The organism is Plantactinospora solaniradicis (genome assembly GCF_042658085.1).
Classification (GTDB): Bacteria; Actinomycetota; Actinomycetes; order Mycobacteriales; family Micromonosporaceae; genus Plantactinospora; species Plantactinospora solaniradicis.
Genome location: NZ_JBHSPR010000068.1, coordinates 1 through 57122, shown reverse-complemented (window position 1 = coordinate 57122; position 57122 = coordinate 1). Strand labels below are relative to the sequence as shown.

Annotated in this window: 50 protein-coding genes, 1 tRNA gene, 1 other RNA gene and 2 pseudogenes (1 of these 54 running past the window's edge); 33 read left to right on the top strand and 21 right to left on the bottom strand. The window is 71.6% G+C overall.

Annotation, left to right across the window (positions count from 1 at the left end; translation table 11 throughout):
- Positions 1-220 carry the 5' portion of a hypothetical protein gene (locus ACFP2T_RS42280; RefSeq protein WP_377432553.1) on the bottom strand. Its footprint begins 110 nt before the window's first position, so the window shows 220 of its 330 coding nt (coding positions 1-220); its start codon is at positions 218-220; its stop codon lies beyond the left edge, outside the window.
- A 349-nt stretch (positions 221-569) separates the two neighbouring features.
- Here ACFP2T_RS42280 and ACFP2T_RS42275 point away from each other — a divergent pair, with 349 nt between their 5' ends.
- The 4 genes from ACFP2T_RS42275 (at position 570) to ACFP2T_RS42260 (ending at position 6448) form a co-directional block, all read left to right on the top strand.
- A complete protein-coding gene (locus ACFP2T_RS42275; protein WP_377432551.1) occupies positions 570-1061 on the top strand; it encodes a DUF3145 domain-containing protein in 492 nt (163 codons plus the stop codon).
- A 144-nt stretch (positions 1062-1205) separates the two neighbouring features.
- Entirely contained in the window at positions 1206-2927 is a 1722-nt protein-coding gene (locus tag ACFP2T_RS42270; protein WP_377432549.1) for a glycoside hydrolase family 3 protein, read from the top strand.
- A 97-nt stretch (positions 2928-3024) separates the two neighbouring features.
- Positions 3025-4086, top strand: coding sequence for a glycosyltransferase family 2 protein (locus ACFP2T_RS42265; protein WP_377432548.1), 1062 nt, complete (start codon positions 3025-3027; stop codon positions 4084-4086).
- Between the two features lie 58 nt (positions 4087-4144).
- Positions 4145-6448 carry a hypothetical protein gene (locus ACFP2T_RS42260; protein ID WP_377432547.1) on the top strand — a complete coding sequence of 768 codons (2304 nt, stop codon included), beginning with the start codon at positions 4145-4147 and terminating at the stop codon, positions 6446-6448.
- Between the two features lie 25 nt (positions 6449-6473).
- Here the strand turns inward: ACFP2T_RS42260 and ACFP2T_RS42255 are convergent, their stop codons facing one another.
- From ACFP2T_RS42255 to ACFP2T_RS42220, 8 genes are all read right to left on the bottom strand, one after another.
- A complete protein-coding gene (locus ACFP2T_RS42255) occupies positions 6474-7745 on the bottom strand; it encodes a D-arabinono-1,4-lactone oxidase (protein WP_377432545.1) in 1272 nt (423 codons plus the stop codon).
- 68 nt (positions 7746-7813) lie between these two features.
- The gene (locus ACFP2T_RS42250; protein ID WP_377432544.1) at positions 7814-8446 is read right to left on the bottom strand and encodes a class I SAM-dependent methyltransferase; all 633 of its coding nucleotides are present in this window, start codon (positions 8444-8446) and stop codon (positions 7814-7816) included.
- Between the two features lie 159 nt (positions 8447-8605).
- A complete protein-coding gene (locus ACFP2T_RS42245) occupies positions 8606-10030 on the bottom strand; it encodes an acyl-CoA carboxylase subunit beta (RefSeq protein WP_377432543.1) in 1425 nt (474 codons plus the stop codon).
- A gap of 71 nt (positions 10031-10101) precedes the next feature.
- Positions 10102-11328, bottom strand: a complete 1227-nt coding sequence (gene fabF / locus ACFP2T_RS42240) for a beta-ketoacyl-ACP synthase II (protein WP_377432541.1) — start codon at positions 11326-11328, stop codon at positions 10102-10104.
- 2 nt (positions 11329-11330) lie between these two features.
- On the bottom strand, positions 11331-11570 hold the full coding sequence (locus tag ACFP2T_RS42235) for an acyl carrier protein (protein ID WP_107261778.1): 240 nt from the start codon (positions 11568-11570) through the stop codon (positions 11331-11333).
- Positions 11571-11714: 144 nt separating this feature from the next.
- Positions 11715-12644: a beta-ketoacyl-ACP synthase III gene (locus ACFP2T_RS42230; protein ID WP_377432654.1), complete on the bottom strand. Its 930-nt coding sequence runs from the start codon at positions 12642-12644 to the stop codon at positions 11715-11717.
- Positions 12645-12696: 52 nt separating this feature from the next.
- On the bottom strand, positions 12697-13872 hold the full coding sequence (locus ACFP2T_RS42225) for an acyltransferase domain-containing protein (RefSeq protein WP_377432540.1): 1176 nt from the start codon (positions 13870-13872) through the stop codon (positions 12697-12699).
- A gap of 134 nt (positions 13873-14006) precedes the next feature.
- Positions 14007-15236 (bottom strand): PucR family transcriptional regulator, encoded by a 1230-nt coding sequence (locus ACFP2T_RS42220; RefSeq protein ID WP_377432538.1) that lies wholly within the window; start codon positions 15234-15236, stop codon positions 14007-14009.
- 60 nt (positions 15237-15296) lie between these two features.
- Between ACFP2T_RS42220 and ACFP2T_RS42215 the strand changes: the two genes are divergently transcribed.
- The gene (locus ACFP2T_RS42215; RefSeq protein WP_377432536.1) at positions 15297-15962 is read left to right on the top strand and encodes a phosphatase PAP2 family protein; all 666 of its coding nucleotides are present in this window, start codon (positions 15297-15299) and stop codon (positions 15960-15962) included.
- A 46-nt stretch (positions 15963-16008) separates the two neighbouring features.
- Here the strand turns inward: ACFP2T_RS42215 and ACFP2T_RS42210 are convergent, their stop codons facing one another.
- The gene (locus ACFP2T_RS42210) at positions 16009-16737 is read right to left on the bottom strand and encodes a response regulator (protein ID WP_377432535.1); all 729 of its coding nucleotides are present in this window, start codon (positions 16735-16737) and stop codon (positions 16009-16011) included.
- Complete coding sequence (locus tag ACFP2T_RS42205; protein WP_377432533.1) at positions 16734-18158, bottom strand: sensor histidine kinase; 1425 nt, start codon at positions 18156-18158, stop codon at positions 16734-16736. Before ACFP2T_RS42205 ends, ACFP2T_RS42210 begins: the two co-directional genes overlap by 4 nt.
- Before the next feature lie 246 nt (positions 18159-18404).
- Between ACFP2T_RS42205 and ACFP2T_RS42200 the strand changes: the two genes are divergently transcribed.
- The gene (locus tag ACFP2T_RS42200; RefSeq protein ID WP_377432532.1) at positions 18405-18941 is read left to right on the top strand and encodes a hypothetical protein; all 537 of its coding nucleotides are present in this window, start codon (positions 18405-18407) and stop codon (positions 18939-18941) included.
- Between the two features lie 198 nt (positions 18942-19139).
- Positions 19140-20033, top strand: a complete 894-nt coding sequence (locus ACFP2T_RS42195; protein ID WP_377432531.1) for a hypothetical protein — start codon at positions 19140-19142, stop codon at positions 20031-20033.
- A gap of 92 nt (positions 20034-20125) precedes the next feature.
- Here the strand turns inward: ACFP2T_RS42195 and ACFP2T_RS42190 are convergent, their stop codons facing one another.
- On the bottom strand, positions 20126-20782 hold the full coding sequence (locus ACFP2T_RS42190; RefSeq protein ID WP_377432530.1) for a hypothetical protein: 657 nt from the start codon (positions 20780-20782) through the stop codon (positions 20126-20128).
- 222 nt (positions 20783-21004) lie between these two features.
- Here ACFP2T_RS42190 and ACFP2T_RS42185 point away from each other — a divergent pair, with 222 nt between their 5' ends.
- Complete coding sequence (locus ACFP2T_RS42185; protein ID WP_377432528.1) at positions 21005-21637, top strand: copper resistance CopC family protein; 633 nt, start codon at positions 21005-21007, stop codon at positions 21635-21637.
- A 97-nt stretch (positions 21638-21734) separates the two neighbouring features.
- Here the strand turns inward: ACFP2T_RS42185 and gltX are convergent, their stop codons facing one another.
- A complete protein-coding gene (gene gltX / locus ACFP2T_RS42180; protein WP_377432527.1) occupies positions 21735-23147 on the bottom strand; it encodes a glutamate--tRNA ligase in 1413 nt (470 codons plus the stop codon).
- 217 nt (positions 23148-23364) lie between these two features.
- Here gltX and ACFP2T_RS42175 point away from each other — a divergent pair, with 217 nt between their 5' ends.
- Positions 23365-23802 (top strand): SRPBCC family protein, encoded by a 438-nt coding sequence (locus ACFP2T_RS42175; protein ID WP_196204067.1) that lies wholly within the window; start codon positions 23365-23367, stop codon positions 23800-23802.
- A gap of 61 nt (positions 23803-23863) precedes the next feature.
- Here the strand turns inward: ACFP2T_RS42175 and aceE are convergent, their stop codons facing one another.
- A complete protein-coding gene (aceE, locus tag ACFP2T_RS42170) occupies positions 23864-26620 on the bottom strand; it encodes a pyruvate dehydrogenase (acetyl-transferring), homodimeric type (RefSeq protein ID WP_377432526.1) in 2757 nt (918 codons plus the stop codon).
- A 239-nt stretch (positions 26621-26859) separates the two neighbouring features.
- Between aceE and ACFP2T_RS42165 the strand changes: the two genes are divergently transcribed.
- Positions 26860-27264, top strand: a complete 405-nt coding sequence (locus ACFP2T_RS42165) for a YjbQ family protein (RefSeq protein ID WP_377432524.1) — start codon at positions 26860-26862, stop codon at positions 27262-27264.
- 85 nt (positions 27265-27349) lie between these two features.
- Positions 27350-29011, top strand: a complete 1662-nt coding sequence (locus tag ACFP2T_RS42160; protein ID WP_377432523.1) for a DUF4139 domain-containing protein — start codon at positions 27350-27352, stop codon at positions 29009-29011.
- Between the two features lie 140 nt (positions 29012-29151).
- Here the strand turns inward: ACFP2T_RS42160 and ACFP2T_RS42155 are convergent, their stop codons facing one another.
- Positions 29152-30804, bottom strand: a complete 1653-nt coding sequence (locus tag ACFP2T_RS42155; RefSeq protein ID WP_377432521.1) for an alkaline phosphatase D family protein — start codon at positions 30802-30804, stop codon at positions 29152-29154.
- Between the two features lie 298 nt (positions 30805-31102).
- Between ACFP2T_RS42155 and ACFP2T_RS42150 the strand changes: the two are divergent.
- The 6 genes and pseudogenes from ACFP2T_RS42150 to ACFP2T_RS42125 all read left to right on the top strand — a co-directional run.
- Positions 31103-31460 (top strand): annotated as a pseudogene (locus ACFP2T_RS42150) (MFS transporter); the annotation flags it as partial.
- 170 nt (positions 31461-31630) lie between these two features.
- Positions 31631-33604 (top strand): annotated as a pseudogene (locus tag ACFP2T_RS42145) (transketolase C-terminal domain-containing protein); the annotation flags it as partial.
- A gap of 112 nt (positions 33605-33716) precedes the next feature.
- On the top strand, positions 33717-34154 hold the full coding sequence (locus ACFP2T_RS42140) for a DUF3052 domain-containing protein (RefSeq protein WP_377432519.1): 438 nt from the start codon (positions 33717-33719) through the stop codon (positions 34152-34154).
- Between the two features lie 137 nt (positions 34155-34291).
- Positions 34292-34756, top strand: a complete 465-nt coding sequence (locus tag ACFP2T_RS42135) for a peroxiredoxin (protein ID WP_377432518.1) — start codon at positions 34292-34294, stop codon at positions 34754-34756.
- A gap of 130 nt (positions 34757-34886) precedes the next feature.
- Positions 34887-34958: transfer RNA gene (locus ACFP2T_RS42130), tRNA-Val, on the top strand.
- Between the two features lie 252 nt (positions 34959-35210).
- Entirely contained in the window at positions 35211-35939 is a 729-nt protein-coding gene (locus ACFP2T_RS42125) for a DUF4142 domain-containing protein (RefSeq protein ID WP_377432517.1), read from the top strand.
- Between the two features lie 65 nt (positions 35940-36004).
- On the opposite strand, the gene ACFP2T_RS42120 is transcribed toward ACFP2T_RS42125, so the two are convergent.
- On the bottom strand, positions 36005-36208 hold the full coding sequence (locus tag ACFP2T_RS42120) for a hypothetical protein (protein ID WP_377432516.1): 204 nt from the start codon (positions 36206-36208) through the stop codon (positions 36005-36007).
- 56 nt (positions 36209-36264) lie between these two features.
- Complete coding sequence (locus ACFP2T_RS42115) at positions 36265-36588, bottom strand: recombinase zinc ribbon domain-containing protein (protein WP_377432514.1); 324 nt, start codon at positions 36586-36588, stop codon at positions 36265-36267.
- Between the two features lie 206 nt (positions 36589-36794).
- Here ACFP2T_RS42115 and ACFP2T_RS42110 point away from each other — a divergent pair, with 206 nt between their 5' ends.
- From ACFP2T_RS42110 to ACFP2T_RS42100, 3 genes are all read left to right on the top strand, one after another.
- Entirely contained in the window at positions 36795-37274 is a 480-nt protein-coding gene (locus ACFP2T_RS42110; protein WP_377432512.1) for a GAF domain-containing protein, read from the top strand.
- A 76-nt stretch (positions 37275-37350) separates the two neighbouring features.
- On the top strand, positions 37351-40740 hold the full coding sequence (locus tag ACFP2T_RS42105; RefSeq protein ID WP_377432652.1) for an SNF2-related protein: 3390 nt from the start codon (positions 37351-37353) through the stop codon (positions 40738-40740).
- Entirely contained in the window at positions 40737-41822 is a 1086-nt protein-coding gene (locus ACFP2T_RS42100) for an SWIM zinc finger family protein (protein WP_377432511.1), read from the top strand. Before ACFP2T_RS42105 ends, ACFP2T_RS42100 begins: the two co-directional genes overlap by 4 nt.
- 56 nt (positions 41823-41878) lie before the next feature.
- Here the strand turns inward: ACFP2T_RS42100 and ACFP2T_RS42095 are convergent, their stop codons facing one another.
- Both ACFP2T_RS42095 and ACFP2T_RS42090 read right to left on the bottom strand, forming a co-directional pair.
- Positions 41879-42133, bottom strand: coding sequence for a DUF3040 domain-containing protein (locus ACFP2T_RS42095; RefSeq protein ID WP_192771502.1), 255 nt, complete (start codon positions 42131-42133; stop codon positions 41879-41881).
- 194 nt (positions 42134-42327) lie between these two features.
- The gene (locus ACFP2T_RS42090) at positions 42328-43008 is read right to left on the bottom strand and encodes a bifunctional DNA primase/polymerase (RefSeq protein ID WP_377432650.1); all 681 of its coding nucleotides are present in this window, start codon (positions 43006-43008) and stop codon (positions 42328-42330) included.
- Between the two features lie 240 nt (positions 43009-43248).
- Between ACFP2T_RS42090 and ACFP2T_RS42085 the strand changes: the two genes are divergently transcribed.
- From ACFP2T_RS42085 to ACFP2T_RS42065, 5 genes are all read left to right on the top strand, one after another.
- Entirely contained in the window at positions 43249-44481 is a 1233-nt protein-coding gene (locus ACFP2T_RS42085; protein WP_377432510.1) for a helix-turn-helix domain-containing protein, read from the top strand.
- Between the two features lie 22 nt (positions 44482-44503).
- The gene (locus ACFP2T_RS42080; protein ID WP_377432509.1) at positions 44504-45073 is read left to right on the top strand and encodes a flavoprotein; all 570 of its coding nucleotides are present in this window, start codon (positions 44504-44506) and stop codon (positions 45071-45073) included.
- An 82-nt stretch (positions 45074-45155) separates the two neighbouring features.
- A complete protein-coding gene (locus ACFP2T_RS42075) occupies positions 45156-46067 on the top strand; it encodes a Nif3-like dinuclear metal center hexameric protein (RefSeq protein ID WP_377432508.1) in 912 nt (303 codons plus the stop codon).
- Positions 46064-46804: a zinc ribbon domain-containing protein gene (locus tag ACFP2T_RS42070; protein WP_377432506.1), complete on the top strand. Its 741-nt coding sequence runs from the start codon at positions 46064-46066 to the stop codon at positions 46802-46804. Before ACFP2T_RS42075 ends, ACFP2T_RS42070 begins: the two co-directional genes overlap by 4 nt.
- 33 nt (positions 46805-46837) lie before the next feature.
- A complete protein-coding gene (locus ACFP2T_RS42065; protein ID WP_377432505.1) occupies positions 46838-48034 on the top strand; it encodes a bifunctional RNase H/acid phosphatase in 1197 nt (398 codons plus the stop codon).
- 1 nt (position 48035) lies between these two features.
- On the opposite strand, the gene ACFP2T_RS42060 is transcribed toward ACFP2T_RS42065, so the two are convergent.
- Entirely contained in the window at positions 48036-48896 is an 861-nt protein-coding gene (locus tag ACFP2T_RS42060; RefSeq protein ID WP_377432504.1) for an alpha/beta fold hydrolase, read from the bottom strand.
- Positions 48897-49160: 264 nt separating this feature from the next.
- Between ACFP2T_RS42060 and ACFP2T_RS42055 the strand changes: the two genes are divergently transcribed.
- Complete coding sequence (locus ACFP2T_RS42055) at positions 49161-49403, top strand: DUF3311 domain-containing protein (protein ID WP_377432503.1); 243 nt, start codon at positions 49161-49163, stop codon at positions 49401-49403.
- 6 nt (positions 49404-49409) lie between these two features.
- Positions 49410-51074: a monocarboxylate uptake permease MctP gene (mctP, locus tag ACFP2T_RS42050; RefSeq protein WP_377432501.1), complete on the top strand. Its 1665-nt coding sequence runs from the start codon at positions 49410-49412 to the stop codon at positions 51072-51074.
- 286 nt (positions 51075-51360) lie between these two features.
- On the opposite strand, the gene ACFP2T_RS42045 is transcribed toward mctP, so the two are convergent.
- The gene (locus tag ACFP2T_RS42045; protein WP_377432500.1) at positions 51361-52122 is read right to left on the bottom strand and encodes a sulfite exporter TauE/SafE family protein; all 762 of its coding nucleotides are present in this window, start codon (positions 52120-52122) and stop codon (positions 51361-51363) included.
- A gap of 119 nt (positions 52123-52241) precedes the next feature.
- On the opposite strand from ACFP2T_RS42045, the gene ACFP2T_RS42040 reads away from it, so the two are divergent.
- From ACFP2T_RS42040 to ACFP2T_RS42015, 6 genes are all read left to right on the top strand, one after another.
- On the top strand, positions 52242-52811 hold the full coding sequence (locus tag ACFP2T_RS42040) for a SigE family RNA polymerase sigma factor (protein WP_377432498.1): 570 nt from the start codon (positions 52242-52244) through the stop codon (positions 52809-52811).
- Positions 52808-54304, top strand: coding sequence for a hypothetical protein (locus ACFP2T_RS42035; protein ID WP_377432496.1), 1497 nt, complete (start codon positions 52808-52810; stop codon positions 54302-54304). Before ACFP2T_RS42040 ends, ACFP2T_RS42035 begins: the two co-directional genes overlap by 4 nt.
- 112 nt (positions 54305-54416) lie before the next feature.
- Positions 54417-54858: RNase P RNA component class A (gene rnpB / locus ACFP2T_RS42030), an RNA gene on the top strand.
- A 374-nt stretch (positions 54859-55232) separates the two neighbouring features.
- Positions 55233-55598 (top strand): hypothetical protein, encoded by a 366-nt coding sequence (locus tag ACFP2T_RS42025; RefSeq protein ID WP_377432495.1) that lies wholly within the window; start codon positions 55233-55235, stop codon positions 55596-55598.
- A 231-nt stretch (positions 55599-55829) separates the two neighbouring features.
- Positions 55830-56861 (top strand): SDR family NAD(P)-dependent oxidoreductase, encoded by a 1032-nt coding sequence (locus tag ACFP2T_RS42020; RefSeq protein ID WP_377432493.1) that lies wholly within the window; start codon positions 55830-55832, stop codon positions 56859-56861.
- Between the two features lie 9 nt (positions 56862-56870).
- The coding region (locus tag ACFP2T_RS42015; protein ID WP_377432492.1) for a MerR family DNA-binding transcriptional regulator at positions 56871-57122 on the top strand (252 nt) is incomplete at its 3' end.

Genomic DNA, 57122 nt, shown 5'->3' with positions numbered 1-57122 from the left:
GACCGGCACCGGCCAGCACCCGGATCTCCTCGACGAACGCCTCGGAGTCCGTACGCAGGTGCGAGGTCTTGCCGTTGGTCAGGTTCCGCACGTAGGCGTGCTTGCCACCATTGAGCGGGATCAGGTACTTGAACTCACCGAGCACGCTCAGGGCGCCACCCTGACCGGCCTGGCCGGCGCGGACGGATGCGCGCGCGGTCTTGGACGTGTTGCTCGCCACGGCGGTACTCCTTGAATGACGTACGGGAGGACGGGAAAGTCCGAGGGGACAGCCGACGGCGAGCCGCCGGAAAAGTACTGCGCCGCCCGGCTTGGGTACTGGCCGAACTTGAGCGGCAGACGCCGCCGGGCAAATTTTACACGACAGCGGTGATGACCGGTCGGCTACCGCCGCTGACATGGGGTCCAACTACCCTCACCGGTACGGCTATTCCCCCGGGGCAGTTTCGTGAATCCCTGGCGTACCATCCGTCACAACCGTCATCATGTGTTCCAGCATCGCTCGGTGAGGCTCGCTCGGTGAGGCGAGGTCGTAGGGGAAGACGCACCTCGCTCTCCGGGAGGTCACCGTGCCAACGCGTGGCGTCGTATACGTCCACTCGACCCCACTCGCCGTGTGCCAGCACGTCGAGTGGGCGATCGCGCGCGTCCTTACCGCGCCGGTCACCCTGCACTGGACGGGCCAGCCGGTCGATCCGGCCGCCCGTCGAGCGGAATGTGGGTGGACCGGCCGGCCAGGGACCGGCGCGGAGCTGGCCGCTGCCCTGAGACAGTGGCCCATGATCCGTTTCGAGGTGACCGAGGAACCGAGTCCCGGCGTCGACGGGGAGCGGTTCATGTACGTGCCCGGTCGGGGGCTCTTCCGCGCCACCGCCGGAGCGGCCGGCGACATCCAGCTCGGCGAGGACCGACTCCGATCGATCATGGAGTCCGCCCGCGCGCCGGAGGCACTGGCGCACGCCCTCGACAAGGCGATGGGTACGGCCTGGGACGCCGAGTTGGAGCCCTACCGGTACGCCGGGGACGGCGCACCGGTCACCCTGCTCACCCGGGTCGGCTGAGCCGGTCTGGCGGCCGGACCGGGCGGCGGCGTTCCGGCACCGGCCGGACCGGGCGGCGTTCCGGCACCGGCCGAGCCGGTCGGTCGGCCTGGCCGGGCAACGGTCAAGTTGCCCGGCCAGGGACGGGCTGATGGGATAGCGGACGTGTCGACTCCCCTCCGGCGCGCTCCGGCCGTGCTCGCCGCCATCTCCCTGTTGATCGTCTCCGGCTGCGCCGGTACGCCCGACCGGGACGAGACAGCCACGCCCGCGCCGTCGTCGCCGTCCAGTACGGGTCCGACGGCACCGCCGGATCCGGCGGCCCGGGCCGCCCAGCTGGTCGGCACCCTCTCCGACGAGGACCTGGTCGGCCAGGTGCTGATGCCGTACGCCTACGGCAACTCGGCCACCAAGGTGTCCGGCGGGTCGGCTGCCGGCAACCGGAAGCTCGCCGGGGTGGAGACCCCGGCCCAGATGATCGCCAAGTACCGGCTGGGCGGGTTGATCCTGGTCGGCTTCTCCGCCGACGACCCCACCGGGGCCAACCAACCGACCACCAACGTCGACAACCCGAAACAGGTACACGACCTCACCGCCGGCCTCCAGGCCGCGGCCGGCAAGCTGCCGGCCGGTGCCGTACCGGCGCTGATCGGGATCGACCAGGAGTTCGGTGTGGTCACCCGGATCTCCGGGGGCGTCACCAACCTGCCCAGCGCGATGGCCCTCGGCGCGGCCGGCGATCCCGCGCTCACCGAGGCGGCCTGGCAGAGCGCCGGCACCGAACTCGCCGCCCTCGGGGTGAACGTCGACTTCGCGCCGAGCGCCGACGTCCTCGGTGCGAACAGCAAGGTGATCGGCTCCCGGTCGTACGGCTCGGACCCGAAGGCGGCGTCGAACCAGGTCGGCGCCGCCGTCCGGGGCCTGCAGGGGGCGGGCGTCGCGGCCACCCTCAAGCACTTCCCGGGGCACGGCCAGACCGCCGCCGACTCGCACAAGGGCCTGCCGGTGGTAACGCAGAACCGCAAGCAGCTCGACTCCTTCGCCCTGCCGCCGTTCGCGGCCGGGATCGCGGCCGGGGCCTGGCTGGTCATGGCGGGACACCTCGACGTCCGGGCGGTGGATCCCGGTGTACCGGCCACCTTCTCCCGCAAGCTCCTCACCGACGTGCTCCGCACCGAACTCGGCTTCACCGGTGTGCTGGTGACGGACGCGATGGACATGGCCGCGGTCGCCGAGCAGCCGCCCGGCCAGACTGCCGTGCGGGCGCTCAACGCCGGCAACGACATCGTGCTGATGCCGCCGAACGTGGCCGAGGCGTACAACGGGGTGCTGGCCGCGCTGCGGGACGGCTCGCTGCCCCGGGCCCGGCTGCTGGAGGCGGTGACCCGGGTGCTGACGCTGAAGTTCCGGCTGGCCGACCGCCCCCGGCCGGAGATGGGCACGCTGAACAGCAGCGGTCACCAGGAGGCCGCCCGGCGCGCGGCCGCGGCGTCGATCACGATGCTGCGGGGTAGCTGCGGCGTGGCGCCGGTGACCGGCCCGGTGACGGTGACCGCGGCGAACGGCCGGGGTGCCAGCCGGGACCGACTGATCAAGGCACTGCGGGCGGCGGGGGTCAGGGTGGTCCCGTCCGGCGGCAAGGTGGTGCACCTGGTCGGCTACGACGACGGCGCGGGCGACCTGCGGGCCGACGCGGCGGTGACGGTGGCGATGGATACGCCGTACCTGCTCGGTCGGGCCAAATCGCCGGTACTGCTGGCGACGTACTCGTCGACGGCGGTGTCGATCGCCGCGTTGGCGGACGTACTCGCCGGGCGGGCCAGGCCGACCGGGCGGTCTCCGGTGCAGGTCTCCGGCCTGCCCAGATCGAGCTGTCCGGCGAGCTGAGGCGTTACGCGCGGTCCCGGCGCTGGTGAGATCGGTCACGCGGGCGGCTGGTAGCGTTCGGCTGTCGGCAGATCCAGGGACGGGGGGTGTACGGATCGTGACGAGCCGGGAGCCGGCCCTGTCCGTGGTCGTGCCGATGTTCAACGAGGAGAGCGTCCTTCCGTTACTGGTCGAGCGGCTGCGTCCGGTGCTGGACGGGCTCGGCGAGCCGTACGAGGTGGTCGCCGTCGACGACGGAAGCACCGACGCGACCCCGATCATCCTGGCCGGACTGCGGCGCGGCTGGCCCCAACTGCGGATCGTCCGGCTGCGGCGGAACAGCGGGCACCAGGCGGCGTTGACCGCCGGCCTGTTCCGGGCCCGGGGCGGCTACGTCGCCAGCATCGACGCCGACCTCCAGGATCCGCCGGAGGTCCTGGTCGAGATGTTGCGGCTGGCGCGCGACGAGACCCTGGACATCGTCTACGGGGTACGCGCCGACCGGTCCACCGACACGGCCTTCAAACGGTCGACTGCGGGCCTCTACTACCGACTGGTACGCCGACTCGTCGGCAACACCGTTCCGGCCCAGGCCGGCGACTTCCGGCTGCTCAGCCGGGCGACCGTCGAGGCGCTGCGCGAGTTGCCCGAGCGTCGCCCGGTGCTCCGGCTGGTGGTGCCGTGGCTCGGCTTCCCCAGCGGCGAGGTGCGCTACGTCCGCTCCCTGCGCGCGGCGGGCAGCACGAAATACTCGCTGTCCCGGATGGTCCGGTTGGCCACCGACAGCATCACCAGCTTCTCCGGTGCACCGCTGCGGCTGGCGACCTGGCTCGGTGCCGGCGGCATGCTGCTGTGCACCGTGATGCTGGTGCTGGCGATCATCGCCTATCTGCGCGACTCCACCGTCACCGGCTGGGCCTCGCTCTACGTCGCGGTGCTGTTCCTGGGCGCGGTCCAGTTGCTCTGCCTGGGGCTGCTCGGCGAGTACATCGCCCGGATCTACGCCGCCGTGCAGGGTCGGCCCAGCTACTTCGTCGGTTCGGACACCGCGGACCTGATCGAGGATCCGGATCCGGACCCGTTGCCGGATCCCGACCTCGGTGAGCCGCTCACCCGGAGCGCGGGCGCGGCGGCAGCGGCACCGGTGGCCCGGAACGGCGCCACGAGGTCGTCACGGTGAGTGCGAGGAGTGAGCCGGTTTTGCGAGCCCCGCAGGTCCGAACGGAAGGTTTCGGCTGGTGAGTGTTACCGCTCCGGCGGTGGCGGACTCCTCTCTTCCCACGACGTCGGTCACGGCCAGCGCCCTGCGCCGCTGGTCGCCGCTCGTGGTGGGGGTCGGCTACTTCGCCGTGGTGCTGCTGGCGGCCGACACCCCGCCGCTCGACCTCGTCCGCTACGCGGGATACGTCCTGCTGGCGCTGATCCTGCCGGGCACCCTGGTCTACCGGGCCCTGCGCCGACAGCCGCACACCCTGGTCGAGGACGTGGCGATGGGCGCCGCCGTCGGGCTGGTGCTCGAACTGCCCGCCTGGGCCGGCTACGCCGTACTCGGCCTCGGCGACTGGTTGTGGACGTGGCCGGCGGCGATCGTGGCGGTCTTCGTCGGCGTACCGAGACTGCGCCGGCACTGGGTGGTCCGCGACTACCGTCCCACCCCGGTCGGCTGGTCGTGGTCTGTCGCCGGCGCGGTGGCGTTCTTCACCACCTACCTGTCGGTCACCTTCCTGGAACGCAACCCGATCCTGCCCACCTCGGACGGCACCCTCCAGTATCTCGACCTGGCCTACCAGCTCTCGCTGGCCGGTGAGGCGAAGCACCAGTTCCCGATCCACGTGCCCCAGGTCGCGCAGGAACCGCTCGACTACCACTGGTTCGGGTACGTGCACATGGCGGCGACCAGCCTGATCGGGCACATCGACCTGCCGGTGGTGGCGCTGCGGCTGACCATACCGGCGCTGTGTGCCGCCGCGATCGTGCTCACCGCGGTGCTGGGCTGGCGGGTCAGCGGCCGGCCGTACGTCGGGGCGATCGCCGCCGCGCTGTTCTTCGTCATCGGCGAGACCAACTTCACCGACCCGGTGACGATGCCGTTCGGCACCCAGGCGTCGTTCGTGATCTGGCACGGCATGTCGATGATCTACAGCTGGGTGCTGCTGATCGCGTTGATCGCCGTACTGGCCGATCTGGTCGACCGGCGTGCCGATCGATCGGTCGCTCCGATCGGCCGGGGCGTGTTCGTGCTCGTGCCACTGCTGATGTTCGCCTCCAGCGGCGCCAAGGCCAGTTCGCTGCCGGTGGTGGGGGTGGCGCTGGCGATCACCGCGCTGGCGATGCTGATCCGGACGCGTCGGATCCCGTGGGCGGTGGTCGTGGCGGGACTGACCGCCGCGGCCGCCCAACTGTTCGCCACGGCGGTGCTCTACCGCTTCAAGGCGTACGGCATCGAGGTCGACCCGTTCGCCAGCCTGGAGCCGTACTGGGCGACCCCGACGGACCGGCCGGGCTGGGCCGGCGCGCTGGCGGTGGCGGCGGTGTTCGCCGCCTTCCTGGTCAACATGCAGCTTCGGGTGGTGGGCGTCGGCCCGCTGCTCTGGCTGCGCCGGGGCCGGCTGGAGCCGGTGCAGTGGTTCCTGCTCGGCGGCACGCTCGCCGGCCCGGCCTTCTTCCTCCTGCTGGAGCAGCCCGGCGGCGCCAACCAGTACTTCACCCGGGCCGGCTTCACCTTCGCGGTGGTGCTGTCGGCCTGGGGGTACGTGCTGCTCGCCGAGCGGGCCGAACTGACCCGGCGCTCTCGGACGGCACTGGGGCTGTTCGCGCTGGTCCTGGCCGTCGCCCTGGTCTCGATCCAACTCCGGTACGCCGAACCGGCCCCGGCCGGCGAACCGTCGGACTGGCTCCGGCCACTGCTGTGGTGGGCCGGCAGCCTGGCCGTGCTCGCGGTGCTCGCCGTCGGACTCTGGCTGCCGGCCAGCCAGGGCATTCCGGCGCTCCGGGGCCGGGGCGCGATCGCCCTGCTCACCGCCGTCCTGGTGGTCGGGGCACCCGGCCTGGTGATGGACATGCAGAAGTCGGTGCGGTCACCGAACGGTGGCGCGTACGCGGTGATTTCGCTGCCGAAGTCCCGGATCGACGCGGCCCGCTGGACCCGGGAGCACAGCGCTCCGGGCGACGTGGTGGCGACCAACGTGCACTGTCTGGCCGTGGTCAACGGCTGGTGCGACTCGCGCTCCTTCTGGCTCAGCGCGTACGCCGAACGTCGGGTGCTGGTCGAGGGTTGGGGCTTCGCGCCCCGGGTGGCGGCGCTGGGGGCGTACACCCCGTTCTGGGACCAGGAACTGCTGCGGCGCAACGACGCGGCGTTCACCGCACCTACCGAGGCCGGACTGCGCGAACTGCGGGACCGGTACGCCGTACGGTGGCTCGTGGTGGACCGGTCGGTCGGGCCGGAGTCTCCGGAGCTGCGCCAACTCGCCCGGCTGGGCTTCGACAACGGTCGGATGGCCGTCTACCAGCTTCCCGGACCCGGGGAGGGGCGATGGTAGGCCGACGGCTGGACGGCCGGCGCGGCTAACCGGCGGCGGGAAAGTAGCGGTCGAGCATGTCGTTGCGGAACTTGCCGGTCGGGTCGTACCGGCGCATCAGCGCGACGAAGTCGGCGTGCCGGTCGTACCGGTCGCGCACCACCTCGGGCGGGGTGACGAAGAGCTTGCCCCAGTGCGGTCGGGGGGCGAACGGGGCGAGCCGGTCCTCGATCGCCGCCAGCACCGGCAGCACCGCCTCGGTGTCCTTGACCCAGGTGAAGTGCAGCGCCACGCTGTCGCGCCGGTAGGCCGGGCTCAGCCACAGTTCGTCGGCGGCGATCGTACGGATCTCCGAGATCTGTAGGACGGCGGCGATGCGGTCCCGGATGCCGTCCAGCGCGGTGAGCGCCCCGACCAGGTCCCGACGCGGCACGAAGTACTCGGTCTGGAGTTCCTCGCCGCTGCTGGGGGTGAACTCCAGCCGGAAGTGCGGCAGCCGGGCGTGCCAGGGACCGGGTACGCCGAGCTGCTGGGTGCAGTGCACCGCCGACATCCCCGGTACGGGGTGCCGGGCCTCGGTGGCCAGCGTGGCGCCGAACCAGCGCGCCGGGGCGCTCCAGTCGCCGGCTCCGGCCACCCGGCGCTTGCGCCACACCTGGTTGACGTGCGGGCCGGCCCAGTCGGTGAACAGGCTGACGCTGTAGTCGCCACCAAGGATCTCCGCGTGGTGCTCGTCGAGTTGCGCGCGGGGCAGGTCGTCGTAGACGTACTGCTCGATGTCGAACGCCGGGGCGAGATCGAGGGTGAGTCGGGTGACGACGCCGAGCGCGCCGAGCCCGACCACGTGGCCGAGGAACTCGTCGCCGTCGGCGTCCCGGGTCAGCGTCACCAGGTCGCCGTCGGCGGTGACCAGGTCCAGCCCGGAGACGGCGGTGGCCAGGTTGCCGTTGCCCTCGCCCGAACCGTGGGTGGCGGTGGCGCAGGCGCCGGCCACCGAGATGTGCGGCAGCGATCCGAGGTTGTGCAGTGCGAAACCGGCCCGGTGCAGCCGCTCGACGAGTTCGCCGTACCGGATTCCGGCGGCGACGCTCACGCTGGCCCGCCCGGTGTCGATCTCGACCGTGGGCGGCAGGGCGGCGAGCGAGACGAGATCGCCGGTGGTGTCGGCGATCCGGTTGAAGGAGTGTGCCGTGCCGAGTGCCCGGACCCGGTCGCTGCCGGCCACCAGGGACCGGAGCTGGGACACGGACTCGGGCCGGTGCAGTCGCCTGGCACCGAAGTCGACGTTGCCGGCCCAGTTGATGATCGGTCCAGTCATCGTCTGCCTCTTCGGGGGGGGTGTCTGACGCGTTCGAGGGGTGGTCGGTCGCCGTCGCGGCGGTACGGCTACGAGCCGTCCCTGGCGAATACCGGGGTCCGCATCCGCATCATCCAGTGGCTCGTCGGGATCCGGGTGGCGTCGTCGACGACCTCGCCGTCGACGTCGTCGAAGGATTCCCGACCGAGCGCGACGAACGCCTCCGGCTCGCGGACGTACTCGCCGCGGTCGTTCTTCGACATCCACCGGGAGACCGGATGCTGGCCCGGCACCAGGGTGGGGTCGACGGCGATCACCCGGCCGCCGGGGGCGAGGGCCCGGGCCGACACCTGCAACAGGTGCCGCGAGTCGGCGTCGGAGAGGTGGTGCAGCAGGCCGAGCAGCAGGATCGCGTTGACCGGGGGAATCTCCGCCAGGTGCTGCTCGCCGAAGACCTCGCAGCGGAACTCCGCCTGGTCACTGCCCCAGCGCTTGCGGGCGTGCGCGATGTACTTCTCCGAGGTGTCGAAGCCGTAGTAGCGGACCCGGGGCAGGCGGCCGAAGTAGTAGGCCGGGCCGCAGCCGACGTCGATGACCGTGTCGCCGTCGGTGAGCCCGAGTTCGTCCAGGCACCGGTAGCGGAGCCGGTCCGCGCCCAGGCCCTTCTGCAGGGCGACGTACAGCGCTTCGTGCCCGAGCAGACCCTTGATCGCTGTCAACAACTGCGCTTCTCCTCGGCTACCCGTCCCGGAAAGCGACTCCCGCCGCGCTGTTGGGCGCGGCGGGACTCGACCGACGAAAACCTATCATCGGGGCGTACCCGGCTCGGGGGACGGTCGCGGCCCGGTCCGGGGCCGGTCCGCGACCGTCCGCGCCGGTCGTTACAGCGGGATGTTGCCGTGCGCACCCCGGGCGGCCGGAGCCCCAGCGAGCGCCTCGGCGATCCGGCGGCGGGTTTCTCCGGGCGTGATCACGTCGTCGACCACGCCGATCTCGAGCGCCCGGTTGACTCCGCCAGCCACCCGGGTCTGCTCCTCGACGAGCCGCTCGCGCAGCGCGTCGCGCTCCTCGGGCGGTGCGGCGGCGAGCTTCTTCCGGTGCAGGATCTGCACCGCCGCGGAGGCACCCATGACGGCGACCTCGGCGTGCGGCCAGGCGAACACGGCGGTGGCACCCAACGAGCGGGAGTTCATCGCGATGTACGCGCCGCCGTACGCCTTGCGGGTCACCAGCGTCACCCGGGGCACCACGGCCTCGGCGAAGGCGTGCAGCAGCTTGGCGCCGCGCCGGACCACGCCGTCCCACTCCTGGCCCAGCCCGGGCAGGTAACCGGGCACGTCGACCAGCACGACCAGCGGTACGCCGAGCGAGTCACACATCCGGACGAATCGGGCCGCCTTCTCCGCGCTCGACGCGTCGAGGCAGCCGCCCAGCCGCAGCGGGTTGTTGGCGATCACCCCGACCGTACGGCCGGCGAACCGGCCCAGGGTGGTGACGATGTTCGGCGCCCACTTGGCGTGCAGTTCCACCCCCGGCGCGTCCAGCAGCGCCTTGACCACCGGCTTGACGTCGTACGCCCGGTTGGTCTCGGCCGGCATCAGCGCGGCCAGGTCGTGCCCCTCCCCGGCCTCGGCCGGGATGTCCGCCGGGCTGAGCCGACCCTGCCGGCCCAGCAGTTCGGCGAGCCGGCGGGCCTCGGCGATGGCCGACGCCTCGTCCTTGGTGGTCACGTGCACCACCCCGGAGCGCCGGCCGTGCGGCTCGGGGCCGCCGAGGCGTTCCATGTCGACCTGCTCGCCGGTGACGCTGCGGACGACCTCCGGACCGGTGACGAAGATCCGGCCGGCGCCGCTCATGATCACGATATCGGTCAGCGCCGGCCCGTAGGCGGCGCCGCCGGCGGCCGGGCCCAGCACGACGGAGATCTGCGGTACCCGCCCGGAGGCGCGCACCATCGCCGCGAAGACCCGGCCGACGGCGTCCAGCGAGACCACGCCCTCGGCCAGCCGGGCGCCGCCGCAGTGCCACAGCCCGAGCACCGGCACCCGCTCCCGGACCGCCGTGTCGATCGCGTCGACGATGTGCTGGCAGCCCAGCGCGCCCATTGCGCCGCCCATGATCGTGGCGTCGGTGACGTACGCGATCGTCGGCGTCCCCTCCACCTCACCACGGCCCCACAGCACCCCGGAGTCGTCCCGCTGCGTCGCGAGACGCAGCGAACCGGCGTCGAACAGCGACCGGAGCCGCACCTGCGGATCACGGTGGTCGACGGTGGACGAATCAGGGTTCACGGACGTGGTGGTCACGGAAGCCTCCAAATCAGTTGCCGGCCGGACGGCATGGGCAGGGCGCGCCGATCGTGGTGTCAGGCGGGCCGTCACACCCGCGCGAAGACGAGAACCGCGTTGTGGCCACCGAATCCGAACCCGTTGTTCAGCGCTGCGGGAACCTCCATGTGCCGGGGCTTGTGTGCGGCCACGTCCAGGTCGAGGGCGTCGTCGGGATCGTCGAGGTTGATCGTCGGCGGGATCACCGAATCCCGAATAGCCAGGATAGTGGCGATGGACTCCAGCGCGCCGGCCGCACCGAGCAGGTGTCCGGTCATTGACTTGGTCGCGGTCAGCACCGGATGGCTACCCAGTGCGGTCCGCAGCGCGGCGATCTCCGCGAGGTCGCCCACCGGAGTGGACGTCGCGTGGGCGTTGACGTGCACGATGTCCGACCGGGCGATGCCCGCGTCGGCGATCGCCATGTTGATCGCCCGGATCACGCCCCGGCCCTCCGGATGCGGCTGCACGATGTCGTAGCCGTCGGAGGTCAGCGCGGCGCCGGCCAGCCGGGCGTACACCCTGGCGCCGCGTGCGGCGGCGTGGTCGGCCCGCTCCAGTACGACCGCGCCGGCGCCCTCGCCGAGGACGAACCCGTCGCGTCCCTTGTCCCACGGGCGGGAGGCCCGCTCCGGGTCGTCGTTGCGGGTCGACATGGCCCGCATCGACGCGAACCCGGCGATCGGCAGCGGGTGGATGACCGCCTCGGTGCCGCCGGCCAGCACCACGTCGGCCCGACCGGCGCGGATCAGGTCCAGGCCGAGTGCGATCGCCTCGGCGCCGGTCGCGCAGGCGCTGGCCACCGAGTGGACCCCGGCCTGTGCGCCCAGCTCCAGCCCGACCCAGGCGGCCGGTCCGTTCGGCATCAGCATCGGCACCGTGTGCGGGGACACCCGCCGGGGGCCGGACGCCTCCAGGATGTCGTCCTGGGCGAGCAGGGTCTGCGCGCCGCCGATTCCGGATCCGACGCTCACCGCGATCCGTTCCGGCTCCGGCGGTGCGTCGGCCAGCCCGGAGTCCGCCCAGGCTTCGTGCGCGGCGATCAGCGCGATCGCCTCCGACCGGTCGAGCCGCCGCAGCTTGACCCGGTCGAGTTTCTCGGTCGGTTCGACCGCGAGTTCGGCGGCGATCCGTACCGGGAGTTGCCCGGCCCACTCCTGGGTGAGCGGACCCACCCCGGAGCGACCGGCCAACATGGCTTCCCAGGTCGACGCGACGTCCCCGCCGAGCGGGGTCGTCGCGCCGAGCCCGGTGACGACAACGTCAGGACGACTCATGATCAGGACTGCGCCTCGATGTAGGCGACGGCGTCGCCGACTGTCTTGAGGTTCTGGACGTCGTTGTCCGGGATCTTGACGCCGAACTTCTCCTCGGCGGCCACCACGACCTCGACCATGGAGAGCGAGTCGACGTCAAGGTCGTCGGTGAACGACTTCTCCTCGGCCACGTCGTCCGGGCTCACGCCGGCGACCTCTTCAAGGATCTCGGCGAGTCCGGCGGTGATCTCGTCACGGGTCATTGCGGTTGTTTCCTCTCCATGGATGGATGTGCGATGGCGGAACCGTCCGCCACGGCCGGTCGGCGTGGTGCCGGCCGGTGGTTACCTGGGTGGTGGTAGGTCACGGTCGGCCGGTGGGGCGTTCCGGGTACGGGTGTCGGGCCGTCAGGGGCACCGGACGACCTGTCCGGCGTACGTGAGGCCGCCGCCGAAGCCGAACAGCAGTACGGGGGCGCCGGACGGCACCTCACGGCGCTCGACCAGCTTGGACAGCGCCAGCGGCACGCTCGCCGCCGAGGTGTTGCCCGACTCGACGATGTCCTTGGCCACGACCGCCTGGGGCATGTTGAGCCGCTTGGCGATCCCCTCGATGATCCGGAGGTTGGCCTGGTGCGGCACGAACGCCGCGATCTCGGATGGGTCGACGCCGGCCCGTTCGCAGGCCTGGAGGGCGAGCGGGGCCAGTGCGGTGGTGGCCCAGCGGAAGACCGCCTGGCCCTCCTGCTTGATGTACGGGCGCCAGCCCTCGATCCGTACCGCGTCGCTCCGCTCCGGGACCGAACCCCAGACCACCGGCCCGATGCCGTCCGGCTCGCCCTCGCCGGTGGCGCTGACCACCGCCGCGCCGGCACCGTCACCGAACAGGATGCAGGTCGACCGGTCGGTCCAGTCGGTGAAGTCGGAGAGCTTCTCGGCGCCGATCACGATGGCGTTGCGAGCCGCGCCGGCCCGCAGCGCGTGGTCGACGGTGCCCAGCGCGTAGGAGAAGCCGGAGCACGCCGTGTTGATGTCGAACGCGCCCGGGGCGTCGATGCCCAGCTTGGCGGCGACCCGGCAGGCGGTGTTCGGGCTGCGGTCCACGGCCGAGCAGGTGGCCACGACGACGAGGTCGATGTCGGAGGCGGCGAGGCCCGAGTTGGCCAGCGCCTTGTCGGCGGCGGCGGCGGCCATGTCGGCGACCGTCTCGGAGTCGGCGATCCGCCGGGTGACGATGCCGACCCGGTCGCGGATCCAGGTGTCGTTGGTGTCCACCAGTTGGGCGAGGTCGTCGTTGGTGAGTACCCGGGACGGCTGGTAGTGCCCGAGGGCGATCATCCTGCTCACCGGACCACCACCGGGCGGTGGTCGGTGATCTCTCGGTGACCGGTCATGTGAGCTGTCCTCCGATACGGGCGAGGGGCTGGCCCGGGGCGACCGGGTCGTCGTGGTGGGCGAGCCATTCGGTGAGTACCCCGGAGCCGTGTGCGGCGACCTCGACGGCGCCCTGCCGGGTGGTGACGTGGCCGATGACCTGCCCGGAGTCGATCATGTCACCCTCGGCCAGTCCCTCGACCGGGGCGAAGGTGCCGGCGCTGGCGGACACCACGACCCGGAACTGCATGGTGGGTTCGTGGCCGGACGGGGCACCGTGCCGGGCGATCAGGTCCCGGGCGGCCGCCAGGTCGTCCGGGGTGTTCAGGGTGACGATCTCCGGCAGGGCGGCGCTGCCCTTGAGTTCGCGCTTGATCAGACCGGCCAGGGTGCCCGCCGGAGGAAGCTCGATCACGGCGGTGACGCCGAGGTCGGCCAGGCTGTGGATGCACAGGTCCCACCGGACCGGTGCGGTCACCTGGCGGACCAGGCGTTGCAGCATCTCCCGGCCGTGGTTGACGGCGGCGCCGTCGAAGTTGGAGAGCAGGATCCGGGTCGGGTCGGTCGGAGTGATCCCGGCCGCGACGGCGCCGAGCGCCTGCTCGGCGGGGGCCATGTACGGGGTGTGGAACGCCCCGGCGACCTTCACGCTGATCACCCGGCTGCCGGCGGGCGGCTCGGCGGCCAGCTTCGCCAGTCGGTCGACCGCCCCGGCCACGACGATCTGGCCCGCACCGTTGAAGTTGGCGGGGTGCAGTCCGTGCGCCTCGATCGCGGCCAGCACCTCGTCCTTGTCGCCGCCGAGCATCGCGGACATGCCGGTCGGTTCGAGGGCGCAGGCGGCGGCCATCTCCCGGCCGCGTACCCCGGCGAGGGTGATCGCGCTCTCCGGGGGCAGTACGCCGGCCAGTGCCGCCGCGGCCAGCTCACCGACGCTGTGCCCGGCGGTCACCGTGACGTCGTACATCGGGAGGTGTTCGGCGGCGAGCAGGGCGGCGGCGACCAGCAGCGGCTGGGTCCGCGCGGTGTCCTTGATCTCGTCGGCGTCCCCTTCCGTGCCGAGTCGGACGAGGTCGATGCCCGCCAGCGCGGACCACCAGCGCAGACGCGCCTCGGCGCCGGGCAGGTCGAGCCACGGAGTCAGGAAGCCGGGCTTCTGGGAACCCTGGCCGGGTGAGAGTACGGCGAGCACGCTTACGACTCTCCTGGATCATCGGCCGGCGTGTGCTTGCCGTGATGTACCAATCCGCACTACCAGCTTTGTGGGGTTCCTACAAAGATCAATGACGATCACGGACTTGACGGGACCTCTGTCCTAAACGTCGCCTAATGTCCCGTGCCTGGTCCGACCGGTGCGGACGGATCCAGCCGTCCGATCGTCAACGCCATCCGCAATGCGAAGGAATCCCGGCCTGTCAGCGGTGAGAAACCGGTCACATCGGCGACCCGGCGCAGCCGGTACCGGACCGTGTTCGGATGCACGAACAGCGTACGTGCCGCGCTCTCCAGCACCCCGTTGGCCGCGAAGAACGCGTCCAACGTCTCCAGCAGCTCCCCGCCCGCCCGGACCAGTGCGGCGTAGACGTCCTGGCGCAGGCTCCGGCGGGCCTCCGGGTCGCCGGCCAGCGCCCGCTCCGGCAGCAGGTCGGCGGCGGCCACCGGGCGGGGCGCCGCCGGCCACGCGGGTGCCGCGCGGAACCCGGCCAGGGCCGCCCGTGCCGAGTCGGTGGCCGAATCCAGGCTCGGCACCGCCGGACCCACCACCACCGGCCCCGGGCCGAAGCCGGCGAGCAGCTTCTCGGTGGCGGCCAGCGGGTCGGCCACGCCACCCAGCACCACCACCAGCCGATCGCCGTGCACGCCGCCGATCATCTCCAGCCCCAACCGCCGGGTGACCCGGTAGATGGTGTGCAGCACGGCGGCCACCTCGCCGCCGGGGGAGCGGCCGACCGCCACCGCCACCGGCGGGGCGTCCGACCAACCCAGGGCCGCGGCCCGGCTGGCCAGCACGTCCGGGGAGTCGCCCCGGAGCAGCGCGTCCACCAGCAGCGCCTGCAACCGGGCGTCCCAGGAGCCGCGCGATTCGGCCGCCCGCGCGTACACCCGGGCCGCCGCGAAGGCGATCTCCCGGGAGAACTTGAGTACGGCCTCGTGCAGCAACCGCTCCTCACCCGGTGCCGCCAGGTGCGGGACCTGCTGCTCCACCACGTCGATGGTGACCTTGATCAGCGCCACCGTCTGCTGCAGGCTGATCGACCGGGCCAGCGCCCGGGGTGCCGCGGCGAAGACCTCGTCGGAAACCTCCTGCGGGCTGTCCGTCACGCCACCGGCGCCCCGATCGGTGCTGCTCGGCAGGGAACGCAGCCACTCCACCAGCGAGCGGACCCCGGCCTGGGCGACCAGCATCACCCAGGAGCGCTGCTCGGCCGGCAACTCGCGGAACCACGGCAGCGTCTCGTCCATCCGGCCCACACTGGCGGTGGCCAGCGTGCCCGCCGCCCGCTCGATCCGGCGCAGCGTGGCCGCCAGTTCGCCGTCGCCCGCCTCGGTCCCCATCGGCCCAGCGTGCCACGTGTACCCCCGGACACCGCCACCCGGCCGTGGCATCATGCTTCGATGATCGCCCGTCCGCCGCTGGCCGTACCGTTGCTCGCGCTCGTCGGGTTCCTGGTGCTGCTCGCGTTGACCGCCGGTGGCTGGGCGCCGCTGGAGAGGTTCGACGACGCGCTCAGCGACGGCTTCCGGGGGTACGGCGACGCCAGCCCCACCCTCGTCGACGTGCTCCGGGTGGCCACCGACGTGGCCGCCACCGTGCCGTTCGTGGTCGCCGGCCTGGTGATCAGCATCGCCCTCGCGACCCTCTCCCAACGCCAGCCCGCCGCGCTGTGCGCCCTGGTGACCGTGACGGTGCCGGTGCTCTGGGGGCTGATGCACTGGCTCGTGCACCACCCCCGCCCGGTGGACGGCTTCGTGGTGGTGGACAGCAACGGCTTCCCGAGCGGGCACACCAGCAACGCGGCGGCGGCGGCGCTGGCGGCCGTACTCCTGCTCTGGCCACACCTGGCGAGGGTCGGCCGGGTGGTCACCGTCGTCCTGGCCGTGGCGTTCGGGGTCTTCGTCGGGCTGACCCGGTTGGCGCTGCTGGCGCACTGGCCTGCCGACGTCCTGGGCGGCTGGCTGCTGGCCCTCGCCGTCGTCCCGCTGGCGGCCCGGGCCGCGACCCGATGGGGCGGCGGCGCCGAGCGGGTTTCCGGGCGCCGGGCCGACCAGGTCGTCCGGTAGCCGGCCCGCCGGCCCGCCGCGAACAGGCCCCCGGTCGCCGGCCACGTCAGACGTTCGGCAGACCCAGTTCCTGCGCGAGAATCGCCGCCTGCACCCGGCTACGCAGGCCGAGCTTGCCGAGGATCCGGCTGACGTGGGTCTTGGTGGTGCTCTCGGCCATCGCCAACCGGTCGGCGATCTGCTGGTTGGACAACCCCTGGCCGAGACAGGCCAGCACGTCGCGCTCCCGCGGAGTGAGTTCGTCCACCGCGGTCCGGTCGACCGCCGGGGCCCCGGGCGCGGTGGCGGCGAAGGCGCTGATCAGCCGCCGGGTGACCGCGGCGGCGATGATCCCCTCACCCCGGGCCACGGTACGCACCGCGTCGAGGAGCCCGTCCGCGTCGGTGTCCTTGAGCAGGAACCCGGACGCGCCGGCCCGGAGCGCGCCGAAGACGTACTCGTCGAGGTCGAAGGTGGTCAGCACCAGGACGTCGGCCAACCGCTCGGCGACGATCTCGCGGGTCGCGGAGACACCGTCGAGTCGGGGCATCCGCACGTCGAGCACGGCCACGTCCGGCCGGAGTTTCCGGCACAGCGCCACCGCCTCCTCCCCGTCGGCGGCCTGGCCGACCACCTCCAGGCCCGGCGCCGCGGCGAGGATCAGCACGAGGCCGGCCCGGACCGCGTCCTGGTCGTCGGCGATCACCACCCGGATCGGGGGTACGGCCCCGGCCGCCGCCGTGTCGTCGTCCGCCGACCCGCTGATCCCGGTCCCGTTCCGACTCGACCCGATCATGACAGCGGTCGCGAGGCGGCCACGACGCCGGCCCGGATGACGGCTTCGGCAACGACCTCGGCTCCGGCGGCGATCTCGGTGTCTTCACCGTGAGCGGCGGTCCCGGTGTCTTCGCCGTGAGCGGCGGCCTGCCCGGCGATGCGTCGGGGCGCGGCCGGGGCGGGCTCGGCTCGGGTTGCGGTCCCGGTGTACGGCAGTTCCGCGTGCACCCGCCAACCCGGCCCGCGCGGTTCGGCGTCGAACCGACCGTTCAGCAGGGTGGCACGCTCCCGCATTCCGATCAGCCCGGCGCCCGCGCCGGGCAGCCCGGCCCCGGCCGCGGCTCCGCGCCACGACGAGCCGCCGGGGCCGGAGCCGCTCGGATCGGCGACCGGATTCTCGACCGTGAGGTCGATGCGTTGCTCCTGGTAGTGGATGGTGAGGGTGGCCGGCCCACAGCCGTGCTTGAGCGCGTTGGTCAGCGCCTCCTGGACGATCCGGTACGCGGCCAGGTCCACGCCGACCGGCAACGGCCGAACCGTGCCGATCGTCTCGAACCGCACCGGCAGGCCGGCGCTCCGCGCCTGGTCGACCAACCGGTCGACCTCGGTCAGCCGAGCCCGTACGGGGTCGTCCGGTGCTCCCAGCGAGATCGGCTCGGTCTCGGCCGGTTCACGGAGCAGGCCGATCATCTGACGCATCTCGGCGAGCCCCTGCACGCTGTTCTCCCGGATGACCCGCAGCGCCTGGTCCCGTTGGGCGCGGTCGAGCCCGGCGACCGACAGCGCGGCGGTGGCGTGGATGGCGACCGCACTCAGATGGTTGGCGATGACGTCGTGCAGTTCCCGGGCCATCCGGCTCCGCTCCGCCGCCACCGCCTGGCGGCGGTCGAGTTCGGCCAGCCGGGCGGTCTGCTCGGCCCTGGCCCGGTCGGCCGCGGCCTGGTCGCGGTACTGCCGGACGCTGATCCCACTGACCACCGGCAGTACGCCGATCAGCACCACCGGCACGCCCAGCCCGATGCCCTGCCACGACACCGGGCGCATGAAGACCAGGCCGGCCAGGGCGGCGAGGCCGGTGACCGTCAGGTTGATCCACAACAGCCGGCGCCACAGCCTCGGCGGCCCGTAGACACAGGAGTCGAAGAGCACCTGGGTGTAGACCAGGGTGGTGGCCAGCGACGAGCCGCAGGCCAGATCGACGGCGAACGCGACCGTACCCAGGGCCAGCGCGCGCCGGGTGGCTACCCGGCGCAGTGCGACGGCCGCGCAGGTGGCGATGAGCGTACCGAGGGTGACCAGCGGTGGGGCGTCCAGGAGGCCGGGGTTGATCGGCTGGTAGATGTCGAGCCCCAGCATCACCAGCCCGCCCGCCAGCGAGGCGAACGCCAGCGCGATGTCTCGGGACAGCGTCCCGCGTTCCAGGCTCAGCCGTGCCGTCACGTACCTGATCCCATCACATCCTCCGGCCGTTGCCGTCGGTCCTGCCGACGAGGTCGGGCGGTACGGGTCCGTCGAAGGATGTAGCCGTACCTCTTTCGACGGACCCGCATCTCGGCAGCGGTGGCGACGTCCCGGCCGATGCGCCCGGACAGACTTGGCACGACGGTCAGCAGTGGGCACAGGTCAGCAGCGGGCACGGCTCGGCAGTGGGCACGGGTCAGCAGCGGGGAGAGGGAGGTACCGACGGTGGTGGCGGTGATCGCCGCGGGCGAGATCGGCTTCTGGGTGTTGCTCGCCGCCGGGTTGATCGCCCGGTATCCGCTCCGGATGCCCCGGCTGGGAGCCCTGCTGCTGCTCGCCACGCCGCTGATCGACCTCGTCATCCTGGTCGCGACCGTGCTGGATCTGCGCCGGGGCGCGACGGCCGAGTTCATCCACGGCCTGGCAGCGGCCTACCTCGGATTCTCGGTCGCGTTCGGGCACAGCATGATCCGCTGGGCCGACCAGCGGTTCGCCCACCGTTTCGCCGGCGGACCGCCGCCGGTCAAGCCGCCGAAGGGTGGCACGGCCCGGGCACGCTACGAGTGGCGGGAGTGGGGCAAGGGACTGCTGGGCTGGTTCATCGCCTGCGGCCTGCTCGGTCTGGGCATCCTCATGGTCGGAGACCTGAGCCGCACACAGGAGCTGTTCGGCTGGATCGTTCGGCTCAGCGTCGCGATGGTGATCTGGCTCGTCGCGTTCCCGGTCTGGGCGACCCTCTTTCCGCAACCGGCCCAGGACTGAACGCTCCGACATCTGGACCTTCTTCCGGGCGGATTGCACCAGTTCTGGTCACGGCGGCGTCGAGTCCGTCACCTCGGACCAGTACGGTGACATGGTCCCGACGACGCGGATGCCACGTTCTGACTACCAGTCACGGACGCGGGCGCCACTCTCCACCGGGGCGACCGCCCATACGGCGGCGAGTGTGAGGAGGCTTGGATGGCGCATGACGCTGAGCACGGCTGTGCCGAGGGCGAGCCGAATCCGCTGCTTGGTGATCATGAGCCTCTGCCTCCGCTCGGCCCGGCCAGCCGCCTGCGCTGGGTGTGCGGGGCCAGTGCCGGACTGCCGGCGGGACCGGTCGAGGGGATCGCCGGCTGGCCCGGGTCGGATCCCGGAGATCCGGGGGACCGCACCGGACCGGCCCGGGCCGTCGATCCAGGGGAGCGCACACCTGCGGCCCGGTCGATGGATCCGGGGGACGGGGCCGCTCCGGCCCGATCCATGGACCAGGGGGACCGGACCGGCCCGCCCCGTTCGGTGGAGGCGGTGGATCGTTCCGGCAGTGCGCGGCCCGGGGATCCGGCGGAACGCGTCGACCTGGACCGACGGGTGGACCCGGGCGATCAGCGCGACGTGACGCGGACCGTGGACCCGGCCGACTGTTCCGGCCGGGGTGCCGGTTCGGACGAGGCCGACCGGGGCACCGGCCGGGCCGAACCGGGACGGGGTGGGGAACGGTCGAGGCTGATCCCCCGGCCACGGCCGGGCGAGCCGGACCGCCGCGCCGCTCCCGAGCCGGACCGTCTCGACGATCCCGAACCGGGTGGTCCCGGGGCCTTCGAGTCAGTTGGCCCCGACGCTTCCGAGCCGGGTCGCCGTGACACTTCCGAACCGGGTCGCCTCGGTGCTCCCGAACGGGTCGGCGGGGCCACCGGATCGGCGGAGGGAGCCGGTGGATCGTCGGACGACGAGGCGGACGAGGCGGACCGCCACCGTACGCCGGGTTGCCGGACCGATCGTCCCGGCTGGGCCGGAGCGCACCGCCACGGCGCGGTACGGCCCTCGCGGCGAGCCGTCCGGCGTGACCGTCCGCCGCGCCGGTGGTGCTGATCCACCACGGGTCAACCGGGAGTGGGAGCGGGATGAGCCTGCCGTCATCCCGGGCGGTGCTGCGATCGGGCCGGCCCGGCGGGTACGGCCGGTCAGCGGGTACGTCGCCGTACCAGCAGCGCGATGCCGGCCAACCCGAGCGTGATCGAGACCAGTACGGCGCCGTTGAGCAGCATCAACCGGCGCAGTTCACCGAACAGCCGGTCGACGTCCTCGCCGGTGCTGATCGCATCGTCCGGGATCACCCGTTCGCCGCCGCCGATACCACCGCCGTGCAGGGTGGTGATGTTCTGCTCGGGCAGCGGGGCGCCGGCCGCCAGCAGCGTCTCCGCCATCGTCAGTCGGCCGAAGAACCAGGCCGCGCCGGGCTGGCTCCGGTCCGGCTGCCGGGCCGGTCGGAAGGCGCGCGGACCACCCTTGGCCAGGGGATAGAGGTCGTAGGACTTCTTGGCGGCGTCACCGACGTGCACCACGACCGTGTATTTCGGTCCCAGGTCGGCGGCCTTCGGCGCGGTGGTGGGTCCGTCGCCGGTCAACCAGTCGACCTGGTCGAGGACCGCCTCGAAAAGATCCTCGTTGGTGTCCGCCCGCAGGGTCAGCGGATCGGGCATGCTCTTGCTCGTGATGACCACCGACGTGGGTTTGGGCGTCGGCTTGGCGGACGCCACACCGCCGATCGCCAACCAACTGCCCGCCGCTACCAGCAGCGTCACCACGCCGACAAGTCGACGACTCACCTCTCCGGCCATCGCCGACCTCCTCGCCCCGTCTCGATGGTGGCCATAATGCAGGTCACGCGCTGGTTGGTCGGTGGAGCGCACGAGACTGTCGCAGATGGACCGGCCGTGCTAACTACAAAGACTCCGCAGAACGCCGCTCGGTTGCACCCGCACGAGCAGTAATTGGAACTATCTGCGATCCAGGGTCGACTAAGTGACGAGCCATTGATCAGTTCGGCGAATCGTAGCGGGATGGAGGAGATCATGGGGGGCCGGGTCACCCGTTTGGGAGCACTACTGCTCAGTGTCGTGTCGGGGGTGCTCTGGGTGCTGCTGCCGGCCAGTCCGGCGGCCGCGCACAACTCGTTGACCGGGAGCGATCCCCGCAACGGCGCCCGGCTCGGGAAGGCGCCGGACAACGTGCGACTCACCTTCCTCGCACGACTCGATCCGACCACCACCCGGATCACGGTAACGGGCCCGGACAACATTTCCGCAACAGCCGGGAAACCTTCCTACTCCGGTTCCCGGGTCACCATCCCGTTCCGGCCGGCGGCCGCCGGGCTCTACATCGTCCAGTACCAGGTCGCCTCCGGCGACGGGCATCCGATCAAGGGGGAGGTCCGGTTCACGCTCACCGTGGGAGTCACCCCGACCGCGACCCCGTCGCCCGCCACGACGGCTACCGGCGCGTCCACGACCGTGCCGAGTTCGCCCGCCGGCGCACCGTCGAGTCCGGCGGCGGCCGGACCGCTGAGCCCGACCGCCGACGCGGACGGTTCGGCATGGTGGCCGTGGGTCGTCGGCGGGGCGTTGGTACTCGCGGCACTGGCCGGCGGACTGCTGCTACGCCGCCGGGCGACGGGCTCCCGATCCGCCGACTGAGAACCCCGACTCCCGACTCCCGACTCGCCGATCGATCGACCGACTGACTGACTGACTGACAGGTGGCCGTGGCCGTGCTGTGCCCGTGGCGGGCCGGTCAGGGCTGGAGCCGTACCCGGGCCGCGCGTAGCCGGGTGAGGGTCCGGTCCCGGCCGAGTACGACCAGCGACTCGAACAGCGGCAATCCGACACTGCGCCCGGTGACCGCCACCCGTACCGGCGCCTGGGTCTTGCCGAGTTTGAGTCCACGGCGCGTGCCGACCTCCTCCAGCGTCGCCTTGAGCGGCTCCGCCTCCCAGGTCGGCAGCGCCTCGAACGCGACGATGGCATCGTCGAGCAGTTCGGCGGCGTCGCCCTTGGTGCTCTTCGCCCAGGCCGCCTCGTCGATCAACGGAGACTCGAGGAAGAGGAAGTCGACGTTCGCGACGATCTCGCTGAGCAGCGCGATCCGGGTCTGCGCGAGCGGTGCCACGGCCGCGAACGCCGCCGCGTCGAACTCCTCCGGCCGCCACGGCGGCGGGGCGATCGTGTCGGTGCCGGTCAACCACGGCTGGCAGGCGGCGGCGAATTCCTCGACCGGCAGTGCCCGGATGTACTCGCCGTTGAACGCGCGCAGCTTCTTCTCGTCGAAGAACGCCGGTGACGGGTTCACCTCGGCCAGCCGGAACTCCGACTCGATCACCGACCACGGCACGATCTCCCGGTCGCCCGACGGGGCCCAACCGAGCAGCATCAGGTAGTTGCGCATGGCGCTGGCCAGGTAGCCCTCGTCGCGGTACGCCTCCAGGGCGACCTTGTCCCGCCGCTTGGAGAGCTTCTGCCGCTTCTCGTTGACCACCACCGGCACGTGTGCCCAGATCGGCGGCTTGACCCCGAGCGCGTCCCACAGCAACTGCTGCTTGGGCGTGTTCGGCAGGTGCTCCTCGGCCCGGATGACGTGGGTGATGCCCATGGTGAGGTCGTCCACCACGTTCGCCAGCAGGAAGACGGCCGAGCCGTCACCCCGGGCGATCACGAAGTCCTCGATCAGCTTGTTCTCGAACGTCGGCTCGCCGCGGATCAGGTCGACGACCACCGTCTCACCCTCGTCCGGCGTACGGAAGCGCAGCGCGCGTCCGAGGCCCGCCTCCAGACCACGGTCGCGGCAGAAGCCGTCGTAGCCCTGGTACTGCGAGCCGGTGCGCGCCTGGATCGCCTCCCGGGTGCAGTCGCAGTAGTACGCCCGGCCCTCGTTGTGCAGCCGGGTCGCCGCGTTCCGATGCTCGCTCGCGTTGGCGGACTGGAAGTACGGCCCCTCGTAGCTGCCCCGTTCGATCCCGATCCAGTCCAGCGCGGACAGGATCCCCTCGGTCCACTCCGGCCGGTTCCGGGCCGCGTCGGTGTCCTCGATACGCAGCACGAACACGCCACCCTGCTGCTTGGCGTAGATCCAGTTCTGCAGGGCCGAGCGGGCACCGCCGACGTGGAACATTCCGGTCGGGGAAGGGGCGAAGCGTACGCGTACCGTCACGGGCCAAGCCTACGCAGACCCCCGGGGCGGCCCGCCACCAGGTTTCCCGCCGCCGTCGCGCGGCGGCTTCGCCCGTGGCACCCGTCGGAACACCGGCCGGCCGAACTTCACGGCGGTAGTTCATTTCGGCGTGTCATCCCGCAATGGTCCGATTTAGCCCATAATCGTGAATAAGCTGCAAATGGTCACAGCTTGTCCGCAATGGAGGCGACTAAGGATGATGCTCATAGAACGCAGCACGCGGGTGTCGGCGCCCATCGAGGCAGTGTGGGATCTGGTCCAGCGGGCCGAGGACCTGCCGGGCTGGCTGGCCGGGGTGCGGCAGGCGGAGGTGCTCTCCGGTGAGGGGATCGGCCGACGGCAGCGGGTCCACGCGGCCGGGCGGGCGTTGGACGCCGAGGTGATCGCCTACCAGGAGCCGACGCTGATCGCGTGGCGCGAGCGGGTCGAGGGCTCCGGTGCCCGCGCCGAGGCGCGCACCGAGGTGTACGTCGAACTCGCGCCGGAGGAGGACGGCACCTCGGTACGCCTGATCATGGTGCGCTGGCCCGCCGGCCCGGTCAGCGGGGCGCTGCTGCGCTGGGGGATGCGCCGCGTCGGCGCCGACCTCGAGGGTTCGCTCGCCCGGCTCACCGGAATGGCCACGGTCGGCTGAGGGGCGGGCTGTCGCGGCTGCGACACCCCGCCCCTCGCGGACCTGGCTCGGCGATTACCGCTCAGGAGTCCCCGCCGGTCTCACCCACCGGGGCCGCCGCGATGTCGTCGATCGCGTACTTCTTCGCCGCCTCGGCCGGCACCGACGCCGGGACCACCCCACGGAGCGCCAACTGGCGCAGCGTGGCCACGGCCACCGACTCCGCGTCCACGTGGAAGTGCCGGCGCAGCGCGTGCCGGGTGTCCGACAGCCCGAAGCCGTCGGTGCCCAGCGAGGTGTAGTCACCCGGAATCCAGCGGGAGATCAGGTCGGGTACCGCCCGCATCCAGTCGCTGACCGCCACCACCGGTCCCTCGGCGTCGGCCAGCTTGCGCTGGACGTACGGCACCCGCTGCTCGTCACCGGGGTGCATGAGGTTGTACTGCTCGCACTCCACCGCGTCCCGGCGCAGCTCGGTCCAGGAGGTCACCGACCAGACGTCGGCCGCCACCCCCCAGTCCTGGGCCAGCAGGTTCTGCGCCTTCAACGCCCACTGCATGCCGGTGCCGGAGGCCAGGATGTTGGCCCGCGGTGCGGTGCCGCCGTCCTGACCCGGGACCGAGGGGGCCGGCGAGTACCGGTAGATCCCCCGGAGCAGCCCGTCCACGTCGACCTCGGCCGGCTCCACCGGCTGCAGGATCGGCTCGTTGTAGACGGTCAGGTAGTAGAAGACGTTCTCCGGCTTCTCGCCGTACATCCGGTTCAGGCCGTTCTCGAAGATGTGTGCCATCTCGAACGCGAACGCCGGGTCGTACGCCACCACGGCCGGGTTGGTCGCGGCGATCAGGTGCGAGTGACCGTCCTCGTGCTGTAGGCCCTCACCGTTGAGCGTGGTCCGGCCGGCGGTGGCACCGAGCACGAATCCCCGGGCCATCTGGTCGGCCGCCGCCCAGAACGCGTCACCGGTGCGCTGGAAGCCGAACATCGAATAGAAGATGTACAGCGGGATCATCGGCTCGCCGTGCGTGGCGTACGCCGAACCGGCGGCGGTGAACGACGCGACCGAGCCGGCCTCGTTGATCCCCTCGTGCAGGATCTGCCCGGTGGTGGCCTCCTTGTACGACAGGAACAGCTCCCGGTCGACCGAGGTGTACTTCTGGCCGTGCGGCGAGTAGATCTTCTGGGTCGGGAAGAGCGAGTCCATCCCGAAGGTCCGGGCCTCGTCCGGAATGATCGGCACGAACCGCTTGCCGAACTCCCGGTCCTTCATCACGTCCTTGAGCAGCCGGACGAACGCCATCGTGGTGGCGATCTTCTGCTTGCCGGAGCCCCGCTTGACGTCGGCGAACCGCTCCGGGCCGGGAACCGCCAGCGGCGTCCAGGCGGTCCGCCGCGAGGGCAGGTAGCCGCCGAGCTGCTGCCGCCGCTCCCGCAGGTACTCCATCTCCTCGGACTTCTCGCCCGGGTGGTAGTACGGCGGGAGGTAGGGGTTGCTCTCCAGCGTCTCGTCGGGGATGTCCAGGTAGAGGCGGTCGCGGAAGGTCTTCAGGTCGTCCAGCGTCAGCTTCTTCATCTGGTGGGTCGCGTTGCGGCCCTCGAAGCTCGAACCGAGCGTCCAACCCTTGATCGTCTTGGCCAGGATCACCGTGGGCTGGCCGGTGTGCTCGGTGGCCGCCTTGTAGGCCGCGTAGAGCTTGCGGTAGTCGTGCCCGCCCCGCTTCAGGTTCCAGATCTCGTCGTCGGAGAGGTGCTCGACCATCTTGCGGGTGCGTGGGTCACGGCCGAAGAAGTGCTCCCGGACGTACGCCCCGGACTCCGCCTTGTAGGTCTGGTAGTCACCGTCCGCCGTGGTGTTCATCAGGTTGACCAGCGCGCCGTCGGTGTCCGCGGCGAGCAGCGGGTCCCACTCCCGGCCCCAGACCACCTTGATCACGTTCCAGCCGGCACCCCGGAAGAACGCCTCCAGCTCCTGCATCACCTTGCCGTTGCCCCGGACCGGGCCGTCTAACCGCTGGAGGTTGCAGTTGATCACGAAGGTGAGGTTGTCCAACTCCTCGCGGGCCGCCACGCCGATCGCGCCCAGCGACTCCACCTCGTCCATCTCGCCGTCGCCGAGGAACGCCCATACGTGCTGGTCAGAGGTGTCCTTGATGCCCCGGTGGTGCAGGTAGCGGTTGAACCGGGCCTGGTAGATCGCGTTGATCCCACCGAGCCCCATCGAGACCGTCGGGAACTCCCAGAAGTCCGGCATCAGCCGAGGGTGCGGGTACGACGGCAGGCCGCCACCCGGGTGCGAGAGCTCCTGCCGGAAGCCGTCGAGCTGATCCTCGGACAGCCGGCCCTCCATGAACGCCCGGGCGTACATGCCCGGCGAGCCGTGGCCCTGGTAGAAGATCTGGTCGCCGCCGCCCGGATGGTTCTTGCCCCGGAAGAAGTGGTTGAAGCCGACCTCGTAGAGCGAGGCAGAGCTGGCGTAGGTGGAGATGTGCCCACCGACGCCGATCTCCGGCCGCTGCGCCCGGTGCACGAGCATGGCGGCGTTCCACCGGATGTACGCCCGGATCCGCCGCTCTATGTGCTCGTCGCCGGGAAACCAGGGTTCCTGCTCCGGCGGGATCGTGTTGATGTAGTCGGTGGTGGTCAGGGGCGGCACCCCGACCTGGCGCTCCCTGGCCCGCTCCAGCAGGCGCAGCATGACGTACCTGGCGCGTTTGGCACCCCGGTCGTCAATGACACCGTCAAGTGACTCGACCCACTCGCTGGTTTCTTCGGGGTCGATGTCCGGAAGCTGGCTCGGCAGGCCGTCGCTGATCACCGGGCGCTTGCGTTCCGTGGCCACAGGCGTTCCCTAGGTTGTGTGTGGGATAGGTCTCTAGCGCCATCCTGCCCCCTCATGCCTAGCTCCGTCACGTCTAGACCGCGTAGAGGCGATGCTTGACACAGGTACCAGGGGGTAACTTTCCGGCAACATGGCGTTCTTCACCGCAGATCTTGCGGCCAGCGGTCGCCTGGAGCCCGCTGCGCCATCCCCATCCCCATCCGCCCCGCCCGGACGCCCGGTCCGGCAGACTGGGCCCCATGCAGAGCGAGGTGATCACGATCCGGACCGGATCCCGACCAGTGGTCCGGGACATCACCCGGGAGGCCGAGCAGTTCCTCGCCGGTAAGGGCGACGGGCTTCTGCACGTCTTCGTGCCGCACGCCACGGCCGGGCTGGCGATCATCGAGACCGGGGCGGGCTCCGACGACGACCTGCTGACCGCGCTCGACGACCTGCTGCCCACCGACGACCGCTGGCGGCACCGGCACGGATCACCGGGGCACGGGCGCGACCACGTACTGCCCGCCTTCGTGCCGCCGTACGCGACGCTGCCCGTACTGGGCGGCCGGCTCGCGCTCGGCACCTGGCAGTCGATCTGCCTGGTCGACCCCAACGGCGACAACACCACCCGGCAGGTCCGGTTCTCCTTCCTTCCCGGCTGACCAGGCTGTTAAGAAGGGGCCCTTCTTCTACAAAAAGCGATAAGCGGGGGCCCTTCCTTACCGGGGTGCCCGGTAGCCTCGCGCGATGACGCCATCCCCGATCGACGCGCCGATCGTCGCCGTGACGGTGTATCCGGACCGGGCCCGGGTCACCCGCCGGATCGACCTCAGCCTGCCCTCCGGAGAACGAGAGCACCGGGTGCGGCTCGGGCCGCTGCCGCTCGGCCTGCGGCGTGATTCGCTCCGGGTGGGTGGTCGTGGTCCGGCGACCGTGCTCGGGGTGGACGTGCTGACCGAGGTACGGCCCCGGGCCACCGAGGGCACCGCCGCCGAGCTGGCGCAGCGGCGTCGCGACCTGAACGCCGAACTGGCGGAACTGGCCGACGCCGACGCGGTCGAGGGGCAGCGTGCCGAGTTCCTGATTCTGCTCGCCCAGCGGGCGGGTGGCAGCTACGCGCGGGCGCTCGCGGCCGGTGACGCGTCGCCGGGCGACGTCGCGGGGTTCGCCGACTCGGTGGCCGAGCAGACCGCGGCGAGCCAGGCCCGGCGGCGGGAGCTGGGCCGCCGCCGGGAAGAGACCCAGGACCGGCTCGCCGCCGTCGAGCGTGAACTGGCGGCGCTGTCCGGCGAGCGGCCGGCGGACCGGCTCCTCGCCGAGGTGACCCTGCGGATCGAGCCCGAGGAGGACGGGCCGGAGGGCGAGGGCGGGCCGGGCGAGGGCGGGCCGGGGGAGGAGGTGCGGCTCGAACTGTCGTACGTGGTGGAGGGTGCGGGCTGGACCTCGTCGTACGACCTGCGGCTGGTCGACGAGACCCTGACGCTCACCTGGTTCGGACTGGTCAGCCAGCGCACCGGGGAGGACTGGCCGGAGTGCGAACTGCTGCTCTCGACCGCGCGCCCGGCCAGCGGTGGGACGGCCCTGCCGGAGTTGGTCCCGTGGTACCTCAGCCAGGCGGAGCCGGCGGGGTGGACCGGAGCGGAGGGCGCCCCGGGCGGGGCGCAGCCGTACGGGGTCGTGGCCGCCGGCGCGCCCGCACCGCCACCGTCGTCGGGCAGACCCCGGTCGCCGGGTTCCGGACCGCGCCGGGCCGCCCCGGTGGCACAGCCCACCGCCACCCTGGAACAGGGCGTGATGGCGGCGACCTACCAACCGGCCCGCGCCGTGGCCGTACCCGCCGATGGTGGCGCCCACCGCGCCGTCGTCGCCGCGCTCGAACTTCCGACCCGGCTCGACTACCTCACCGCGCCGATCCGTACCCCCGGGGTCCACCTGCGGGCGACGGCGGTCAACAACTCCGCGCACACCCTGCTGCCCGGTCCGGCGTCGGTGTTCCACGGTGGCGACTTCGTCGGCGGTACGACGCTGCCGACCTGGGCGCCCGGCGAGGAGGTCAAGTTGGCGCTCGGCCAGGACGACCGGATCAGGGTGAAGCGTGAGCTGGTCCGGCGCAGCGACACGAAGGTCACGTTGGGCTCGACCCGGCGTCGGGAGGTGGAGTACCGGATCAGCGTGGCGAACCACACTCCCCGGCCGGCCCGGCTGACGGTGCTCGACCAGCTTCCGGTGTCCCAGAGCGAGGGCATCACGGTCCGGGAGTTGCGCGTCGATCCGGCTCCGGACGAGCGGGCCGCGCTGGGCGAGTTGATCTGGCGTCTGGAACTTCCGCCGGGACAGTCCCGGGAGATCGTGCTCGGGCTCCGGGTGGAGCTGACCAGGGGCATCGAGATGGTCGGCTGGCGGGAATAGGCGACGTGGGCGAGAGCGACCCCTGGGCTGTGGGGCAGCGACGCTGGCGATGAGGGGAGCGACCCTGGCCGGCCCGGACCCGATCCGGACCAGCCAGGGTCGACCCGGCGGGACCACCGGGTCGATGTGGGTGGGTGTCGTCAGGGGCGGACGGTCTCCTGGGCCCGGGTTTCCGCGGCCTGGTCCACGCCCGACCGGGCGGTGGCGGTGGCCGGGTCGACCGGGCGGTCGTACGTCTGGTGCAGCCCCGGAACCCGGTCCTCGACCACGAACGACGCCCGGGTGTGCACCGGCGCCCCCGGCGTGGTGACCTGCGGCAGGACCTTGAAGTCCGCCGTGAACTCCCGCTCGGTGAACCGCGTCAGCACGTAACCGCGCTGGTTGTTGTGGAACCGCAGGTGCGGGTTGTGCGGGAAGTACGGGTGGCTGCCGGTCACCGAGTCGGCACCGTTGCCGCCCGTGCTGATCGACGAGCAGACCAGCTCGCTGCCGACGGTCCGCGAGGTCGGGTCGTCGTAGTCGAGTTTGAGGTCGGTGGCCCAGTGCGCGTGCACGTCACCGGTGAGTACGAGGGTGTTCCGGACCTTGGCCTCGACCCAGCCCCGGGTGATCCGGTCCCGGGAGCCGACGTACCCGTCCCAGCTGTCCATCGAGGTGAATTTGGCCGGGCCGGCGTCGGTGTCCCGCTGGCCGAAGAAGACCTGCTGGCCGAGGACGTCCCAGCGGGCCTCCGACCGGCGGAAGCCGTCGATCAGCCAGCGCTCCTGCTCCGCGCCGGTGATGGAGCGGGCCGGGTCGAGGGCCGCCGGGCAGTCCCGGGTGCCGTCGCCGCAGGCCTGGTCGTCCCGGTACTGCCGGGTGTCCAGCATGTGGAAGTTGGCCAGCCGGCCCCACCGGATCCGCCGGTAGAGCTGCATGTCGATGCCGCGCGGGATCGAGGTACGGCGCAGCGGCATGTTCTCGTAGTACGCCTGGAACGCCGCCGCCCGGCGGGCCAGGAAGTCGGGCTGCGGGACGTCCGGCCGCTCGTACACCTCGTCGGCCCAGTTGTTGTCCAGCTCGTGGTCGTCCCAGACCACCGCCCAGGGGGCGACCTGGTGGGCGGCCTGCAGGTCCGGGTCGGACTTGTACTGCGCGTGCCGCTGCCGGTAGTTGGCCAGGGTGACGGTCTCCGGGCCCTCGTGGTCGCGAATGTTGCCGCCCGGGATGTTGTACGTGTCCTTGGTGTACTCGTACTGGTAGTCGCCCAGGTGCAGGACCAGGTCCGGTTCCTCCTCGGCCAGCCGCCGGTAGGAGGTGAAGTAGCCGTGCTCGAACTGCGAGCAGGAGGCGAAGGCCATCACGAGTTTGCCGCCCGAGGCCCATGGTGCGGGCGCGGTGCGGGTCCGGCCGACCGGCGAGGTGTGCCGCTCGGCGTGGAACCGGTAGAAGTACTCGCGTCCCGGTTGTAGACCGTTCAGCTCGACGTGCACGCTGTGCCCCGACTCCGGGCGGGCGAGCGCGCTGCCGCGCCGTACGACGCGTCTGAACCGCTCGTCGGCGGCGAGTTCCCAGCGCACCGGCACGGATCGGTTCGGCATCCCGCCCAGACCGTCCTCGGCGAGCGGGGTCGGAGCCAGCCGGGTCCATAGCACGAAACCGTCGTGGTCCGGATCGCCGGAGGCCACGCCGAGGGTGAAGGGGTCGGTGCTCAGCGGCCGGGCGGCGACGGCCGCCGAGGGCAGCACGGTGACTGCGCCGGCGGCACCGACCGCGGCGCCGGTGAGCAGGAGGGTACGGCGGGACAGGGCCATCGAGTTCTCCCAAGATCTGCGCGGACAGACTGGGAGCAGCCTGGCGACCACCGGTTCATCGGGCTGATCGTCCCGATAGCTACCCGTCGAACATCGAGTGAAGGGAAGGGAGCGGCATTGCCCGATTCGGTCCGGAACGATATGCGGGACTCCGGCGTAGCGGATCGCCGGGAAGCGGATCACCGGGAAGCAGATCGGCCGGTCGTGGCGACGCGGCGGAACCGGGTACGAACTGACGGTTGCGACACACTGTCCCGTTGTGACGTGTCTGAGTGGTCACGGGTGGCCGGCGTCGGTAATGCTGTCCGACGTGACCACCCCTCAAGATCTCGACGAACGGTTCCGGGAGGCGGTCGGCGCCGTTCCGGCGTCGACGTCCGGGCGGTCGGCCGAGGAGCCGGTCCGGGACGGCGGCACGCTCGACGGCGGACGGGCCCTGGAACTGTACGACGCCCAACTCGTCAGCCGGCACCTGGACCTCGCGGCCCGATGGCTACGCAGCTTCGGTGAGGGGTTCTACACCATCGGCTCCTCCGGACACGAGGGGAACGCGGCGGTGGCGCTCGCCGTCCGGCCGACCGACCCCGCGTTGCTGCACTACCGGTCCGGGGCGTTCTACTGCGCCCGGGTCGCCCAGGCGGCGGACCTGGGGCGTGCCGACGCCGCCGCCGACGCCGACGAGTCCGAGGCCGCGCGCCGCCGGGTGGGGGTCGCCGAACGGGTGGCCGAGGCGATGCGTGGCCCGGACGGCAACGGCAGCGCCGCCGAGCGCCGGGGCGGGGACTCCGACGGCGACGAGGAGAACGCGGCGCCGGACGCGATCATCAGCGCCGCCCGGGACGTACTGCGTGGGGTGGTGGCCTCGGCCGACGAGCCGATGGCCGGCGGCCGGCACAAGGTGTTCGGCAACGCCGCCCTCGCGATCGTGCCGACCACCTCCACCATCGCCTCGCACCTGCCCCGCGCGGTGGGAATCGGGTTCGCCATCGAGCGGCTGCGCCGACTGGGCGACGGGCGTGCCCGGCCGACCGGCCGGCGGGCGACCAGCGGCCCGAACCGGCAGCGTGCCGAGGCCGAGTCGCCCTGGCCGACCGACGCGATCGTGGTCTGCTCGTTCGGCGACGCCTCGGTGAACCACGCGACCGCGGTCGCCGCGTTCAACACCGCCGGCTGGTGCGACCACACCGGGCTCCGCATCCCGGTGCTGTTCGTCTGCGAGGACAACGGGCTGGGCATCAGCGTGAAGTCGCCGGACGGCTGGGTGGCCCAGGCGCTGCGGGCCAAGCCGGGCATCCGGTACTTCTCCGCCGACGGCTGCGACCTGGTCGAGACGTACGACGTCGCGGTGGAGGCGGCGGCCTGGGTACGCCGGCACCGCCGACCGGCCGTACTGCACCTGTCGACGGTGCGGTTGATGGGTCACGCCGGTGCGGACGCGGAGATCGCGTACCGGACTTCCGCCGAGATCGCCCGGGACGTGGAGCGCGATCCGGTGGTGGCCACCGCCAGACTGCTCGCCGAGGCGGGCCTGGCCACCCCGGACGAGCTGATCGCCCGGTACGACGAGGTCGGCTGGCAGGTGCGCAAGGTCGCCGAGGAGGTGCTCGGGGAGCGGAAGCTGGAGCACGCGGCGGACATCGTGGCGCCGCTCGCGCCGAGGCGGCCGGTCCGGGTCGCCAAGGAGATCACCGATGCCGCCGGTCGGGCCGCGGGGCCGGCGGCCGCCGCCCGGAAGGCCGCCTTCGGCGCCAAGCTGCCCGAGCAGGAGGGCCCGTTCACCCTGGCGCAGACCATCAACGCGGCGCTGGCCGACGGGTTGCTGGACCATCCGGGCATGACGGTGTTCGGCGAGGACGTGGCGGCCAAGGGCGGGGTGTACGGGGTGACGAAGGGCCTGCGGGACCGCTTCGGTGCCCCGCGGGTGTTCGACACGCTGCTGGACGAGACGTCGGTGCTCGGCCTCGGGCTCGGCGCCGGGTTGAGCGGGATGCTGCCGGTGCCGGAGATCCAGTATCTGGCGTACCTGCACAACGCCGAGGACCAGTTGCGGGGGGAGGCGGCCACGATGCAGTACTTCTCCCGGGGGGCGTACCGCAACCCGATGGTGGTCCGGATCGCCGGGCTGGCGTACCAGGAGGGGTTCGGCGGGCACTTCCACAACGACAACTCGCTGGCCGTACTCCGGGATGTTCCGGGGCTGGTGCTCGCGGTGCCGGCGCGGGCCGACGACGCCGCGCCGATGCTGCGCTCGTGCCTGGCCAGCGCGGCGGTCGACGGCAGCGTCTGCGTGTTCCTGGAGCCGATCGCGCTCTACCACACCCGGGACCTGTACGCCGACGGCGACGGCGAGTGGCTCGCCCCCTACCAGGGTCCGGGCGGTTGGACGGCCAGCCACGTGCCGATCGGCCGGGGCCGCGTGTACGGCGTCGGATCGGCGGAGGACGTCACGATTATCACGTTCGGTAACGGGGTTCGGATGTCGCTGCGGGCCGCGGCGAAGCTGGCCGAGGAGGATGTCGGTACCCGGGTGCTGGACCTGCGTTGGCTGGCTCCGCTGCCGGTGGCGGACATCATCCGGGAGGCCTCCGCGACCGGCCGTGTGCTGGTCGTGGACGAGACGCGCCGGTCCGGCGGGGTCGGCGAGGGAGTGGTGGCGGCCCTGGTTGACGCCGGTTTTGTCGGTTCTGCCCGTAGGGTGGCATCAATCGACACTTTCGTCCCGTTGGGTCCGGCTGCCCGTCAGGTTCTGGTCTCCGAAGAGGCCATTACCCAGGGTGCCCGAACGCTGCTGGCACGGTAAATTCCCTTCGACTCGGTGTGCCACTTGCGCGCGGCGGGACAACTGTGTGGACTTTGCGCTATCGGCGTCGCATGGGATGCCGCTGGCAGTGGAGATGAGGAGGCACGTGACAGTGAGCGCGACCGCTGGTCAGGCCGCCGACGGCGTACGGAGTCTGGCGGACCGGTTCGGCATCGAGCCGGGGATGGTCGTCATGGAGATGGGGTACGACGACGACGTCGACCAGGATCTCCGCGACGCCCTGACCGATCGCTGCGGAGAGCTGGTAGACGAGGACACCGACGAGGTCGTGGACGCGGTGCTGCTCTGGTACCGGGACGGTGACGGTGACCTGTTCGAGATGCTCGTCGAGACGCTCAGCCCGCTGGCCGACAACGGTGTGGTGTGGCTGCTGACCCCGAAGGCCGGACGGGACGGCCACGTCGAGCCGAGCGAGATCAGTGAGTCGGCACCCACCGCCGGCCTGCAACAGACCTCGACGGTCAACGCCGGCAAGGACTGGAGTGGTGCGCGGCTGGTCCTGCGTCGGGGAGCCAAGGCGAAGAAGTAGCCTGCGGACCACGGTCCGGGCGCCGTACGCCCGGACGGGGTTCGCGGCAGCCCGTGCCGGAGATGCCGGCCGGGTCGGCCCGCGTCGGCTGGTGCTCATGATCAGTCGGCGGGTACCCCATGACCAGAAGGAGCCGCATGCCGATCGAGGTTGGTGCCTTGGCGCCGGACTTCGTACTGAAGAACCAGAACAACCAGGAGGTACGGCTGACCGACTTCCAGGGCCGACGGGTCGTCCTGCTGGTCTTCTATCCGCTGGCCTTCACCGGCACCTGCCAGGGCGAGTTGGGTGAACTGCGGGACAACCTCCACGAGTACCAGAACGACGACGTGCAGGTGCTGACCGTCAGCGTCGACTCGGTCTACGCGCACAAGGTGTGGGCCGACCGGGAGGGGTACGAGTTTCCGATGCTCGCCGACTTCTGGCCGCACGGGGCGGTGGCCCAGGCGTACGGCGTCTTCAACGAGGCGGCCGGTTTCGCCGACCGGGGCACGTTCGTGATCGACAAAACCGGAACGGTCCGGTTCGCCGAGCTGAACCAGCCCGGCGAGGCACGCGACCAGGCGGGCTGGCGGAAGGCGCTCGCCGCGGCGTCGGGCTGACCATTCGGAGCCAGCCAAGATCGACGGCGTCGGGCTGACCGTCCGACCCAGCCAAGATCGTCGGTCGGTCGACGCCGACCCCCGGGGTCGGGGTAAGCTAGCCGCCGCCGGTGGCCGTAACAGGTGTTCCGGGCGCGTAGCTCAGCGGGAGAGCACTCGCCTTACAAGCGAGGGGTCGCAGGTTCGAAACCTGCCGCGCCCACAGTCTCCAGCAACGTGGCAGCGGGGTGTCGGTGTTCCGGCACCCCGCTTTCCGTTCCGATCGGCAGACCTTCCCGGGCACGTGCCGGGTCCGCTTCGGGTCGCCCGCTACCCGCCGGTATAGGTTTCCTTTAAATGTGGCCTAAGCTTCGCTCTCTTCGGCCCGCTGAGATTGACTCGTTACCGTGCTCCGCAATACCGTCCTGGCCGATATCCCCGCCACTTCGGCGCTGTTCTCTGGGAGGTTGAGCAGGTGGCCACGGCCCGATCTGCGGTAAAGGCAACGCGCCGGACGGCGGCACTGCTGGCTGGCCTCGTCGTCGGGCTGCTGGTGCTGCCTGGCGTCGGCATGGCGGCACCGGCCGGGCCGACCCAACTCGGTGCGACCGACATGGCCCTGCTCAACGGGGTACGGCTGGCCGGGCTGTGGGAGATGCCGGCCGGACAGATGGCGGCCGAGAAGGGCAACAACAAGCGGGTCCGGGAGGTCGGCGCCGAGATCGCCAAGCAGCACGACGAGCTGGACCAGCTGACCGTCGACGCGGCCAACAAGCTGGGCGTCCAGTTGCCCGCCGAGCCGAGCGCCCAGCAGAAGGGCTGGCTCACCGAGATGACGAACGCGTCCGGTGATCGGTTCGACCGGATCTTCGTGGACCGGCTCCGGGCGGCGCACGGCGCGATCTTCCCGGTCATCGGGGCGGTCCGGTCCGGCACCCGGAACGAGACCGTACGCACGCTCGCCGAGCAGGCCAACGGCTTCGTGATGACCCACATGACCCTGCTGGAGAGCACCGGCCTGGTCCGTTACTCGGAGCTGCCCCCGGTGACCATGCCCGTGGCGCCGGACAACTCCCTGGTGGCGAACGCGAAGGCCAACGCGGAGTTCGGCACCGGCCTGAACACGACGGTCATCTGGGCGGTACTGCTCGGTGCGGTGGCCCTGGGTGGCATCGCGACGATCCGGGTCTTCCGCGGCGGATAGCCGCCACCCCGGTACGGTCCAGCGGCGCCGATCCGGCCCCGGCGGGTGTTCCCGTCGGGGCCGGCTCAGCTCGCCGGCCCGCGCCACCGGTACAGCCAGGGTGGCCCGTCGCCGAGAACCGACTCCAACTCGTAGATCTCCGCACCGGCGAGCCCGCCGTCGACCAGGTGGTGGTGGGTGAGCGGCGGCCGACCGTGCACGTCGAGGTCGACGACCACCGTCCCGCCGTCGGCCGCACCGCCGACCAGGGGGATCTCCGTGGCCTCCATGCAGTCATCCTGCCGCCGCAGGCGCCCGGGCGCAGCGGTTCGCCGGTACCCCCTCCTCACCGCCAGTGGTACTGGAGGTCGGCGATCCGTACGCCGATGCTGACCCGGGCGAGCACGGCGGTCAGGATCGCCTGCCGCTGGTCGTTCGGCACGTCGCGGGCGGCGGCCCCATGCGTCGACGCGAAGTGCGCCCAGACGAGTTGCTCGGTCTGCTCGGCCGGTATCCACGGCCGGGGGCACTGCCGTCGGGGGCAGCCGTAGTACCGGCGCCCGCTCGACGAGAAGGACGGGATCAGCAGTTCGTCGCAGGGCCCGCAGGAGAGCAGCCCGCGGAGGAGATAGCGGCCTGGCGTGGCTCGCTTCACGATGGGGAAGTCCATGGTCACCGCCTCGCCTCGTGATGCCGACGCATCCATGCCTATCGTCATCTTGTCTCTTAGTACGGCCCGAAGCCCGTAACTGTTCGATTCGTGACTGGGGTAAAGCCGAAAAATGCCAGGAGACGGCCGGACGGGTGCGGAAACGGCGTCCGGACGGCGCGGATATCCGTTCGGCCGGTGACCGCCGGCACCCTAACCTGCCAGCCATGACGCCAGACGAACTGATGACGGTCGTCGCTGCCCTGGCCCGCCGGGCCGGGGACGACGCCGAGAGCCGGGGCGCCGGGATCGCCGCGGCCATCCACCGACACACCGGACACCGTTGGGTCGGGGTCTACCGGGTGACCGACACCGAGGTGCAGATCCTCGGCTACTCGGGTCCGGGCGCTCCCGCGTATCCCCGCTTCCCCCGGGACCAGGGCCTGACGGCGACGGCCGTGGCGACCGGCCGCAGTGTGGTGGTCGACGACGTGGGCAGTGATCCCCGCTACCTCACCGCGTTCGGCAGCACCCGGTCCGAGATGATCGTCCCGGTCCTGCATCCCGACACCGGCGTGGTGCTCGGCACGATCGACGTGGAGAGCGAGCGGACGGCCGCGTTCGGCGCCGAGATCCGGGAGTTGCTGGAGCGGTGTGCCGCGGCCGTCACCCCGCTGTACGACGCCGACCCGGACCGGCCCCGTTAACCGTCACCGTGTCGGGTGGAGGTGCTAGAAAGGGGATCGCCCGTTTGCCCCTGCCGCCCGGAGAAGGGACGTGTCCGTGCTGGTCATCCACGGCGTGTGGCTGGCCGGTGGCCGACTCGCGGTGTGGGGTGAGGATTCGACGCTGCCCGCCCGCCCACCGCGTCGACCCGGCCGGCCGCCCAGGAGCCGGCCACACCCGTTCGCGGTCGGGCACTCCGGGCTGACCGGCGCGCTGGGTGAACTCGCCGCCAAGGCGACGACCGACAACGTCCCGCTCGCCCTGCCCACCCGGTCCGGCGCCCCCGTCGACTCGCCGGAGCTGGTCCGGACCGAGCCGGTCGAGCCAGGCCGCGGTCCGGTCGGCCTGGCACGGTGGCAGGTGCCGGTCCTGGAGTACGACGCCGACCACGCGCTTCCCGTGCTGGTCGCGTTCGGCGAGCAGGGGCCGCTCGGCACCGGGACGGCACCCGGTGATCCGGAGGTGACCGGGGCGGCCGGGCCGGCGCGTGGCGCGTCGCTGCGGCATCTCGCCGGGCTGGCCGAGTTCGCCGTCGAACTGGTACGCCGAGGACGGGCGCTGCCCGGGGTGCGGCGCGGCGTCGACGCCGGCCCGACGACCGGGTCCACCGCGTCGGCGGACGCGGTCTGGCGGCCGTTGCTCACCGGCGCGGATGCCGGCTGGGCCCGCGCGCTCACCATGGCACTGCCGCCGGTGACCCGGGCCGCGGCCGAGGACTCTGGGTTGGATGCCACCGAGCCGTCGGACGGGTCTGCCGTACCGGACGGTTCCGCCGTACCGGACGGCTCGGCGGCGGCAACGGTCGCGGACGCACTGGACGCGCTCACCGACGCCGCCGCCCGGAGCGCCCTGGAGGGCGTACGCCTGATCGGGGCGGGCCGGGCCAGCGCCGCCGACGCCGCCGTACGGGCCTGGTTGCGGGCGTTGACCGGACGGCAGCGGGGGTTCACGGCGCGCCCGGAGGCACTCGCCGCGCTCGACGCCGAGTTGCGCGCCTGGCAGCGGGATGCCGCCGGCAGTCCGGTCCGGGCCTGCTTCCGGCTCGTCGAACCGGTCGCCCCGGCCGAGATCGACGCCGCCACCGGGCTGATCGTCGGCCCGGCCGAACCGGAGGACGCGGCCGGGCCCGCCGACTCCGACGCCCCGGGTGGCTCCGCCGGCTCCGACGCCCCGGGCGGTGCCGACGGCTCCGACGTCCCGGGCGGTGCCGACGGCTCCGACGTCCCGGGTGGCTCCGCCGACTCCGACAGCCGTTGGCGGGTGGAGTTCGCCCTCCAGGCCGCCGACGAGCCGAGCCTGGTCGTCGGGGCGGACCGGATCTGGACGGCCCGAGCCGATCTGCGGGCGCTGGCCCGGCACCTCGCCGCCCCACAGGAGACGCTGCTGACCGAGCTGGGCCGCGCCAGCCGGCTGTGGCCGGAGCTGGACGACGCGCTGCGTACGGCCGCGCCGGAGGCCCTGGAGCTGGATACCGAGGGCGCACACCGGTTTCTTCGCGACGGCGCGCCGGTGCTGCACGCCGCCGGGTTCGGGGTGCTGCTGCCCTCCTGGTGGCAGCGGCCGGGCGCGCGGCTCGGCGCCCGGTTGCAGGCGCGTACCCGTACCGCGCCGGGGACGGTGGCCGCACGCAGCTCGCTGGGGATGGACGCGCTGGTCGACTACCAGTGGGAGCTGGCGCTGGGCGACCAGCCGCTCTCGGCTGCCGAACTGCGGGCGCTGGCCAAGCTGAAGACACCGTTGGTCCGGCTCCGTGGCCAGTGGGTCGAACTGGACGCCAAGCGGCTCGCGGCCGGGCTCAAACTGCTCCGGGCGGGCGGCGAGCTGACCGTCGGCGACCTGCTCCGGCTCGGCCTGGCCAGTCAGGACGACCCGGAGGCGCTGCCGGTGCTCGGGGTCAGTGCCGACGGGCCACTCGGTGACCTGCTCGCCGGACAGGCCGAGCGGCACCTCACCCCCCGGGACGCGCCGGAGGGCTTCCGGGGCACGCTGCGCCCGTACCAGCGGCGCGGGCTGGCCTGGCTGAGCTTCCTCCAGTCCCTCGGCCTCGGCGGCATTCTCGCCGACGACATGGGGCTGGGTAAGACGATCATGATGTTGGCGCTGATCGCCGGGGACCCGGCGGAGGCCGGGCCGACGCTGCTGGTCTGTCCGATGTCGCTGGTCGGCAACTGGCAGCGCGAGGCGGCGCGGTTCGCACCGGAGCTGCTGGTGCACGTACACCACGGCGCCGAGCGTCCGCGCGGGGCGGAGTTCGCCGCGGCGGTGCGGGACGCGGACCTGGTGCTCACCACGTACTCGTTGGCGGCCCGGGACGCCGCCGCGCTGGCCGAGATCGACTGGCACCGGATCGTGGTGGACGAGGCGCAGTCGATCAAGAATGCCGCGACCCGGCAGGCCGGCGCGGTCCGGGCGCTGCCCGCCCGGCACCGGGTGGCGGTCACCGGCACGCCCGTCGAGAACCGCCTGGCCGACCTCTGGTCGATCATGGAGTTCGCCAATCCGGGCCTGTTGGGCGGTGCACCGGCCTTCAAGAAGCGGTACGCCGAGCCGATCGAGCGGCACGGTGACGACGAGGCCGCGGCGCGGTTGCGCCGGATCACCGGCCCGTTCGTGCTCCGACGGGTGAAGACCGACAAGTCGATCATCACCGACCTGCCGGAGAAGCTGGAGATGGAGGTGCTCTGCAATCTCACCCGGGAGCAGGCGTCCCTCTACCAGGCGGTGGTGGACGACATGATGGCCAAGATCGAGTCCAGTGAGGGCATCGAGCGGCGCGGGTTGGTGCTGGCCACCATGACCAGGCTGAAACAGGTCTGCAACCACCCGGCCCAGCTGCTCCGGGACAGCTCGACGCTGTCCGGCCGGTCCGGCAAGCTCGCCCGGCTGGAGGAGATCCTCGACGAGGTGCTGGCGGCCGGGGAAAAGGCGCTGATCTTCACCCAGTACGCCGAGTTCGGCGGCATGCTCCGGGCCCACCTGGCCGCCAGGTTCGGCCGAGAGGTGCTCTATCTGCACGGCGGAGTCGCCAAGGCGGACCGGGACGCGATGGTGGCCCGCTTCCAGGGCCCGGCGGCGGACGGTGCCGGGGCGGTGCCGGACGGCTCCGGTGAGGACGGTCCGGCGCTGTTCATCCTCTCCCTGAAGGCCGGCGGTACCGGACTGACCCTGACCGCCGCCAACCACGTCATCCACGTCGACCGGTGGTGGAATCCGGCGGTGGAGGACCAGGCCACCGACCGTGCGTTCCGGATCGGCCAGCGGCGGGCCGTACAGGTCCGGAAGTTCGTCTGTGCGGGCACCGTCGAGGAGAAGGTCGCGGCGATGATCACCGAGAAACGGGGACTGGCCGCGAAGATCGTCGGCAGCGGGGAGCAGTGGCTCACCGAGCTGTCGACATCGGAGCTGCGGCAGCTCTTCGCCCTCGAGACCGGGGCGGTGGTGGAATGACCGGCAAGCGGCGGGGCGGCGGAAGCGGGTCGGGGCGGGACGGCGGCGTGACCGGATCGGGGCGGGGTGGCAGCGGAAGCGGGTCGGGGCGGTCCGGTGGCCCGGACTTTGCCGAGTACGGGCCGCCGCGCCGGGTCTCCGGCGGACTGCGGGCGCGTACCGCCCGGGGCGCCATCGGGCAGTCCTGGTGGTCCCGGCGCTTCCTCGACGTACTCGAGTCGTTCGCCCTCGGTACCCGGCTCACTCGGGGCCGGTCGTACGCCCGGGCCGGGCAGGTGCTCTCGCTGGAGGTGGCGCCGGGTGAGGTGACCGCCGTGGTGCAGGGTTCCCGACCCACGCCCTACCAGGTGTCGATCCGGCTGCGGCCGTTCCGCGAGCCGGTCTGGGCCCGGATCGAGGCGTTGCTGGCCGCGCAGGCGCTGTTCAGCGCGCGGTTGCTCGCCGGTGACGTGCCGCCGGAGTTGGAGGCGGTCTTCAGCGAGGCCGGTGCGCCGTTGTTCCCGGCCGGGGTCGACGAACTGGAGCAGCGGTGCAACTGCCCGGACTTCGCGGTGCCGTGCAAGCACCTGGCCGCGACGTTCTACCTGCTCGCCGAGGCCTTCGACGCGGATCCGTTCGAGCTGCTGCACTGGCGGGGGCGGGACCGGGCGCGGTTGCTGGCCCGGCTACGGGAGTTGCGCGGCGGCGACACCGGCACCGACCCGGGTACCGGGCACGGGGCAGCCGGGAGTAGATCCACGTCCCGGTCCGGCAGCCGCCGGCCGGCCCGTACCGGCCGAGCGGTCGCCCGAGCGTCCGGCGCCGACGGTTCGGATCCGTCCGTCGCGCCGCCGGGCCCGACCGATCCGGCTCCGGTCGGTGCCGAGTTGGCGCTCGCCGACCTGCCCACCGAGCCGTTGGCCGGGATGGTCGACCGCTTCTGGCTGGCCCCGGTGCCGCTCCCGGTCCGTGGGCCGACCCTGGTGACGGAGCCGGAGTTGGTGCTGCGCCAGCTCGGTCCGCCCGGTGCGGCGATCGGCGGGCCCGGACTGGCCGAGCGGCTTCGCCGGGCCTACGTCCGATTCGGCGCGGATCCGGGCTGACCGCTGCGGCCACCGAGGGCGGCCGGGCAACCGGGCGACCGGGTGCCGGACCGGGCTCACCGGTTCCGTCGGGCCTGCCACATCAGCAGGGTGGCCGCGACGAGGACCGCCGGGGCGATCGCCACGGCCAGCCATCCGCCGAGGACGACCAGGGCCGGCACGGTGGCCCACAACACGAAGGTCAACACGAGTATCAGCCGGGCGCGGCGGAGCCTGCTCCGGTCGCCCAACCGGGCGACGAACTCCGGATCGGTTACGCGGAGCTGGTGCGTGATCTCGTCAAACCGGCGCTGATCCTCTTTGCTGAGCATGGCCAGGGCCCTTTCCTCAGACGTCTACCAGTCCGGCGCCGGAATACCCGGTCCGGGGCGGCTCTCACGCTTCTCCTGCCTGGTGCTGCGAGCGATCGGCCGGGACCGGGCAGGTGGGCGGGGACCGTACGACCTGGTCCGGACCGTACGACGGGGTCGGGACCGCCCGTACCGACCCGGCCCGCCGGGGCGGCTCAGTAGCCCCGGCGTGGGGCCGGCAGCTGGGCGGGGAACAGCGGGGTGGGAAGGGCGGGCGTGACCACCTCCAGCGCCTCGACGAGCAGTTCCTGTACGCAGTACGGGTCGGCCAGCCGCCACCGGGTCGCCTCCGGCGACACCGCCCAGCGGACCGTGCCCTCCGGCAGCCGGGTCGGTGGGGCCGGGATCCACGAGCCGGGGCCGTGCCGGACCACGTAGAGGGAGTTGTCCAACTCCGGCCGCAGCGGCTCGCCGGACCGCACCAGGAACATCCACCGCCCACCCGGAGTGATCGCGACCGGGCCGCGGACCTGACCGGAGACGGCGCCGTACAGCCGGGGGCGGGCCTGTTCCAGCGCGTACCGGCCGACGTAGGCGGGGACCTCCAGGACGTCGAAGGCGCGTCCGGTGGCCAGCAGGATGGCGTGCGGGCGGATCCCCCACCAGGTGGCGACCCGGGCCGGATCGGCGGTGGCGGTCTGTTCCCACTGCTCAAGGGCGGGATGGCAGCCCGTGGTCGGGCAGCCGGCCCGGCCGCAGACGAATCGATGTCGGGCCAGGCAGGCGCCGGGCGTGACGTCCCAACCGTGCCCCGCGTAGCGGACGGCGACCCGGCGCAGCCGGACCCGGTCGAGTTGGCTGAGCCGGACGGTGGGCGGACGGACTCTTCCCCACATCATGGCGAACCCCCTAAATTGACGATCTCGGCCAGTTATGCAGGTTGAAGCCCGTCACTGGCGTCATGGCGCGGTCGTTTGTCCGGTCAGACAGCCGCAAGTTGCATCGAAAGTTACGAGCGGCCGCCTGCGGGGTGACGTACATGCTGTGCGACCAGCGCAGACGCGAGGTCACCACGCTTTGGTCGGGTGTAATTCCGGCCGCCGGAGGAGTCGTCGACGCAGAGAGGAGGGGCGGACGTGGATGAGCTGCCGATCGGTCGCCGTGTCGCCTACTGGCGGGGTCGCCGCAAGATGTCGCAGCAGGTTTTCGCCGATCGGCTCGGCAAGTCGAAGAGCTGGGTGGACAAGGTCGAGCGGGGCGTACGTCGGTTGGACAAGTTCTCCGTGCTGTACGAGATCGCCGACGTCCTGCAACTCGACGCCTCACTGCTGCTCGGCAAGGAGCCGGAACGCCGGGCCGACGGTCTCACCTGCATCGACGAGGTCGAGGTGGAGGAGATCCGCTCGGCCCTGGAGCGGTACGACTCGATGAGTTCGTTCTTCGCCGCGGCTCCCCAGCCGCCGTCGGTGGCCGAGATGACCAAGTCGGTGAACCACGCCTGGCTGACCTTCCAGTACGCCCGGTACGGCGTGCTGACCCGGGCGCTGCCGAAGCTCGTCCGGGATGCCCAGGCGCTGGACAGCGTCGCCAGCGGCGACGACGCCCGGCAGGCTGCGCACCTGCTGGGGCAGGTGTACCAGATCGCCTCGTCGGCGCTGCGCAAGCTGGGCGAGTACGAGCTGGCCTGGCTTGCCGCCGACCGCTCGATGGCGGTGTCGCAGCGGGCCGAGGATCCGTTGCTGGCCGGCGTGGCCACCTACCGGGTCGGCAGCGCACTGCTCGCGCTCGGCCGGGCCCGGCCGGCGTTGGAGGTCAACGTCAGCGTCGCCAACCGGCTCGCGCCGGGCGGGGGCAACGACTCGAACCCGGAGCGACTCTCGGTCTACGGGATGCTGCTGCTACAGGGTGCGATGGCGGCCGCCCGGATGGGTGACAACAACACGGTCCGGGACCTGGTGAACGGCGCCGAGGAGGTGGCCGGGGCGCTCGGGAGCGACCAGAACCATTACTGGACCAGTTTCGGACCGACGAACCTGGAACTGCACCGGGCCGCGGCGGCGGTGGAACTCGGCGAGGGCTGGCAGGCGGTCAACACCCACGAGCAGAAGATCATGGGGCAGGACGGGTTCAACGCGCTGCTGCCCGAGCGACGCGCCCATCACATGCTGGACCTGGCCCGGGGGTTCGCGCAGATCGGCGATCTGGACAAGGCCGGCGAGGCGCTGGTCGACGGCGACCGGCTCGCCCCCTCCGAGATCCGGTGCCGGCCGATCGCGCACGAGGTGATGTCAAACGTGCTCCGTCGCACAAGGGGTGCGCCGCCGGCGCAGTTTGCGGAGTTGGCTGAGCACATGGGAGTAGGAATATGACCGCGCTGCACGGGATTGTCCCGTGACGGAGTCGACGGGGTCACGGGTGCTGTACGTGCTCGCCTGCGGTTCGCCGGTGACGCGGAACGTCGGCCGGCTGGTGGCCTCCGCGCAGCGCGACGGGTGGGACGTGTGCGTGATCCTGACCCCGGACGGGACGAAGTTCGTCGACGTAGCGGCGTTGACCCGACAAACCGGGCATCCGGTACGGTCGACGTACAAGAATCCCGGGGATCCGGACGTGCTGCCCGACGCGGACGCGATGATCGTCTCTCCGGCAACGGTCAACACGATCAACAAGTGGGCTGCCGGCATTGCCGACACCCTCGCCCTCGGTCTCCTGGTCGAAGGGCTGGGCAAACGGCTGCCGATCGTGGCGATGCCGTTCACGAACGCCGCGATGGCGGCGCATCCGGCCTTCCTGGAGAGCATCGCCCGACTGCGGGACTGGGACGTCACGGTGCTTTTCGGCGATCACGTCATGCCGCTGCATCCCCCCGGCATGGGCGAGCGTCACCTGGAGAACTTTCCGTGGGAGATGGCCGTGACGGCGCTGCGGAGCAGACTTTCGGTCAGCGGCCAGCTCGGCTGAGTTCCCGGCCGACGGTGGTCACGAGGGCCGGAGCGACGCCGCCGGCGCCGCTGCGCTGCCATCGCCGGTAAGCTGGGCCGCCGTGGGTGCATCCGGATCTCCGAAGGTCAGTGTGGCCGACGTCGTGGCGACGCTCGACGAGCGTTATCCGCCGGCCTGGGCGCAGGGGTGGGACCGGGTGGGTCTGGTGGTCGGTGACCCCTCCGCGCCGGTACGTCGGGTCTGCTGCGTCGTCGACGTGGTGCCCGAGACCGTCGCCGAAGCGCTCGACCAGCGGGCCGACCTGATCGTGGCGCATCATCCGCTCCTGCTGCGGGGCGTCTCGTCGGTCGCCGCGACCACGTACAAGGGCCGGATCGTGCACGAACTGATCAAGAATGACGTGGCCCTGTACGTCGCGCACACCAACGCCGACGTCGCCAGTCCGGGTGTATCCGACGCGCTGGCCGCCCGGCTGGGCCTGACCGGGCTGCGCCCACTGGTTCCGTCCCCGCCGGGCGATCCGTCGGCGGGACAGGGGCGGGGGATCGGCCGGATCGGTCGGCTGCCCACCCCGATGACGCTGGCCGAGCTGACGGCGTACGCCGCCCGGGTGCTGCCGCCCACCGCCTGGGGCGTACGCGCCGCGGGCGAGCCGGACCGGCTGGTCCGGACCGTGGCGGTCAGCGGCGGGGCCGGTGACTCCTACCTCGCGGACGCCGAGCGGGCCGGCGTCGACGCGTACCTCACCGCCGACCTGCGCCACCATCCGGTCAGCGAGCACCTGGCCGGGGGCGGACCGGCGCTGCTGGACGCCGCCCACTGGGCGACGGAGCGCCCCTGGCTGGACGACGTCGCCGAGCACCTGCGGAAGCGACTCTCCGTCGAGACCGTGGTGTCCGATCTGGACACCGATCCCTGGACGGTGCACGCTGCCTCCGCCGCACCCGCGGTACACCCCGCATCTCCCATGGCATCCCCCGCATCTCCAGTGGACAAGGAGTCCCGCCGATGAAGGCCGACCCGAAGGACCAGCGTCGTCTGCTCGACTTACAGGCGATCGACACCGGGCTGGCGCAGCTCGCCCACCGGCGCCGTACGCTGCCCGAGCACGCCGAGCTGGAGGCGCAGGCCCGGGAGCTGTCCGCGCTGGAGGACGAGCGGGTCCGGGCCCAGGTTGCGGTGGACGACCTGGATCGTGACATCGCCCGGCTGGAACGGGACGTCGACCAGGTCCGGATCCGCAAGGACCGGGACCAGGCCCGGCTGACGGTCGGCTCCGGCCCGGCCCGGGAACTGGAGGCGTTGCAGCACGAGCTGGCCTCGCTCAACAGGCGGCAGACCGAGCTGGAGGACGCCGAGCTGGAGCTGATGGAGCAGCGGGAGACCGCGCAGGGCGTACTCGACGGGATCGAGCAGCGGCTCACGGCGACCCGGGAGCGGCGTGCCGAGACCGAGGAACGGCGGAACCAGAACCTCGCCGAGATCACCAAGGAGGAGGAGTTCAAGGTCGGCGCGCGACAGCCACTCGCCGCCGACCTGCCGGCCGACCTGGTGACGCTCTACGACAAGATCCGGGAGACCTCGGGTGGACTCGGTGCGGCGCTGATGCAGGGTGGGCGCTGCGGCGGATGCCGGCTGGAGCTGTACGGGGCGGACCGGGCCCGGATCAGGGCCGCCGCGCCGGACGAGGTCGTGCGCTGTGAGGAGTGTCGGCGGATCATGGTTCGCACCGCCGAGTCGGGGCTGTGACCGTACTCGATGGCGAGATCGGAAGGGGGATCGGTGCCCGGTCGTAGGGTCGTGGTGGAGGCGGACGGTGGCGCTCGGGGCAATCCCGGTCCGGCCGGCTACGGCGCGGTGGTCCGGGACGCCGGCACCGGCGAGGTGCTGGCCGAGCGGTCCGAGTCGATCGGCGTCGCCACCAACAACGTCGCGGAGTACCGGGGCCTGATCGCCGGGTTGGAGGCCGCCCGCGAGGCGGGTGCGACCGGGGTCGAGGTGCGGATGGACTCCAAGCTGGTGGTCGAGCAGATGGCGGGCCGGTGGCAGATCAAGAACGCCGGGCTCCGGCCGCTCGCCGCACAGGCCGCCGGGCTGGTCCGCCGGTTCGACGCGGTGTCGTACACCTGGATTCCCCGGGAGCGGAACCGGCACGCCGACGCGCTCGCCAACGCGGCGATGGACCTGGCCGCCGGCAAGGTTCCCGGTATCGACCGGGACACCGCCGCCGCCGGTCAGGCGGCCGAGCCCGGCGCCGCCGAGGCGCCCGCCGATCCGACCGGGCGGGCCCGGTCCCACGAGGTCGCCGCCCAGGGTTCCACGGCGAAGAGTTCCTGGGAGCCGCGACCGTCGGACACCGCCACCCGGTTGCTGCTGCTCCGGCACGGCGAGACGGAGTACACCCAGCGGGGCAGGTACTCCGGCCGGGGCGACGTTCCGCTCTCCGACCGTGGCCTGGCCCAGGCCGGGGCGGCGGCCCGCCGGGTGGCCGGGCTGGTCTCCTCGGTCGCCGCCGTGGTCAGCTCACCGTTGTCCCGGTGTACGTCGATGGCCGGCATCATCGCCGGTGGGCTCGGCGGCGTACCCCTGGTGGTCGAGCCGGACCTGATCGAGTGCGACTTCGGCGAGTGGGAGGGACGGACCTTCGCCGAGGTACGCGAGCGGTGGCCCGCCGAACTCGACGCCTGGCTGGCCTCGCCGGCCGTCGCCCCACCCAACGGGGAGTCCTTCGTCGAGGTCACCACCCGGGTGAACCGGGCGACGGCCAAGCTGCTCGCCTCGTACCCGGGGGAGACGGTGGTGGTGGTGTCGCACGTCTCGCCGGTGAAGATCGCGCTGCGCGACGCGCTCGCCGCGACGGACGCCTTCCTGCACCGGCTCTATCTCGACCCGGCGGGCCTCTCCATCATGGACATCTGGCCGGACGGCGGGATGGCGGTCCGGACCGTCAACGACACCGCACACCTGGCGGGGATCTGACCTACTCGGCGGTCAGGAACGTGAGCACGGTCTTGACGAACCGGCTCCGGTCGTCGACCCAGGGGGAGTGGCTGGCGCCGTCCTGGATCGCGACCTCGGCCTTCGGGAAGAGCGCGGCGAGCGCCTGGGCGGCCTCCGGCGTCGGCGCGGGGTCCAGTGCGCCGGCCACGATCAGCACCGGGGCGCCGAGTCCGGTCAGCGCCGTACGGACCGCCGGCACGTCCGGGGCGAAGTCGGCGTAGTAGCCGGCGGAGGCCGGAACGGACCGCTCCCACTGCTCGGCCTCGACCTGCGCACGGGCCCGCTCGTCCCACCGCCCGTAGGCGAACGGGGCGGCGGCGGCGCGCAGTGCCGCCACCTCCTCCGGTGTGGCGCCCCGGGCCGCCGCCTCCTGCCAGGCATCCATCGCCGCCTTCGCCTCCGGGTACCACCACTGCGTGGACCGGGCGGCGATGGCCTCGTCGAAGCCGACCGTCTCCACTCCGACCGACCGCAGGCCGGGCGCGACCAGTACGAGTCGGGCCAGCCGGTCGGGGAACCGGGCCGCGTACAGCTCGGCGAGGTTTCCGGCGGCGGAGTGGGCGAGCAGGTCCATCCGGTCCAGTCCGAGGTGGATCCGGAACGCCTCGACGTCGTCCACGAGCCGGTCGCACTGGTAGCTCGCGGGATCCTCCGGGACCGCCGACTCGCCGCTGCCGCGCAGATCGAGCTTGAGCAGGGTGCGCTCCCGGCTCAGTCCACCCAGGTCACCGAGGTAGCTCGAAGCCCGGGCCGGCCCGCCGGGCAGGCAGACCAGCGGCGGCCCGGAGCCGAGCACGTGGTACGCCAGTTCGGTGGTGTCGTACGAGCGAAATCGCGGCACCCGGCCAGCATGGCAACCTCCCGTCCGGCGATCAAGGCCTATCGCCAACCTTCGATCCGTTCTTTGATCCGAAAGATCCGCTATGTAGGCCTCGTTGGTCCCGTTGGTCACCATTCGGCGCACCGTGGTCGCCGTTGGGCGCAACGGTCCCGTTGCGAAGACGTGACGCCCGTCACTCTGCCCTAACCTCCGGCGGCACATGTAGATCCATGACGGACAGCCCCGGAGGAGTTCCGGTATGAGCGAGCGCAGCGAGGTGACGGCATGAGCGAACCTGACACCCCCCAGGCGGCGCCGGTCCCGGCGGTGTCCAGAGCGAAGGACCACAGCCCGTGGAACTGGCTGCTCTTCATCCCGATCGTGGTGCCGCTGATCACCGTGCTGTTCAACGCCGACTCTCCCCGGCTGTTCGGCTTCCCGGTCTTCTACTGGCTGCAGTTGGCCTTCATCCTGGTCGGGGTCTCCACCACCACGCTGGTCTACCAGATGACGAAGAAGCGGAGGTGAGCGGCGGTGTGGCGGGACCATCTCACTGAGATCATCATCTTCGCGGTTCTGTTCCTGCTGGTCAGCGGGATGGGCTTCGTGGCGGCCCGGTGGCGGGCGCCGAACGACATGGCCCATCTCGACGAGTGGGGCCTCGGCGGGCGCAGCTTCGGCGGCTGGATCACCTGGTTCCTGGTCGGCGGTGACCTCTACACCGCGTACACCTTCGTGGCGGTACCGGCGCTGCTGTTCGGGGCCGGCGCGGCCGGGTTCTTCGCCGTGCCGTACACGATCATCATCTATCCGCTGGTGTTCCTGGTGCTGGTCCGGCTCTGGTCGGTGTCGCACCGGCACGGGTTCGTCACCCCGGCCGACTTCGTCCGGAAGCGGTTCGACTCGCCGACGCTGGCGCTGATCATCGCGATCACCGGCATCGTCGCCACGATGCCGTACATCGCGCTGCAGTTGGTCGGCATCGAGGCGGTGCTCAAGACGATGGGCGTGACCGGGGAGAGCACCATCGCCCGGCACCTGCCGATCATCATCGCGTTCGCCATCCTGGCCGCCTACACGTACCAGTCCGGGCTGCGGGCGCCGGCGCTGATCGCGTTCGTCAAGGACACGCTGATCTACATCGTGATCCTGGTGGCGATCATCTACCTGCCGTACAAGCTGGGTGGCTGGGGGAGCATCTTCGACGCGGCGGACGCGAAGTTCGACGCGAGCCCGTCCCCGAACGACGGCATCCTGCTCAACGCGAACAACCAGTTGCAGTACATCACCCTGGCGCTGGGCTCGGCACTGGCGCTCTTCCTCTACCCGCACAGCCTCACCGGCGTACTGGCCAGCCGGAGCCGGGACGTGATCAAGCGGAACATGTCGGCGCTGCCGGCGTACAGCCTGCTGCTCGGGTTGATCGCACTGCTCGGGTACGCCGCCATCGCGGCCGGGGTCACCCCGCTGCCCGGCTCGACCGAGGGCACCGTCGACAACAACACGGTGGTGCCACTGCTGTTCGAGCAGCAGTTCCCGAGCTGGTTCGCCGGGGTGGCGTTCGCGGCCATCGGGATCGGGGCCCTGGTGCCGGCGGCCATCATGTCGATCGCCGCCGCGAACCTGTTCACCCGGAACATCTACAAGGAGTACCTGCGCAAGGACGCCACGGCGGCGCAGGAGGCGAACGTCTCCAAGATCACGTCGCTGGTGGTCAAGGTCGGCGCGGTCGCCTGCATCGTCTTCCTCGACCCGCAGTTCTCGATCGACCTCCAGCTCATCGGCGGCGTCATCATCCTGCAGACGCTGCCGGCGGTCGCGCTGGGCCTCTACACCCGCTGGTTCCACCGCGGCGCGCTGATCGCCGGCTGGGCCGCCGGAATGGGCCTGGGAATGTGGATGCTCTACCAGATTCCCAACCCGGCGACGAAGCGGCTCCACTTCGGTGGGTCGGCCTTCCCGCTGGAGAAGCTCGGCTTCGAGGGCTCGACCAGGACCATCTACGTCGGACTCGTCGCGGTTGCGGTGAACCTGCTGGTCGCGGTGCTGTTCACGTTGGCCCTGCGAGCCGCGAAGGTGACCGAGGGGGTCGACGGCACCGAGCGGGACGACTACTTCGCCGACGAGGGCGACCCGAGGCTCGTCCCCAGCCCTCGGGAGGAGGCCGAGGTGGCGGCCGAGCCCGCCCCCAAGGTCTGACCCTCCACCGAACTACCACCCCACCCCCCGAGATCCCCGTGACCAGGGAACCGTCCCGGCGCCTTCCGGAGTACGGCTTCCCTGGTCACGGGGATCGTCCATGGGCGGAGAGCGGCGCGGCTTGGTAACTTGGAGGTGACCGGCAGGCAGGCCCGACCGGAGGTGAGATCGATGGCGGAGATCATCGTCCTCGGCGTGATCGCGGTGTGCGAGATGGCGTTCTTCGGCTGGATGCTGCGGGAGGTCCGTCGGCGGTATCCCGCCCAGCGGGGCCGGTGAACCCGGGTCAGGACAGCGCGCGGTAGAGCAGGAGCAGGCCGATCGCCGTACCGAAGACCACGATCACGGCCTTGAGGACGGTGGGCGCCAGCCGACGGACCAGCCACGCGCCGCCGTACCCGCCACCGATGGTGGCGGGGGCGACCACCGCGACGGCGGCCCAGTCGACCGGGCCGAACGCGGCGAAGACCGCCGTGGTGGTCAGCCCGACCACTGCGGACAGCACGTTCTTGATCGCGCTGACCCGGGCCAGCGTCTCGTCCAGGACCAGGGCCAGACCGGCGAGCAGCATGACTCCGAGCGCGGCACCGAAATAGCCGCCGTAGACCGCGCCGAGCACGACCATGAGCTGCACGGAGAGGCCCCGACGGCGTGGGCCGAGTTCCCGGGGATGCCCGACCAGCCGGCGCAAATGGTCCTGGAACGCGAGTACGGCCGTCGCGCCCAGCACCAGGAACGGCACGATCAGCTCGAACGCCCGCGCCGGGGTGGAGAGCAGCAGCGCGCAGCCGGCGGCCGTGCCCAGCGCGGTCCCCGGAAGCAGTCGGAACAGCCGGCGTCGCTCGGGTAGGTCCGCCCGGCTGCCGACCACACTGGCCAGGTAACCCGGGCAGACGGCGATCGAGTTGGAGACGGTCGCCGGCACCGGGGGTAACCCGACCGCGATCAGCGCCGGAAACGTGATGAGCGAGCCGCCACCGGCCACCGCGTTCACCGTGCCGGCGGCGAGCCCGGCGGCGATCAGCAGCAGCGTCTCGGACATTTCCATAGATCACCGAGGCTAACCGTTCGTCGATCGCCGACCGAGGCTGATCGGGCAACCCTCTCAACTTCCCGGCGGCCTGCCGCGTTCTGTTCGGTGACACTGGCCAGCAGAAGGGACGGCATGTGGATGACGACGACGGGTTCCGCGAGTTCGTGGAGGTCCGGTACGCGGACCTGCTGCGCACCGCGTACCTCTTGACCGGCACCCGGGATGCCGCCCAGGACCTGCTGCACGGCGCCCTGCTGAAGGCGATGCGCCGGTGGCGACGCCTCGACGAGCCGGTGGCGTACGTCCGGAAGATCCTGGTGAACGAGCGCACCAGCCGCTGGCGCCGGATCGGCTCCCGGGAACTGCTCACCGCGACCGTGCCGGACCGGGCACGCCCCGACACGACCGAGGCCGTGGTGGTACGCGACGAACTGATGACCGCGTTGCAGAAGCTGCCGGCCCGGATGCGGGCCGTACTGGTGCTCCGGTACTGGGAGGACCAGTCCGAGGCGGACACGGCGGCGCTGCTCAACTGCTCGGTGGGCACGGTCAAGAGCCAGGCGGCCCGGGGACTTACCCGGCTACGCGAGGTGCTGGCCTCGGAAGAGGGATCGGCGGGCGTCCGTCCCGCGTCGTCGGTGCCGGTCGTCCCGCCGACTCCGCCACTTCCACCGCAGAACATGATCGTTGGGGGGAACGCATGAGTGTGGACGAGCTGCGCGCGGGGTTCGCCCGGCTGACCGAGTCGGTGGTATCGGACGAAGACCCGTACGCACTGCTGCTCCGCCGGCATGGGCGCCGTCGCCGACGGATCAGACTCGCGGGGATCGGCGGGGGCCTGGCGACCCTGTTGACCACCGCGCTACTGGGATCCGCAGTGGTGGGGCTCGGCCCGGCCGGGCCCGGTGACGGAAGGGGGAGTTCCCGGTTGCCGGAGGACGGCTATCCGGTCGCCTCGGACCTGACCTGGCAGCTGATCGAGTCCCCAGCCCGGGGCAACCTCGGCGATGACCGGCCACTGGTCGACGAACTTACCCGGGCATTCGCGGCGGACCGGGTGGGCCAGGGCGCCGCAGCGCTGCCCGAGGCCAAGGTGCTGTTCGTGCACGACTTCTCGACCGCGCGATCGGTCGTCGTCGCGTACCACTCCGATTCGAGGGCCAGCCTGGTGACCCGGATGGCTCGACGGGGGGCGTCCGTCCAGGAGTTGATAATGGGGGCGGGCGTCATGAACGCCCGCGTCGAGCCGTTCCTCGTCGTCTCGGAGGCGGTCCAGGGCGACGACTGGTCGGCCCGCTTCACCGTGGGCCTCGCCCCGGCCGGTTGCGCGGTCGAGGTATCGCAGACCGCGACCATCGGTCCGGCGGACGAGGGAATCCGGCGGAACTGGCGACCGGCACCGGGCGGTGACTACGTGCTCGACGAGCGGGTGCCGACTCCGGGCTACTGGCAGGCGACCTGTGCCGGAACGCTCCGGTACCGGGCTCCGCTCGGCATCCAGCTCGACGAGGTCACCGGATCGGCGGTGAAGGCCGCGACCGCTACACCGGACGCCGAAGCGGCGACGGTCGACACATCCACGGCATCGGCCGCGATCGGTTCGTACCGGGAACTGGCCCGCAGAGCCGGAGTCGGCGACTCCCTGACCCGAGGGCTCGCCCCGGCCGTACGGTGGGGCGGCCGAATTCCCGGCGCAGACAGCACCCGCGGCGACGGGAGCCCGCCGGTCGTACTGCTCAGCCCAAGTGCCCCGGGACCGGTGCTGTTGCAGATCGGGTCGGGCGTGAAGGGGATGCTGGCCCTGGCGGGGCGGGACGATCCTGCGGCGGATGAGCCGGAGGCACCCGCCTCCGACCGGGAGCAGTGGTCTCTCGTCTCCACCGGCTACACCGACTCCGCCGACCTGATCGCGGTACGGATACCGGAGCGGGACGGCGGCCGGGCGGTGCTGTCGGACCGGCTGCTCGTGGTGGGGCGTTCGACCGACGTCTCGTACTCCCTGACCGACGCGGCGGGGCAGGAACTGGCCAGCGCCAGACCGGAGATGCCTGGCGTCGCTCTGCTCACCATCCCGCTCGGCACCAAGGCGACGCTACGAGCCCTCGACGCGGCCGGTACGACGGTCGCCTCCACGGAACTGGTCGAATTCAGCACGGGTCGCCAGATGTTCGGTGAGGCCTTCGTGTCCGACTGGTGAGGCTCACCTGGGGACGGCGGGCACGCGCGGTCAGCCGTCCCCGGACGTCCCCGGACCGCCGGGGCGCTGGATTGCTTCTTCGGACCATCGCTACCATTAGGTACGCGACGGACGAGTCGACCGGGCGGTCGCGTCGGCGGGCCGCAAGCTCGCCGCCGAGGAACGTCCGGACTCCACAGGGCAGGGTGGTTGCTAACGGCAACCCGGGGTGACCCGCGGGACAGTGCCACAGAAAACAAACCGCTGGACGTGGTGGTTTACGCGGAAACGCGTGGAATGACCGGTCCGGTAAGGGTGAAACGGTGGGGTAAGAGCCCACCAGCATCCCGGGTGACCGGGATGGCTCGGTAAACCCCACCCGGAGCAAGGTCAAGAAAGGGCCATCGCCGAAAGGCGACGGCCCGCGCAGGCGATCGAGGGCTGCCCGCCCGATGTCTGCGGGTAGGCCGCTAGAGCCTGCCGGCAACGGTAGGCCGAGATGGATGACCGCCGCCGGCGCCACCGGCAACGGTGCGTGCTGGTCACAAAATCCGGCGTACAGGTCGACTCGTCCGTCGTTCACCAGGCCAGAGCCTTGATCAAGGCTCTGGCCTGGTCGTATGTTCTGACGTCGGCGGGCGTTGATGGTCAACATTGGGCGACGTTTGACGCCCTGGAGACGCCCTGGCGCCCTGAGTACACCTGATCTTGGGCCGCCTGGCGGCGCGCGGACGGTGGCCGGGGACTCGTCAGCGCGGGATACGAAGCCGGCGGGACGGACTCGATGGCAAGCCGGGCCGGGGTGTGGACCGGTGCGGCAGCCGGAAGCCAAGACCACGACGGTCATCAGCCCGCCGGCTTCCGTACCGCTTGGCGGTGGTCGAACTCGCCGGACTTGGAGTCTGATCCCTCCTCGGAGCGAACGTCGACCGACCGGCAGGATGACCGGGTGGAGCGGGAAGCCCTGGTCATCCTTCTCGGTGCTGAGGCAGGCGACGTCTACGTGGCATGTCGCGACGCTCTACGGGCGGGCTACGACTTCAAGATCTTCGGCGGGACAGTGCCGGTCGGGGACCTCGTCACTACCTACCACCGTCGAGAGCGTCACACCCGCACACGCGGCATCCGGACGCTCGGGTTTGTCCAAGCGGTGAATCGGCTGGCCTCGGCCGAAGGACTGGGAGAGTTGCTGCTTGGCCAGGTTGGTGGTGCAGGGACAGCCTGGGTCTACCAGCTCTTCCTCACGCCTGACGGCTCCCGCGTCGTCGCCTGCCTGGCGGTCCACCAGGCCAGGGAAGACAGTTCATGCCCGTAGTTCGGTGGGTCGACTGTCCCACTCGGCGCGGGGGCGGCTGCCCGGCGGCAGTCGGTGGTTTCCCGCCCCGGCCGCGTAGCGGTCCGGCGGCTCGCAGCCGGGCGGCCTACCGCCCGCGCGCCGCGCAGTGGCGCTCTTGGTCCGAAAGAGAAGTATTCGGCAGTACGGCACCCATATTGTTTGTCGTGTCCCGGTAGATGCTTTACACCTGCGTCCCAGTTGATGCTTGACATGATCGTCAAGACGCTCGTGGAGGTCCTCACGGTCTACGACAGGGGCGCGGATCGCTGCCCAAGACGCAGGGCAGACGCTGCCCCTTACGGCCGGCCAGAGGATTTGCGTCGCAGCGGGTTTGCGTTTGCGTTTGCGTTCGCGCGCACTCAAAGCCATAGCGTTGCCGCCATGACGACACAGGCCTGGATCATCACCGGCGCGTCCCGCGGTTTCGGGCGAGCACTGGCGGAGTCGGCGCTCGCCGCGGGCGACCATGTGGTGGCCGCAGTACGCCGGCCGGACAGCGTGGCCGACCTGGCGGCCAAATACCCCGACAACTTTCTGATCGCGAACTTCGACGCCCGAGACATCGCTGCGGCGGCGTCGCTCGTGCGGGCCACCCTCGACCGCTTCGGTCAGCTCGACGTTCTCGTCAACAACGCGGGCCGGGCCGTGGTCGGAGCGGTCGAGGAGGTCAGCGACGCGCAGCTGCGCGAGCTGATGGATCTGCACCTGTTCGGCCCGGCAGCGCTCGTGCGGGCGGCGCTGCCCGCGATGCGTACCCGGGGCGCCGGGATGATCGTGCAAATGAGCAGCCAGGGCGGGCGGATGTCGTTTCCCGGCGTATCGGCCTACTCCGCGTCGAAGTTCGCCCTCGAGGGCTGGTCCGAGGCCCTGGCCGGGGAGGTCGCACCGTTCGGGATCCGCGTGATGATCGTCGAACCGAGCCGGTTCCGGACCGACTTCAACGCCGCCGACGTGCTCGAATTCACTGAGACGTCCGAAACCTACCGTGACCTGCTCGCCGCCGTCCGCGCGGACATGGCCGGGACCGACGGCCGCCAGGAAGGTGACCCAACGCGGGCGGCCGAGATCATCGTGTCCCTCGCACACAGCGACGAGGTGCCGCTGCGCCTGCCGCTCGGGCGCGAAGCGGTCGAGCGTATCTCGGGCGTGTACCGGCGTGGTCTGAACGAGGTCGAGCGGTGGGCCGAGACTGCCCGCAGCGCCGACTTCGACGGCGTCCCGGCGTCGGTCCGGCCGACATAGGGTGATGTCATGGCCACCGACGATTTGATGACCAGGGCCCTGGAAATGGTTGGGGATGACGGCCCGCTGTCGGTCGAGGTGATCCACCGCCTCACCGACCTGGCCGACGTCCCCGAGCCGATGACGATCGCCGAGGTCGCCGACCTCCTCGACATCACGCCTCACACGCTGCGCTACTACGAGCGGGCCGGGCTGGTCGAGGTGGCCCGCGACCGCTACGGTCATCGCGTCTACGACGCCGAAGCGGTGCGGCGCCTGGTG

Coding starts and splice junctions, on each gene's coding strand:
- ACFP2T_RS42255 (WP_377432545.1), bottom strand. CDS start 7,745: ATGACTGGACCGATCATCAACTGGGCCGGCAACGTCGACTTCGGTGCC.
- fabF (WP_377432541.1), bottom strand. CDS start 11,328: ATGAGTCGTCCTGACGTTGTCGTCACCGGGCTCGGCGCGACGACCCCG.
- ACFP2T_RS42235 (WP_107261778.1), bottom strand. CDS start 11,570: ATGACCCGTGACGAGATCACCGCCGGACTCGCCGAGATCCTTGAAGAG.
- ACFP2T_RS42230 (WP_377432654.1), bottom strand. CDS start 12,644: ATGATCGCCCTCGGGCACTACCAGCCGTCCCGGGTACTCACCAACGAC.
- ACFP2T_RS42220 (WP_377432538.1), bottom strand. CDS start 15,236: ATGGGGACCGAGGCGGGCGACGGCGAACTGGCGGCCACGCTGCGCCGG.
- ACFP2T_RS42215 (WP_377432536.1), top strand. CDS start 15,297: ATGATCGCCCGTCCGCCGCTGGCCGTACCGTTGCTCGCGCTCGTCGGG.
- ACFP2T_RS42210 (WP_377432535.1), bottom strand. CDS start 16,737: ATGATCGGGTCGAGTCGGAACGGGACCGGGATCAGCGGGTCGGCGGAC.
- ACFP2T_RS42195 (WP_377432531.1), top strand. CDS start 19,140: ATGGCGCATGACGCTGAGCACGGCTGTGCCGAGGGCGAGCCGAATCCG.
- ACFP2T_RS42190 (WP_377432530.1), bottom strand. CDS start 20,782: ATGGCCGGAGAGGTGAGTCGTCGACTTGTCGGCGTGGTGACGCTGCTG.
- ACFP2T_RS42185 (WP_377432528.1), top strand. CDS start 21,005: ATGGAGGAGATCATGGGGGGCCGGGTCACCCGTTTGGGAGCACTACTG.
- ACFP2T_RS42175 (WP_196204067.1), top strand. CDS start 23,365: ATGATGCTCATAGAACGCAGCACGCGGGTGTCGGCGCCCATCGAGGCA.
- ACFP2T_RS42165 (WP_377432524.1), top strand. CDS start 26,860: ATGCAGAGCGAGGTGATCACGATCCGGACCGGATCCCGACCAGTGGTC.
- ACFP2T_RS42160 (WP_377432523.1), top strand. CDS start 27,350: ATGACGCCATCCCCGATCGACGCGCCGATCGTCGCCGTGACGGTGTAT.
- ACFP2T_RS42155 (WP_377432521.1), bottom strand. CDS start 30,804: ATGGCCCTGTCCCGCCGTACCCTCCTGCTCACCGGCGCCGCGGTCGGT.
- ACFP2T_RS42135 (WP_377432518.1), top strand. CDS start 34,292: ATGCCGATCGAGGTTGGTGCCTTGGCGCCGGACTTCGTACTGAAGAAC.
- ACFP2T_RS42120 (WP_377432516.1), bottom strand. CDS start 36,208: ATGGAGGCCACGGAGATCCCCCTGGTCGGCGGTGCGGCCGACGGCGGG.
- ACFP2T_RS42115 (WP_377432514.1), bottom strand. CDS start 36,588: ATGGACTTCCCCATCGTGAAGCGAGCCACGCCAGGCCGCTATCTCCTC.
- ACFP2T_RS42110 (WP_377432512.1), top strand. CDS start 36,795: ATGACGCCAGACGAACTGATGACGGTCGTCGCTGCCCTGGCCCGCCGG.
- ACFP2T_RS42100 (WP_377432511.1), top strand. CDS start 40,737: ATGACCGGCAAGCGGCGGGGCGGCGGAAGCGGGTCGGGGCGGGACGGC.
- ACFP2T_RS42095 (WP_192771502.1), bottom strand. CDS start 42,133: ATGCTCAGCAAAGAGGATCAGCGCCGGTTTGACGAGATCACGCACCAG.
- ACFP2T_RS42090 (WP_377432650.1), bottom strand. CDS start 43,008: ATGTGGGGAAGAGTCCGTCCGCCCACCGTCCGGCTCAGCCAACTCGAC.
- ACFP2T_RS42070 (WP_377432506.1), top strand. CDS start 46,064: ATGAAGGCCGACCCGAAGGACCAGCGTCGTCTGCTCGACTTACAGGCG.
- ACFP2T_RS42055 (WP_377432503.1), top strand. CDS start 49,161: ATGAGCGAACCTGACACCCCCCAGGCGGCGCCGGTCCCGGCGGTGTCC.
- ACFP2T_RS42045 (WP_377432500.1), bottom strand. CDS start 52,122: ATGGAAATGTCCGAGACGCTGCTGCTGATCGCCGCCGGGCTCGCCGCC.
- ACFP2T_RS42035 (WP_377432496.1), top strand. CDS start 52,808: ATGAGTGTGGACGAGCTGCGCGCGGGGTTCGCCCGGCTGACCGAGTCG.
- ACFP2T_RS42020 (WP_377432493.1), top strand. CDS start 55,830: ATGATCGTCAAGACGCTCGTGGAGGTCCTCACGGTCTACGACAGGGGC.